The organism is Mesorhizobium sp. (assembly GCF_017306585.1).
Lineage (GTDB): Bacteria > Pseudomonadota > Alphaproteobacteria > Rhizobiales > Rhizobiaceae > Mesorhizobium.
This window is the reverse complement of record NZ_JAFKIC010000107.1, coordinates 57,672-113,371: the sequence shown is the minus strand read 5'-3', so window position 1 is coordinate 113,371 and position 55,700 is coordinate 57,672. Positions and strand designations below refer to the sequence as shown.

Genomic DNA, 55,700 nt, shown 5'->3' with positions numbered 1-55,700 from the left:
CCTCGGAAAAGATCTTCCTCAACGAGGCCGGCCAGATCGAAGGCCTGTTCTAGGACCTTTGCCGTCCCAACGAGAAAGGGCGCCGCATCGCTGCGGCGCCCTTTTCTGTGGACCGTCCTACGCCGCGGTGCGCGCCAGCGCCCGCTGGTTGGATCCATAGATCGTATCGCGCTCCGGCAGCGTGCCGCTCTCCAGGCCATCGATCCATTCGGCGGTCTTGACCACGGCGGCGAAGCGCGACTGCAGGATGATGGTCACCACGCGGTGGATTTCCTCGGCCGAAGCATAGCCGGCGCTGTTGGCGTAGGGCACCGAGCCGGTCGCATCCGACAGGAACTCGACGGCGAAGCCCATATGCACGGCGTGGATGATGGTCGACAGGTCGCAATTATGCGTCATGTAGCCGACGACCGTGATCGTATCGATGGCATTGGCGCGCAGCCAGTCTTCCAGGTCGGTGCCGGTGAAGGCGGAAGGCAGCATCTTCTCGACATAGTGGTCACGGCCACGCTTCGCGATCTCGGGGTGCAGTTCGCCGCCATGGCTGCCTTTGGCGAAAATCGGCGAGGTCTCGGGCGCCATCTGCTTGACGACCACCACCTTGATGCCGGCGGCGGAAGCCGCATCCATGGCGCGCGCCACATTGACGACGCTGTCACGGAACGGCGGATGCTGGATGGCGAGGTTGCCGCCATCGTAATCGTTCTGGACATCGATGACGATCAGCGCCCGGCGTGGCGTGGCGTTGGCAGGGTCGGACATGGTGCTTTCCTCTCAGGGCTTGAATTGAATGTTACGAAAATAGGCTGCTTGCCGAACTACCAGAAGTGGCCCGATTGACATCATTCGAAAGAATTGGGACAATCCGCATCCACTCCAGGAAATGCCCATGACCGCTCCGATCATTGCCGTGCTCGCCTTCGACGGCATCAGCCCGTTCCACCTCTCCGTTCCCTGCTTGGTGTTCGGCGCGGACCGCACGAGGCTCGGCCTGCCGCGCTTCGACTTTCGCGTCTGCGGGGTCGAGGAAGGATTGATCCAGACGGATGCCGGGCTGAGCATCCTGGTTCCGCACGGCCTGTCCGCGCTCGACGACGCCGATATCGTTATCATCCCGAGCTGGAAGGATCTCGAGGCGCCTCTGGCCGCGCCATTCAGGGACGCGCTTGGCCGTGCGCACCGGCGCGGCGCGCTGATCGTCGGCCTGTGCCTCGGCACCTTCGCCATCGCCGCCGCCGGCCTTCTGTCGGGACGCAAGGCGACCACCCATTGGGCCTATACGGACCAGTTGCAGGCGCTCCACCCGGACGTCGCCGTCGATGCCGACGTGCTCTATGTCGACGATGGCGACATCGTCACCTCGGCGGGCGTCGCCGCCGGGCTGGACTGCTGCCTGCACATCGTGCGCGCCCGCTACGGCGCCGAGGCGGCATTGCGGCTCGCCCGCCACGTCGTGCTCTCGCCCCATCGTCAGGGTGGGCAGGCACAATTCATCGAGCGCCCGGTGGCGAAAAGCGCTGACGCCGATCGCTTCACCCAGGCGCTCGACGCGGTTCGCGCCAGCCTCGGCGAAACGCACAGCCTCGACAGTGTCGCGCAAGCCGCCGGCCTGACCCGCCGCACCTTCACCCGCCGCTTCCAGAAATCGATCGGCACCAGTTTTGGCGACTGGCTGACCAGCCAGCGCATCGAACTGGCGCGGCGGTTGCTGGAGGCAACGGAAAAATCGATGGACGTCGTGGCCTTCGAAGCCGGCTTCGGCAGCGCCACTTCGCTGCGCCAGCATTTTGCCGCGCGTCTCAGGACATCGCCCGCGCAATACAGGCGCGAATTCTCGAGGCGTGCCGATCATGGCGAGGGCCACGCCCTGGCCTATTGATTCCCGGGTGGCGAAGTCAGCTCCGCTTGACCGCCCGCGCCGGATTGCCGACCACGGTCGTGTTGGCGGCCACGTCCCGCGTCACCACCGCGCCGGCGCCGACGATGGCGCCCTCGCCGATGCTGACGCCGCCGAGGATGATGGCGCCGCCGCCGATCCAGGCATGGGCGCCGATCTCGACCGACCTCGCTATCTCCAGCCCGGCCTGCCGCCCTGCGGCTTGCCTGTGATGCTCGGCGCAATAGATCTGCACATTGGGGCCGAGCAGCGTCCCCTTGCCGATCCGCACACTTGCCGTGTCGAGGATGGTGCAGCCGGCATTGAGGAAGACCCCATCGCCGAGAAAGATGTTGAAGCCATAGGCGCAGTGGAATTGCGCTTCGATGCGGGCGCCCTCGCCGACGCCGCCGAGCAGTGCCCGCAGGCCCGGGCCGAGATTGCCGCGCTGTTTTGGCGGCAGCGTGTTGTGCTCGAACACGGCATCCGCGGCCACACCGCGAAGCGTCTCGAGCTCTTCATCGAGGCAGGTATACCATTCGCCGGCCGCCATTTTCGCGCGCTCGCTCTCAGCCATGGCAATGCCTCCGTTCGGGGTCATTCCAAAGCACAGTTACGGCGAGCAGAAAAGCGCCGTGGCAAGTACTGGCCAAATATACGGCCTATGATAGCCTGCCGGTTGCAGGGCGTTCAGGCCCGGGATCGAGGGGGATCAACATGCTCTATCTCTTAGCACTTCTGATCGGCGTCATTGCTGGTCTTCGCGCCATGACCGCGCCGGCGGCCGTCGCCTGGGGCGCCTATCTCGGCTGGCTGCCTGTCGCCGGCACCTGGGCCAGTTTCATGGGCCATTGGGCCGCCGTCGGCATCTTCACCATCCTCGCCATCGTCGAGCTCATCACCGACCAGCTGCCGTCGACGCCGAGCCGCAAGGTGCCGCAGCAGTTCGGCGCCCGCATCGTCCTGGGCGCCTTGACCGGCGCGGTGATCGGCGCGGCCGGCGGCGCCACCGTCATCTGCCTGATCGCCGGCATCATCGGCGCAGTGATCGGCACGCTGGGCGGCGCCGAGGTGCGTGGCCGGCTGGCCGCCGCTTTCGGCAAGGACCTGCCGGCAGCCCTGATCGAGGACGTCGTCGCCATCGTCGGCGCCCTGCTGATCGTGGCGGCGGTGGCATGAGCGCGAAAACCCCAAGCGCCAAAACTTATGACGCCATCGTCATCGGCGCCGGACAGGCCGGCCCGTCGCTGGCCGGCCGGCTGAGCGATGCCGGCATGAGCGTGGCGCTGATCGAGCGCAAGCTGGTCGGCGGCACCTGCGTCAACACCGGCTGCATGCCGACCAAGACCATGGTCGCCAGCGCCTATGCCGCGCATCTGGCCCGCCGCGCCGCCGACTATGGCGTGACCTTCTCAGGACCAGTCGGCGTCGACTATGCAAGGATCAAGGCGCGCAAGGACAAGGTCACCAACGACGCGCGCGGCAATCTGGAGACATGGATCGCCGGCATGAAGGGCTGCACTCTCTATCGCGGCCACGCGCGCTTCGAAAGCGCCAACACGGTGCGTGTCGGCGACGACCTTCTGACCGCCGAAAAGATTTTCCTCAACACCGGCGGCCGCGCCTCGGTGCCGGAGCTGCCCGGCATCCACGACATCGACTACCTGACCAATTCCTCGATGATGGACCTCGACGTCCTGCCGCGCCACCTGGTCGTCGTCGGCGGCAGCTACATCTCGCTCGAGTTCGCGCAGATGTTCCGCCGCTTCGGCTCGGACGTCACCGTCATCGAAAAGAGCCCGCGCCTGACCGGCCGCGAGGACGAGGACGTCTCGGCCGCCATCCTCTCGATCCTCGAAAACGAAGGCATCACCGTCCATGTCGGCGCCGACGACATCGGCTTCGCCAAGTCAGGCAACGACATCGCCGTGACCTTCTCGGCCGGCAAGCCGGCGGCGGTCGGCTCGCACGTGCTGCTGGCACTGGGGCGCACCCCCAACACCGACGATCTCGGCCTCGACAGAGCCGGCGTCGAAGTCGACAAGCGCGGCTTCGTCATCGTCGACGACCAGCTGCGCACCAGCGTGCCCGGCATCTGGGCCATGGGCGACTGCAACGGCAAGGGCGCCTTCACCCACACCTCCTACAACGACTATGAGATCGTCGCCGCCAACCTGCTTAACAATAATGATCGCAAGGTCAGCGACCGTATCGAAACCTACGGGCTTTTCATCGATCCCCCGCTCGGCCGCTGCGGCATGACCGAGGCGGCAGCGAAGAAATCGGGGCGTCGCGCGCTGGTTGGCCAGCGGCCGATGACCCGCGTCGGGCGCGCTGTCGAGAAAGGCGAGACACAGGGCTTCATGAAGATCGTGGTCGACGCCGATACCAGGGAAATCCTCGGCTGCGCGGTGCTCGGCCCGGGCGGCGACGAGGCGGTGCATGGCGTGCTCGACCTCATGTACGCCAAGGCGCCGGTCGACACGCTGGCGCGCGCCGTCCACATCCATCCCACCGTCTCGGAACTGCTGGTCACCATCGCCCAGGAGCTGAAGCCACTGGCCTGAGAGGCTGGCGTCAGCCTTCCGGTTCCGTCAGCTTCGCCTCCAGCCGGCCAAGCAGCAGCACGGCGCCCTTCAGCTCGTCGGCGCCGACATCGCTCAGCAGATCGGCGCGCAGCACCGCCAGCAGGCGCTCGATCTCGGTCACGCGGCTGCGCCCGGCATCGGTCAGCGAGAGGATCTTGGCACGCCGGTCGGCGGCGTCCTCGGTGCGTATCACCAGTCCCTCCTCGACCAGCAGGTCGACGATGCGCACCAGCGACGGCCCTTCGAAGCCGAGATGGTCGGCCAGCACGCCCTGGCGCAGATGATCGCCCAGCCGCGACAGCATCACCAGCGGCATGGCGGTGGCGTGCGACAGGCCGCAATCGTCGAGCGCCTTGTCGGCCGCGCGCCGCCACAGCCTTGCGACTGATATAACGAGTTGGCCGAATCTGGCGTTATCCGGGTCTTGCTTGAGCATGGCGAAAAAGATAACATCCTATCTATTAGGTTGCGATAAAATTCTTTTTGATGGCGAAGCCCCCGTCGCCAAACCGGATGCAGACGACCGAGCCCCTGGATCGCTCTGACGGCCCTTTCCGGCCGCCGCGACCCCAAGGCAGCGCATCCGGAAAATGTGAGGACCGACATGTCAAACCAAGATACCAACAGCTCCGGCGGCGTCTGGCTGCTCGTTCTTTTCGGCCTGGTGCTGATGATCATCGGCCTGCCGTTGCTCTATGGCGGCGTCCAGCTCATCGGCCTCGGCGGCTCCTGGTACTACGCACTGGCCGGCGCCGGCATCATCATCTCCGGTTTCCTCTACGCGCTGCGCCGGCAGTTCGGCTTCTGGCTCTACATCCTCATCTTCCTCGCCACAATCGCCTGGGCGCTGTGGGAGGCCGGCCTGAACTTCTGGCCGCTCGTGCCGCGACTGGTCGCCCCTGCCGTGCTGGCCGTGGTCGCGCTCCTCTTGGCGCCGCTGTTTCCGTCATCGGGCGGCGGCAAGCGCGGTCCCTTCGCCCTTGCCGGCATTCTCGTGCTCGGCCTGATCGCCACCGCGGCTTACGCCTTTCAGCCGCATGGCGTGATCCGCGAAACCGTTGCGGCCACCGCGAACCCGGCTCCCGCCGCCACCGGCAACACGGACTGGCGCCACTATGGCCGCACGCCCGCCGGCACGCGCTATGCCCCGATCGGCCAGATCAACAGGGACAATGTCAAGGACCTCAAAGTCGCCTGGACGTTCCGCACCGGCGACATTCCGGCCAAGGGCGCCGAGGACCAGAACACGCCGCTGCAGATCGGCGACACGGTCTATACCTGCTCCTCGAAAAATGTCGTCAACGCGCTCAACGCCGAGACCGGCGAACCACACTGGAAGTTCGACCCGAAGGCCGCCTCGCCGCTGTGGCAGCGCTGTCGTGGGGTTAGCTATTACGAGCCTTCGGCCGATGCACAGACGGCCAGCAGTTCGGCGGTCTGCGCCAGTCGCATCGTCATGACCACGATCGACGCGCGGCTGATCGAGATCGACGCCAGGACCGGCCAGCCCTGCGCGGATTTCGGCCAGGGCGGCACCGTCGACCTCAAGCAGGGCATGGGCGAGGTCAAGGCCGGTTTCTATTTCCAGACCTCGGCCCCCACGGTCATGCGCGACCTGATCATGGTCGGCGGCTGGGTGTGGGACAATGTCGAGACCGGCGAGCCCTCGGGAGCCGTCAGGGCCTTCAGCGCCAGGACCGGCGAGCTGGTCTGGGCCTGGGATCTCGGCAACCCCGCCATCACCAAACTGCCGCCGGAAGGCCAGAGCTACACGCGCGGCACGCCCAATGTCTGGTCGACGCCGAGCTATGACGACGCGCTCGGCCTCGTCTACCTGCCGACCGGCAATGCGACGCCTGACTTCTTCGGCGCCGAGCGCTCCAAAGCGGCGGAGGAGTACACCGCGTCCGTCGTCGCGCTCGACATCGCCACCGGCCGCGAACGCTGGAAGTTCCAGACCGTGCATCACGACCTCTGGGACTACGACCTGCCCTCGCAGCCAGCGCTCTATGACGTGCCCGACGGCAAGGGCGGCAAGGTGCCGGCGCTGATCCAGGTGACCAAGCGCGGCCAGATCTTCATGCTCGATCGCCGCGACGGCAAGCCGATCGCCGAGGTACAGGAGAAGCCGGTGCCGCAGGATGGCGGCGCCAAGGAAGACTTCCTGTCGCCGACCCAGCCCTATTCGGTCGGCATGCCCTCGATCGGCGACGAGCCGTTCACGGAAGCGCGCATGTGGGGCGCCACCCCGTTCGACCAGCTCTACTGCCGCATCGGCTTCAGGAAGCTGCGCTACGAGGGTGAGTTCACGCCGCCGGGCCCGACGCGTTCTCTGCAGTTCCCCGGCTATTATGGCGGCATGAACTGGGGCAGCGCCTCGGTCGACGAAGCCAATGACTATCTGATCGTCAACGACATCCGCATGCCGCAATTCGTCGAATTGCTGCCGCGCGCGGTGGCCGACAATTACGGCCCGTCGGCGGCGCATGACGGCCTGGGCACTCAGCTCGGCACGCCCTATGGCGCCCTGAAGAACGGCTTCATGTCGCCGCTCGGCGTGCCTTGCCACCAGCCGCCCTATGGCACGATCAGCGCCATCGACCTGAAATCGAGCAAGCTGGTCTGGCAGGTCCCTGCCGGCACGCTGCAGGACACCGGCCCGCTCGGCATGAAGACCGGGCTGCCGATCCCGATCGGCATGCCGTCGCTCGGCGGCCCCATCACCACGGCGGGCGGACTGGTCTTCTATGCCGGCACGCAGGACTATTACCTGCGCGCCATCGACGTCGCCACCGGCGAGGAACTGTGGAAGGGACGCCTGCCGGTCGGCGCGCAGGCGACGCCAATGACCTACACCTCGCCCGAAAGCGGCCGCCAGTTCGTCGTCGTCTCGGCGGGCGGCGCGCGCCAGTCGCCGGACCGTGGCGACTACATCATCGCCTATGCCCTGCCGAAGACGCCATGAGGGCTCCTTTGAAGGGATAAACATCAGCGGGGCGCCGAGGTGCCCCGTTTTCCATCTGCTCCCAGCTTTCTGCATTGCTGCAATGCGGCAATATGCATTGCATCAGGCATGGCTCTTCGCGCAGTCTCAAAATTGAACCGATTCAGACTGGACGTCTCATGCCGTTGCCGATCCTTGCGCTTGCCATTGCGTCCTTCTGCATCGGCACCACCGAATTCGTCATCATGGGGCTGCTGCCGGAGGTGGCCGCCGACCTCGGCGTGTCGATCCCCTCGGCCGGCCTGCTGGTCACCGGCTATGCGCTGGGCGTCGTCTTCGGCGCGCCGATCGTCGCCATGGCGACCGCGCATCTGCCGCGCAAGCCGGTGCTTGTCGGGCTCGCCGCGCTGTTCGTGGTCGGCAATCTGTTCTGCGCCATCGCGCCCAATTACTGGCTTCTGATGGCCGCGCGCGTCTTCACCGCTTTCGGCCATGGCGCCTTCTTCGGCATCGGTTCGGTCGTGGCGGCAAGCCTCGTGCCGCGCAACAAGCGCGCCAGCGCCATCGCCCTGATGTTCGCCGGCCTGACGCTGTCCAACATCCTCGGCGTTCCCGCCGGCACCGCGCTCGGCGAAGCCTTCGGCTGGCGCTCCACCTTCCTCGCCGTGGTCGGCATCGGCCTGATCTCGGTCGCGGCCATCGCCTGGCTGGTGCCTTCGAACGTCGCCGAGCCGAGCGGCGGCCTGCGCAGCGAGTTGCGGGTGCTGGGCAAGCTGCAGGTCTGGCTGGCGATGCTGATCGCCTCGCTCGCCTCGGCCAGCCTGTTCGCCGTCTTCACTTATATCAAGCCATACCTCACTGAAGTGTCCGGCCTGTCGACTTCGGCGGTGACCTGGGTGCTGCTTCTGTTCGGCGCCGGCATGACCATCGGCAATGTCATCGGCGGAAAGCTGGCCGACTGGAAGCTGATGCCGACCGTCATCGGCACGCTGCTCTTGATGGCGGTCCTGTTCGTCGGCTTCACCGAGTTCGGCGCCATCGCCAGCGTCGCCATCGGCGTCGTCTTCCTGTGGGGCCTGCTGATCTTCGTCGTCGTGCCGCCATTGCAGATCCGCGTCGTCGAGGCGGCCTCCGAAGGGCCGAACCTCGCCGCCACGCTCAACCAGGGTGCCTTCAATGTCGGCAATGCCAGCGGCGCCTGGATCGGCGGCGTGGCGCTTTCGGCAGGCGTTTCCTACGCCAATCTGCCGCTGGTCGGCGGCGTGCTCGCCTTGCTGGCGGTGGCCGTCGCAGTGCTCTCGCAGTCCCTGGAACGTCGGGCGCCGGTGGCCACTCTGCAGCCGGCCGGCGAGTGACGGCATCGCCTCCAGTTCCAGGGCAAATCCTGCGCCCATAGCGCGCCGGGCTGGACCAATCGACATCGCCGCCTTCAAATGGGCATGTCCTGTCATTGCCCAGGGAGGAAGCCATGCAGAAATCGATCGAACGCATCGCCGGGGACAGCGACGGCGTCTCCTACGAATTCCCCGTCTTCCGCTTCGCCGGCGCCGACAAGGCGGCGCCTTCGGCCTATCTGCAGGCCGCCCTGCACGCCGGCGAACTGCCCGGCGTCGTTGCCATAGACGCGCTTATGCCGGCCTTGAACAAGGCCGAAGCCGAAGGCCGCATCAAGGGCAACATCACCATCGTGCCCTGGGCCAACCCGATCGGCCGCGCGCAATACCATTTCGGCGAGCACCAGGGCCGTTTCCATCTGGGCACCCGCACGAACTTCAACCGCGGCTTCCCGCTGCTGGCCGCGCCCGACGCCAGCTTGCTGCCTAACGCGGCGCATGGCGGCGCTGACCAGCGGCTGAAGACCAGGCTGGTTCAGCTGTCGCTGGGCAACGACATGGTGATCGACCTGCACTGCGATGACGAAGGCCTTGCCTATCTCTACATCCACACCAGCCTGTGGCCTGCCATGGCCGATTGCGCCGCCGCCATGGGCGTCGACGCGGTGGTGCTGTGGAGCGAGGACACGGACGGTACCTTCGAGGGCGCCTCGATCATGCCTTACCAGAACGCGCCCGCCGCCATCGCCAAATTCGACAAGCGCGCCGTCACGACGGTCGAATATCGCGGCATCCTCGATGTCGATGGCGCCCTGGCGAAGGCCGATGCCGAGGGGCTCTACAGGCTGCTGGTCGCGCGCGGCGTGATATCAGACGCCGCCCTGCCCGCGCCCGGCGCCTTCAAGGGTGTCGTCACGCCGCTCGAAAACATCGACATGATGCCGGCGCCCCGCGCCGGCGCTGTCCTTTACGACGTGAAGCCCGGCGACCGCGTCAAACGGGGCCAGCGCCTAGCCACCATCGTGCACGCACCCGGCGAGGCCGACGGCCGCACCGAAGTCTTCGCCCCTCAGGACGGCATCATCCTGACCCGCCGCTCGCGCCGCATCATCCGCACCGGCGAGGATCTTTTGAAGCTGGCCGGCGACAGGAAGAGCACCGACGCCAGGTCGGGCACGCTGGAGGATTAGGCTAACGTCCCAACGCCCAGGGCATGTCGAGATTCAGGTCAGGCCGAGTCGAGAACGGTGGCGTCCGAGAACCGGAGCGGAGCGTACTTGAAGTACGTGAGCACCGGAAGCGCAGGAGGCCATCGTTCGCAGGCCGGCATCACCTGAATATCGGCGTGACCTACCCCGAAATGGCCAGCCGAGCCTTCGCCTCCAGCCATTCCGCCATCTGGCGCCATGGCACCGGGCCGTGGCTGATGCGGGCAACGCCAAGTTCGGCAAGGCGCTGGCGCGGCGGCACGTGCGCCAGCGCGATGATGTTGACCGGCAAGGCGGTGGCCTTGCAGAGCGCCTCGATCAGACCTTCGTCGCCAAGCCCCGGCGCGAAGAAGCCGCTGGCCCCGGCCTGCTCATAGGCCCGCGCCCGCTCGATCGCTTGGTCGACCATGGATTTGTCGTGTGTATCGGGCTTGGCCTTGAGGAAGATGTCGGTGCGGGCGTTCAGGAAGGCCGGGACGCCTGACGACTTGACCGCCGCTGCCGCCGCCTCGATCCGCTTCACCTGCACGGCAATATCGTGCAGCCCGCTGCCACCGACCACCTGATCCTCGAAATTGAAGCCGATGGCCCCGGCCTGCAGCGCAAGCGATACGGTGCGAGCGACGATTTCCGGCTCGACGCCATAGCCGCCCTCGAGGTCCATCGTGACCGGCAGGTCGACCGCCGCCACGATCCGCTTGATGTTGTCGAGCGCCAGCTCCAGCGGGATCTTCTCGCCGTCGGCGTAACCGAAAGCGGCGGCGACCGGCCAGCTTCCGGTGGCGATCGCCTTGGCGCCGGCTTTCTCCACGATCCTGGCCGAGCCCGGATCCCAGGCGTTGTAGAGCACGACGGGATTGCCCTTGACGTGGAGGGAATGGAATGTCCGTGCGCGCTCGACCTGCTGGGTCATCGGTGTTTTCCCGTTTTCTCGACGTTGGATTAACAATCTAGGCAGGGGCGCGGGCTCTGGCGATGTGCCATGGGCGGGCGAAGCGGCGGCCACGGACAAGCCCGTCAAATCAGTTGCGCATCCGGTTTTTCGCCGCTATGGATTTGCCCATGAACATGCGTTCGACCAAGACCATTTGGTGGTGGGCCTGCTGACAGCGGCCTGTTCGAACGCGTGCGCGTGAAAAGAGAGGGTGGCCGCAACGGAATGTCCGGGCGGCCATTTGTTTTTTCCAAGCCAGTCCCGGGTCCGTTGCCCCAACAAGCCAGATGGAGACGGCAATGACGATGAAGGTTCTGGAAAACGGCGCTGAGAGCTTCGTGACGGCGGGTGGCATCACCATCACCCGCGAGCGCCACGACCGGCCCTATGCGGGCGCAATCGACGCCTATGTCGACGGGCTGAATTCCCGGCGCGGCGCGGTGTTTTCCTCCAACTACGAATATCCCGGCCGCTACACGCGCTGGGACACCGCCATCATCGACCCGCCGCTGGTCATTTCCGCGCGTGGCCGCGCCATGCGCGTCGAGGCGCTGAACAGCCGTGGCGAGGCGCTGCTGCCGGTCATCGGCAAGGCCCTGGGCACCCTCGCCGACGTCACGATCGCCGAAACCTCCAGTACGCTGATACGCCTCGATGTCGCCAAGCCCGGCCGCGTCTTCACCGAGGAGGAGCGCAGCCGCGTGCCTTCGGTGTTCACCGTGCTGCGCGCCATCACCGCTCTGTTCAAAACGGCGGAAGACGCCAATCTCGGCCTCTACGGCGCCTTCGGCTACGACCTCGCCTTCCAGTTCGATCCGGTCGACTACAAGCTCGAACGCAAGCCGAGCCAGCGCGACCTCGTGCTGTTCCTGCCCGACGAAATCCTGGTCGTCGACCACTATTCGGCCAAGGCCTGGACCGACCGTTACGACTATTCGGGCGAAGGCTTTTCAACCGAAGGCCTGCCGCGTGACCAGATCGCCGAGCCGTTCAGGACCGCTGACCGCATCCCCCCGCGTGGCGACCATGAACCGGGCGAATACGCCAATCTGGTGCGCCGCGCGATGGATTCGTTCAAGCGTGGTGACCTGTTCGAGGTCGTGCCCGGCCAGATGTTCTACGAGCGTTGCGAGACGCAGCCATCGGAGATTTCGCGCAAGCTGAAGTCGATCAACCCCTCGCCCTATTCCTTCTTCATCAATCTCGGCGAGAACGAATATCTGATCGGCGCTTCGCCCGAAATGTTCGTGCGCGTCAACGGTCGCCGCGTCGAGACCTGCCCGATCTCGGGCACCATCAAGCGCGGCGATGACGCCATTTCCGACTCGGAGCAGATCCTGAAACTGCTCAATTCGAAGAAGGACGAATCCGAGCTGACCATGTGCTCGGACGTCGACCGCAACGACAAGTCGCGCGTCTGCGAGCCGGGCTCGGTGCGCGTCATCGGCCGCCGCCAGATCGAGATGTATTCGCGTCTGATCCACACGGTCGACCACATCGAGGGCCGCCTGCGCGAAGGCATGGATGCCTTCGACGCCTTCCTGTCGCATGCCTGGGCGGTCACCGTCACCGGCGCGCCGAAACTCTGGGCCATGCGCTTCATCGAGCAGAACGAGAAGAGCCCCCGCGCCTGGTATGGCGGCGCCATCGGCATGGTCAATTTCAACGGCGACATGAACACCGGCCTGACCTTGCGCACCATCCGCATCAAGGACGGCATCGCAGAGGTGCGCGCCGGCGCCACACTGCTGTTCGACAGCGTTCCCGAGGAAGAAGAAGCCGAAACCGAACTGAAGGCATCCGCCATGCTCTCCGCCATCCGCGACGCCAAGTCAGGCAATTCCGCCAGCACCGAGCGCGCCACCGCGCGCGTCGGCGACGGCGTCAACATCCTGCTCGTCGACCACGAGGATTCCTTCGTCCACACGCTGGCCAACTACTTCCGCCAGACGGGCGCCAATGTCTCGACCGTGCGCTCGCCGGTGCCCGAGGAAGTGTTCGAGCGGCTGAAGCCGGATCTCGTCGTGCTGTCGCCCGGACCCGGCACGCCGAAGGACTTCGACTGCGCCGCGACCATCAAGAAGGCGCGCGCCCGCGACCTGCCGATCTTCGGTGTCTGCCTTGGCCTGCAGGCGCTCGCCGAGGCCTATGGCGGCGAGCTCAGGCAGTTGCACATCCCCATGCACGGCAAGCCGTCGCGCATTCGCGTGTCCAAGCCCGGCATCATCTTCTCGGGCCTGCCCAAGGAAGTAACGGTCGGCCGCTATCACTCGATCTTCGCCGATCCGGTGCGGCTGCCCGACGATTTCCTCGTCACCGCCGAAACCGAGGACGGCATCATCATGGCCTTCGAGCACCGCAAGGAGCCGATCGCCGCGGTGCAGTTCCATCCGGAATCGATCATGACGCTCGGCCACAATGCCGGCATGCGCATCATCGAGAACATCGTCGCCCACCTGCCGCGCAAGGCCAAGGAAAAGGCTGCCTGACGCAATGGCCGAAGCCGGGAACACGATGGCCGCGGATGCCAGGATGGCGGCCAAGCAAAGGGTCGCCAGCCTTGCGCTCTGGTCGATCGCCATTGCCGCCATCGTCTTCGGCCTGAAACTCGTCGCCTGGTACCTGACCGGCTCGGTCGCGCTCTATTCGGACGCGCTGGAATCGATCGTCAACGTCATCGCCTCGATCGCCGCCTTCTGGGCGATCCAGGTCAGCCACAAGCCGGCCGATCAGGATCATCCCTTCGGCCATCACAAGGCCGAGTATTTCTCGGCGGTGCTGGAAGGCGTGCTGATCGTGGTCGCCGCACTTCTGATCCTGAACGAGGTCTGGCGTTCCTGGCAGGTACAGGCGCAATTGGAACAGCCCTGGGAAGGCCTTGCCGTCAACGGCGTCGCCACTGCCATCAACGCCTTCTGGGCCTTGCTGCTGATCCGTGCCGGCAAGGCCGCGAAATCGCCGGCGCTGGTCGCCGACGGCAATCACATCATGACCGACGTGGTCACCTCGATCGGCGTCTTCGGCGGCCTCGTCGGCGCGATCCTGACCGGCTGGCGTATCCTCGACCCCGCGCTCGCCGTCATCGTTGCGCTCAACATCCTGTGGCAGGGCTGGCACGTCATCGGCTCGTCCATGAACGGCCTGATGGACCGTGCCGTCGACACTGCCGAGCACATGCGCATCCGCGACATCATCTCGGCCAATTGCAAGGGCGCCATGGAGGTGCACGACCTCAAGACCCGCATCGCCGGCCGCGCCACCTTCATCGAGTTCCACCTGGTCGTCGACGCCGACATGTCGGTCGGCACCAGCCATGTCATCTGCGATCGCATCGAGGACGCGCTGAAGGCCGAGATACCTTCGGTGCGGGTGACGATTCACGTTGAGCCCGACGACGAGGCGAAGCTACCTAAAGGCACGACGGCCGTGCCGTTTGCTTGAGGAAAAACTCAGGGCATCATCCTCGGGCGGGGAATCTGCTGGCTCGCCGGATCGATCGCGCCACTACCGCCATGAGGGTAACCCGCGGCGTCCGCAAAACCGTAGTCAGGTGAACCGTCTAACTTCGTCAATTCAAACTCGGGAAGCGAAGTTCGATCGAAAGTAGCACCTCGCTTGCGACCGGCTCATCATGTGTCGGTCGAGATGTCATCCCATTCCTGCCCCATATATCCAATCAGCCAATTGAGCGCGTAATGACGTTCGACAACCACGTCTTGTTGCAATCCTGCCGGCGCAGCTTTCCCATTCACCCGCGCATTCACCACAGCCCAATCGTACCGATAGATCAGATCGGCAGCATCGAGAAGGTCGCTTTGCGGGCGCAAATTGGCCCGCTTGAGCAGGCCTTCCGTATCGAGGTCACGCAACACCGAAGCCATACGCGACACATCGCAAGGCTTATCTGGACGCCCAAGATTTTTGAAGACTTGCAACGCCCACAACATTACGAAGGCCCCTTCATAACGCCAGAAAAAATTTGCGCGATCCTGCTCGGTTGAAACGGGGTTACCGACAAACGCTTGCTCTTTGGGCGTAAGAAACCCTTCTGCTCCAAACTGGCTGATCAATTTGCTTACAAGATTTCGATCATCGGTCTCCCCTTTGACGGCCACGATCACCAGCGCGATGGCACGCTTAACCACCTCGTTCGTCGTCCGTCGCCGGCTTTCGGCTGCGGTTTCGATCGTCGGCAAATGGTCGATGAAGGGCACGCCCTCCCTCTTCAACTGTGCTGTTGAGGCCGCCTTGCGAGCCTCAGCCTCGCCTTCAGCGTTGGCGGAACCGATGAAGGCCAAGGACGTCAGAAAACCAAGAAAGCTGCGACGCATCATATTCGTTGCCAAATAGCTGCTATACTGACTAAGGCGCGCAGGCCGATTGCGGCATTGCCTCCAGCCGGTAGACCTTGTCGTCCGACTTGGTCTTGCCATCGGCAGCCTTCGAGCACAGGTCGACGATCGCCAGGCTGCTGTTGGGATTGGCCAGCATGATGGTGCCGTCCGCGCCGCGCTTGAGGAAGATTTCCTTCTGCGCGATGTCGCAGGAGAAATCACTCATCTTCGAGCTTGCCGCACAGCGCCATTGGTTCGCCTCGCCCTGGCAGGAATAGGTCTGCGTGACCTTGGCGCCTTTCTGCCGTGTGGTGACTGTGACCGCGACGTCGGCGCCATCGGGCCAATTGGCGGCGTCGCCGCCCGCGGCGAAGGACGCCAGTTCCACCGGCCCGCGAAACACCCGGATCGACTGCGTCAGCTGGTTGGGGTGCGAGGCCAGATGCGCCGCATCGTAGTCACGCCCGTAGCAGAAAGGCTGATCCGGCTTCAGCCTTTCGCGCAGCGGCGGCCCGAGCGCCGGATCGATCGGATCGATGCGCGCGAACTCGGCCTGACAGGTTGCCGCCGGCATCGGGTCCAGCCGGAAATTATCGTCCTCCGGGCCGAGCGCCTGCCTGGCATATTCCGCCTTGCCAAGCTGCTCCTCCGAATCCGGATCGAGATAGATATCGGGCGACAGGCCCGAAAGTATCAGCCGGCCCTTGTCGTCGACCTTCAGCGACGCCAGCGTGCGGTCGCAATCCATACCGCACCGGATCGCACCCGATTTGCCGTCCTCGGACTCATGATTGCACCAGCCGCCGGCCCATTGCGGCGCCTTGGCGCCGCGAACCGTTGTGGTGAGAAAACCATTGTAGGAGGTATCCGAATTCGCGGCCGGCTCCTCATTCGGATGGCTGACCGGATCATGGCCATAGTAGAAAAAGATCCGCGCCACCTTCTGCTTCGGATGCGCCTTGAGATGCGCCGCGTCATAGACACGGCCGAAACAGGCGTCGGCCCCCTTCGGGCTGAGTTCGGTGAGCTTCAGCGCCTCGTCGGCAAGGGCGGACCCCGCAAGTCCGCAAAACAGAACGGCAAATCCAGCACCTGCCGCTGACTTCCAGCCTGTGAACGCCATGTGATCCTCCTCCGCATCGACAGGACGTAACGTCAATCTATGCTAGTATTGCGACCGGAACCACGCAAATCGCCGAGGGAGGAATGCCATGCGCCGACGCGACATGTTCCGTGCGGCCCTTGCCGGAAGCGCAACGCTTCTCGGACTACGGGTCGCGCGGGCTGCAACCACCCAGCCCGCCAGGCTGAAGGTCGCCTATCATCTGAGCGACGTGGACAAGGTCAATTTCGTGCTCGGCAACATCAAGAACCACTATGAGGGCACCGGCGGCAATGTCGACATCGTGCTGGTCGTGCACGGGCCTGCCCTGGCCAGCTTCAAGTCACAGGGCATATCGGCCGCTGTCTCCGGCCGCTTCGCCAGCCTGGTGCAGCAGGGACTGGAGCCGCAGGCCTGCGCCAACACGATGCACGGCATGGATATCACGCTCGCCGACCTGCTCGAGGGCTTCCATGCCGCCGACAAGGGCGGCGTCGTCAAGCTCGCCGAATTGCAAAGCCAGGGCTACGTCTATCTCAGGCCTTGAAGCGTTACCGTCTTGGATGCCACTGTGGCGATGCCCGTGACGGACGGGTACGAAGGCCGGAGGAACACAGTGCAGGCGACAACGACCACTCCCTCCGGGCTCAGCATCCCCGATCTCGCCGGCAAGACGGTGCTGGTCACCGGCGCTTCGACCGGCATCGGCGCGGCGCTTGCGCTTGCCTACGCCGAACAGAAATGCCGTGTCGCGGTGCACTACAATTCGAGCCGCGACGCCGCCGAAAAGCTGGCCACGACCATTCGCGACCGTGGTGGCGAGGTCTTCCTTGTCCAGGGTGATTTTTCCGTGGCCGCCGATGTCGAGCGTGTGGTCGAGGACAGCGCACGGCATTTCGGCCGCCTCGACGGACTGGTCAACAACGCCGGCGGCATGCTCGGCCGCGTGCCTTACGCCGAGCAGACCGAAGCCCATTACGACGCGGTGATGGACCTCAACGCGCGCTCGGTGCTGACCGCCTCGCGCAAGGCGATGCCATGGCTGAAGAAACAGGGCGGCTTCATCGTCAACACCTCGTCCATCGCGGCGCGCAACGGCGCCGGCGGCGGCGCCGGCCTCTACGGCTCGGCCAAGGCCTTCGTCTCCAATGTCACGCGCGGCATGGCCAAGGAACTGATCGGCTTCGGCATCCGCGTCAATGCGGTGGCGCCCGGGGTGATCCTCACCCCCTTCCACGACCGCTATTCGACCGACGGGCAGATGAAGGGCATGGTGGCCACCATTCCGGAGGGGCGTGCCGGCACCGCGCAGGATTGCGTCGGCGCCTATCTCTTCCTCTCCTCGGACCTGTTGAGCGGGTACATCACCGGACAGGTTATCGAGGTGAATGGCGGCCAGTTGATGCCGTGACCGGCGACCGGCATACTGACGCACTGCACACGCCTTTCGCGCCAACCCCAGGGGGAGACAAGGAATGTACGGACTGATCGGCAAGATGCGGGCGGCGCGCGGCCAGCGCGACGCGGTGATGGATGTGCTGCGTGCGAGCACCGGCGCCCTGCCCGGCTGCCTGAGCTATATCATCGCCACCGACCCGGTCGACGCCGACGCCATCTGGGTGACCGAAGTGTGGACCGACCAGGCAAGCCACAAGGCCTCCTTGCAACTCCCCGAGGTGCAGGCGGCGATCGCCAAGGCGCGCCCCTTCATAGCCGGCTTCGAATTCCAGGTGGAAACCCATCCTGTCGGCGGCTTCGGCCTGGCCGAGGCCAAGTGACCCGGAAGGCCGGCGTCAAAGTACGTTGGCCGCCTGTCTATTCCTCGCCGGCCCCGTTTTCGCCCTGAACGCCACGCCGCCAATAGGCGGTCACCATGTGCCTGTCGCGCGGCAGCCCCCATTCCTTGCGCACGATCTTGCGGATCTCGCGAAAGTCAGCGAACTCGCAACCGGCCCAGACATAGAGATCCTCGCCCAGCGCCATATGGCTTTGCTCGCGCAAGGCCTTCGGCAAGAGCCCGGCGGTCCCGGCTTCCCGCCCCTGGCGATAGAGCCAGGACACACCGATGTTTGCCGCCTGCGGCAGCGCGATCCGGTCGTCGGGGCTGTCGACTTCTATCAGCGCCTGGGCGCGGGCCGATCGCGGCAGATCTTCGAGCACTCTGGCTATGGCCGGAAGCGCCGTATCGTCGCCGACCAGCAGCACCGACCGCGCCTTTGGCGCCTCGCCGCCTCCCGGCCCGATCATGCCGATCACATCGCCTGCCCGCGCGTTCTGCGCGAAGGCCGCCGCCGGCGTGTCCTGTCCGGGATGCAGCACGAAATCGACGTCCAGCCAGCCGCCTTCGACATCGATCGCCCGGATCGTGTAGGCCCGCACGACAAGGGCATCATCGCCCCCGGGCCATACGATCAGCCCGTCGGCGCCCATGACCGGCCAGGCCGCAGGCCTGCCGGACGGCGGCAGCAGCAGGCGCATATGCATGCCGCCATGGGCGAACCGGCCGAGATCGTCGCCATGAAAGCGCAGGCGCTGCATGTGCGGGGAAATGGGCGCCGACGATACCACCGTGATCTCGCGAAAGAACACCGGCGTGCCGCCGTCGCGGCCATCACCTTGCCAGCGCAGTCCGCTTGCGGTGCCGAGACGTTGCGCGACATGGCCGGCGACCGTCATTTTCATGTAGGAAAGGCAGGTCTCGTCGGTCGCCGCCACGCGCACCAGCATCGCGTCGCCGTCGAGCGTCGCGCTCAGCGATCCGTAATAGAGATGCAGTTCCCATTGATCGGCGGTATTGGCCGGCATTTCGTATTCGCCGTGCTCGGCTCGCAAATGCTCGATGGCTGACCTGACCGCCGCATCGCTGATGCGGGTCTGCGCGCTCAACTGGTCCATAGCTCAAATCCTTCGATTGCCATGCAACGAAGCCGCCAGGACAGGAAGGCTCCGCCACCGTGACTGGCCATGCCACAGCGGCGCCGGAGTTTCCAGAAAAACTTGACTTACTTTATCATATTAAAACTGGGCCAGCAGTACCAGGCTCATCCATCGACGGGGAAGTTGCCGCCATTGAAGCGCCCGAACATGCGCGCCATCACAACCCCCATGAGAAGGACGCCGAGGCCCAGAGCGACGACATCGCCCGTGGCGCGAAGGTCGAAACTGCCGACACGCATCACCAGGACGTAGCCGATCACAAGGTTCAGGAAGCCCCACAGCACGTTCACCGTTGACGAAGACTGTCCCTGCCCATGCGGTTTGGCGAAGGGGCTTTGAAATGGCTTTCCCATCACCCCACTGACGAAATGCGGCACGGCATTGGTCAGCACGGCGCCACCGGCCAGATAGGACAGATAGTCGATCCATTGCATCGTCGGACACCTCTTCCCGGCTGACCTCCAGCCTTGCCTTGCGAAGCTACGGCACCGTGAACCGGCCGTCACCCCGGGTTCGGCGCGGCGACAGGCTGCCGCGCGCCGGAAAATCGCTCGGACAGGAAATCGACGAAGACGCGCACCTTCGGCGACAGATGCCGGTTCGATGGCCACAACATCCGGAACTGGCCGCGCCCATCGACATGATCGTCCAGCACGACGCGAAGGCGTCCATCGTCCAGTGCCTCGCGGACCAGGAAATCGGGCATGCAGGCGATGCCGAGACCGGCAAGCGTTGCCCCCTTCAACGCTTCCATATTGTTGCAGGTCAGCATCGAGCGGATCTCGGGCTGGGTGCTGCCCGTGATGAATGGCCAGTCCAGCAGCCTGCCGCTGTTGAGATAGCGGAAATTTATGCCGAAATGCCCCACGAGATCCGCCGGCATGCCGGGAGTTCCATGACGGTCGAGATAGGAAGGCGCCGCGCAAAGCAACATGCGAAAGGCGACGACCGGCCGCGCCACCAGCCGTGAATCGGGCAGTTCACCGCTGCGGATGGCGACATCGATGCCTTCCTCGATGACGTCGACGATACGGTCGTTGAAATCGAGGTCGAGTTCGATTTCCGGATAGAGCGCCATGAACTGCGACAAGACAGGCAAAAGCAGGTGATAGGTGACGATCGGCGTCGAGACGCGCAGCCGTCCGCGCGGCGCCTCGCGCGTGCGCGACAGCATCGCCTCGGCATCGTCGATATCGTCGAGGATGCGGCGCACCCGCTCGTTGAACAGCGCGCCCTCTTCCGTCAGGCCGATCCGCCGCGTGGAGCGCTGCAGCAGCCGCACGCCGAGTTCCTGTTCGAGCCTTGCGACGCTCTTGCCGACAGCGGAGGCCGAAATGCCAAGCGCCCGGCCCGCGGCAATGAAGCTGCCGAACTCCGCAGTGCGGGCAAACGCCAGCAGGCCATTGAGGCGATCCATCCAGCTTCTCCATTCGAGCATTTTTGTCCGGTATATCAGGAAATTTAATACTATTTTGCCGGAAATGTCGCTGTCCTATCTTGTTGTGGAGGCCGGGCGCCCAGCCATGCGGCATGCCGGCCGATGCTGCTTCAGATAGGAAAATCCATGACCTTGAACACCACAACCGGCTCGGCCGGCAGATGGCTCGTGCTTTCATCGGTATGCCTTGCCGCCATGACCATGCCCCTGACCTTCACCGGGCCGGCCGTAGCGCTTTCCCGCATCGCGGCCGATCTCGGCGGCAGCCCGATCGCGCTCAACTGGGTGACCAACGCCTTCATGCTCACTTTCGGCGCCGGCCTGATGGCGGCGGGTGCGCTTGCCGACAACCATGGCCGCAAGCGCATTTTCCTCGCCGGCCTCGGCCTCTATGTCCTGGCGTCGCTCGGCGCGATGCTGGCGTCCGACATCGTCTGGTTCGATGTTTTCCGGGCCGCGCAAGGCTTGGGCAGCGCCGCCGCCTTCGCCGGCGGCGCCTCCGCGCTTGCCCAGGAATTCGAGGGGCCGTCGCGGCTGCGCGCCTTCTCCTTCCTCGGCACCAGTTTCGGCATCGGGCTTGCCTTCGGCCCGATCGCGTCGGGCCTGCTCATCTCGGCATTCGGCTGGCGCTCGATCTTCATTCTGGTTGCGGCACTGGCTGTTGCCGCCGCTGCCCTTGGCCTGCGCGCCATGAAGGAAACGCGCGATCCGGATGCCACTGGCCTCGACTGGGCCGGCGCCGGTACCTTCACCGTGGCGCTGGCCTCGCTGACCTATGGCGTGCTGCAGGCGCCGCAGAGCGGCTGGACCGATCGCCTCGTCGTCGCGTTGCTGGCGGTGGCTGGCCTTTTCTTCATCGCCTTCGTCGTGGTCGAGCGTCGCGTAAGCCGGCCGATGCTCGACCTCAGCCTGTTCCGCTACCCGCGCTTCGTTGGCGTCCAGTTCCTGGCGGCCGCCCCGGCCTATGGCTTCGTTGTCCTGCTAGTTCTGTTGCCGATCCGCTTCATCGCCATCGAAGGAATGAGCGAGATCAAGGCGGGGCAATTGATGATCTGCCTGTCCGGGCCGTTGCTGATCCTGCCTCTGCTCGCCGGCCAGGCGGCACGCCGGATCGCTCCGGCCACGATCTGCGGCGTCGGCCTGTTTGTCGCCGCCGCCGGCCTTGTCTGGCTGAGCCTGACGCCATCGGCCGGCATCGCGCTGGTGGCGCCGCTGGCACTGATCGGCATCGGCATCGCTTTGCCCTGGGGGCTCATGGACGGGCTGGCCGTCAGCGTCGTGCCGACGGAGCGCGCCGGCATGGCGGTCGGCATCTTCAACACCGCCCGTGTCGCCGGCGAAGGCGTGGCGCTGGCGATCGTCATGGCGATCCTGTCGGGTTTTACCTCTGTACAGCTGGCGGCCGCTGCTGCGGCGTCTTCGGCGGATGCCGCCACCGCCGCCCAGCTTCTGATAACGGGCAATGTCGGCGCAACCGCAATGCATCTGCCGATGGCCGGCGCCGCCATTCTGGTCCAGGCTTACGAGACCGCTTTCGATCGGCTGCTGATCGTGCTGGCGGCGATCACCGTCGTGGCGGCCCTTGTCGTCTTTGTCGGACTGCGGCGAGGCTCGGCGCCGCAACACGAGGCAGCGGCCTTGCCGGCCTGCCAGGAAGTATAGGCGGCCGATGTCAGGTGATGACAAGGCTCGCGATACGATCGCCGTCAAGGGTGAAGGCCATGTCGCCTTCGCCGTTGAAGCCCTCGCCCTTGACCGCGATGCGGACCCGGTAGCCGCCCTCCGTCGGAGTGATGCCGACAATGCGCAGATGCGACTTCACGCCGATATTGTCGGACTGGTTCCAGCGCGCGATCTGCTCGCGGCCCCGGAAAGACCGTCCCCAGTCGCTCAGGAAAGCATCCTCGGCGAAGGTGGCCAGAAAGGCTTGCGTATCGCCCTTGTTGGTCGCCTCGACAAAACGGCTGATAGGGTCGGGTGTTGTCATCCAGCTACATGCCTTAGTCCAGCCTGTGCATCAGGTCTTCATCCAGCCATCGGCCGAAGAAATAGACCAGTTGCTTGTGCCACCACGGCCAGTCATGGCTGACGTCGCCGCCCCAATAGTCCACCCAGGCCGGTATCGACTTGTCGCGCAGGATCTGTTCGAGCTCGCGTGTCTCGACCAACATGCGCTCTTCCCACGCGCCCTGCCCGCAGCAGAAGATCATCCTCAGCGCCTTCAGCCGGGCCAGAAGCTTCGGATCGACGATGCCGGGCAGATAGTCGAGCGGCGAATTGTAGAAGATATCGCCGTCGAGCGCCTTGCCGAAGAAGTCGCGGGCCGAATAGACGCCGGACAGGGAAATGACGCCGCTGGCAAGCTCGGGAAAGCGGAAGACGAAGTTCGAAGAATGGTAGCCGCCCATCGAACAGCCCGAAAAGAGCGGCTTGAGCTTGCGTCCGCCATTGGCCTGCGCGGCGACAGCGACGAACTCCGGCAAAGCCTCCTCGCGCACATAGCGGAAATAGGCCTCGTGGCGGCCGATGCGGTGCGCGGCATCGGCACGTTTGTCGAAGAAGGATTCCGAATCGATGCCGTCGACCGTGAACAGCTGGATGCGCCCGGTGTCGATGAACTCCGCCAGCGCGCCCACCCCGCCGGAATCCTCGAACTGGTAGAACCGGCCCTGCGAGGTCGGGAACACCACGACGGGGCGCCCGGCATGGCCGTAGCGCTTGTATTCCATGTCGCGGCCGAGATTGCGGGCAAAGGCCTTGTGATAGGAGATGTCCATCGCCTCAAGCCTTTTCCGCGTGGATATAGGCGACCGCTTCGCGCAGCGCCGCCTGGTCCTTGGAGCGCATCTGGTAGGCGTAATTTCCCATGGCGCGGCTGAAAACCTCTTCGATGGCCTGGTGGTGGACGATCTTGTCGCGGTGCGCCGCTAGCACGTCGGCATGGCTGTGCAAATAGTCGAGGTGGCGCTTGCGGCTGGCATAGGCGGTGAAATACTTGCCCTCATAGGGGCCACCGGCGGCATCCTTCACCACCATGTCCGCCCATGCCGCATAGACGTCGATGTCGAATGTGTAATTGATCGCATCGGTCATCCAGGCGCCGGGCGGCCGCATGTTGACCTCCAGCGCGATGACGCGGTCGTCCCTGGTCTCGAACAGTTCGATGTGGAAGAAGCGCTCGCGCACGTCGAACGCCTTGAGGATCTTGCGGCCGGCCTCCTCGACGGCGGGCCGGATCCGGGGAAAGCAGGTGTAACTCATGTGGCGGTCCTTGTTGACCACTTCCATGACGCTCTGGTCATAGCGGTGGCTCGCGGCCAGCACCACTTCGCCGTCGCGGTTGACCAGCCCGTCATAGGTCACCACCAAACCCTCGATGAACTGCTCCATGACGAAGCTCACATCCTCCGGCTTGTCCCTGAAGAACTGGTCGAGTTCCCCGGCATTGGAAATCTTGAACGTGTTGGAGGCGCCTGAGCCCGAATCCGGCTTCACCACCACCGGATAGCCGACGCGGCGGATGAAGGTCATGGCGCCCGCGCGGTCGGAGCATTTGCGCTGCGCGATGGTTTCGACGCCGCTCTTGCGGAAGAAGGCGCGCATGCGGCTCTTGCGCTTCAGGTTCTTCACGAAATCGAGCTTGGTGCCGTAGATATTGAAATCGGTGCGGATGTTGGCTTCCAGTTCCAGCCAGTGCTCGTTGAGCGACTCGAACCGGTCGATGCGCCCCCATTTGTGGATGAAATGGCCCATCGCCCGGAACACCGCGTCGTAATCCTCCATGTCGGCGATGCGGTAATATTCCGAAAGCGCGGTCTTCAGCTTGCCGTTCAGCCTGTCATAGGGCGCGTCGCCGATGCCGAGCACGGTGGCGCCGGCCTTCTTCAGCCGGTCGCAGAAATCGGCGCCGTTGGCGGGAAAATGCGGCGAGAAGAACACGAAATTCATGGACACCCCCTACCGGCGGCAAGGCACCGCAGCCCTTCCGTCGCCCAAGTCTGGCGCATTTGCGAGGCGCGGGGAAGAGCATCCGCGTTAGGGATAACATTCAACAAGAAGCAGCCCGGCTTGCCTCCCACAGGCCGCTCCTGTATGAGAACCGCCATGAACACGCGCGCCACCACCGCTTCCCGTCAGACCGGCTTTGCCGGCGAGACCGTTCGCGCGCTCGCCTCGACGCTCCTTCTTCTCGGCCTTATCGGCGATCGCCGGGTTCGCTGAAGGAGCGCCCGGCGGTCGAACCGCCGCGCAAGCGCATGCTCCTTGGCCAGTCTCAAAATTGGCAGTCACATCAAGCGAACGAAAATCTGGTAAAGGCGCCGCTCGCCACCAATCCGCCTGAAGGCGGATCCGAGGGCCGCCGGGAGAACAAGACGATGAACGCACGAGAAGAAATCCGCGCCGCGGCCGACACGGCCAAGGCCGCAAGCGGCATGACGCAGTCAGCCCGAGGCATGCCGGACGCGGCCCGCAAGTACCAGCCCTATCCCACCGTCGGCCTCACCGACCGGACCTGGCCCTCGAAAGTCATCGACAAGGCGCCGATCTGGTGCTCGGTCGATCTGCGCGACGGCAACCAGGCCCTGATCGACCCGATGGGCCATGAGCGCAAGGCGCGCATGTTCGCGCTGTTGCTCGACATGGGCTTCAAGGAAATCGAGATCGGCTTTCCCTCGGCCTCGCAGACCGATTTCGACTTCGCCCGCTGGTGCATCGAGCAGGGCAACGTCCCCGCCGACGTTTCGCTGCAGGTTCTGGTGCAGTGCCGGCCCGAACTGATCACCCGCACTTTCGAAGCGCTCAACGGCGCCACCAACCCGATCGTGCATTTCTACAATTCGACCAGCGAGTTGCAGCGCCGCGTCGTCTTCGAGAAGGATGTCGGCGGCATCAAGCGCATCGCCACCGACGCGGCCAAGATGATCACCGACATGGCCGCCAAGGCCGGCGGCGGCTACCGCTTCGAATATTCGCCGGAGAGCTTTACCGGCACCGAACTCGAAGTCGCGCTGGAGATCTGCAACGCCGTCAGCGAGATCGTACGGCCGACCCCGGACAACAAGCTGATCATCAACCTGCCCTCGACGGTCGAGATGTCGACGCCCAACGTCTATGCCGACCGCATCGAATGGATGTGCCGCAATCTCGACAACAGGGAAAACCTGATCATCTCGCTGCATCCGCACAACGATCGCGGCACCGGCATCGCCACCACCGAACTCGGCCTGATGGCTGGCGCCGACCGCGTCGAGGGCACGCTGTTCGGCAATGGCGAGCGCACCGGCAATGTCGACATCGTCACGCTGGCGCTCAACATGTACACGCAAGGCGTCGATCCCGGCATCGACTGCTCCGACATCAACCGGATGAGGGACGTCTACGAATATTCGAACCAGCTGAAGATCTCGGAACGCCACCCCTATGTCGGCGAACTCGTCTACACAGCCTTTTCCGGCTCGCACCAGGATGCCATCAACAAGGGCATGAAGGCCTTGAAGAAGGCCAACACCAGCCTTTGGGAAGTGCCTTATCTGCCCATCGACCCGGCCGATGTCGGCCGCAGCTACGAGGCCATCATCCGCATCAACTCGCAGTCGGGCAAGGGCGGCATCGCCTATGTTCTGCAGGCCGACTACGGCCTCAATCTGCCGCGCAACCTGCAGATCGAGTTCAGCCAGGCGATCCAGGCGATCACCGACGCCGAGGGCAAGGAAGTGCCGGCCAGGCGCATCTACGAGCGCTTCCTCGAGACCTATGTCGACCAGCCCGGCGCGCGCCTGAAATTCGTCGACCACCAGACCTACCCGGACACGGCGGTCAAGGGCCGGCGCGTGGTCGAGGCGATCATCCTCGACAATGGCAAGGAAGTGACCATATCAGGCACCGGCACCGGCCCGATCGACGGCTTCGTCGACGCGCTGTCGCGCCATGTCGGCATCGAGATGTCGGTGCTCGATTATTCCGAGCACTCGATGCAGCGCGGCTCGAATGCATCGGCCATTTCCTATGTCGAGATGGAGCATCCCGGCGGCAAATTGTTCGGCGCCGGCATCAACACCAACATCGTCGCCGCTTCCCTGGAAGCCGTGACCTCGGCCGCCAACCGTATCGTGGGCCGCAAGGCGCGCTAGCGCGCTCAGCCTCGCCGACGCGAGAGGCCCGATCGCCTCTCGCGTCGCCATTTTGTCAACTCGAACAAGACCTTGGCCGTATCCCTCGACGGCTGTCCGGCGGCCCATGCCGGCCTGCGCCATTAACCACCGGAAAATTATCCGGTTAGGTACGCGATCGCATAATCGCTGTACACTTGTGTGGCGATGCGGGCGCTATATGATCGCGCCTTAACCTGTGCCGACTTCGAGAGGATCGACACTTGCAGCATGCCACGCCTGCCGCCCCCGCAGTGCGCGAGACACTGGAGCGACTGCTTGCCAGCGAAACGTTCGGAAGGTCCGAGCGCGCGCGCAAGCTGATACGTTATCTTGTCGAGCGCGAACAGGCCGGCGAAGCCGACAGGCTTAAGGGCTTTTCCATCGCCATGGACGTCTTCGGCAAGGACGGCGATTTCGATCCGTCGACCGACGCCGTGGTGCGCGTGCAGGCAGGCAGGCTGCGCGAATTGCTGCAGCAGTATTTCGCCAATGAGGGCATTGCCGAGCCGGTGCGCATCGCCATCCCGCGCGGCGGCTATGTCCCGGCCTACGAACTCAACGCGATCCGCTTGCCGGAAGCCGACGAACCTGCCGTGCAGGCGGCGGCGCCGAGCGCCCCATCCGAATCTCCCGCCGCGGCCCACGATGCCTCCGTGGCGGTGGCATCGCGGGCGACCATGCCGGCGCCCTCGGTGGCGAACCATCTCAGATTCTTCTGGATTGCGATCGCGGTGGTCATCGCCATGCTCGGCGTTCTGATCCTGCGCCAGGGCGGCGGCGCGCTGCTGGCCGGTGGCGACATTCCGGCCACGGCCGAGCCTGCCGGCCTCACCGCCAGCATCACGCCATCGCCGATGAGCGAAGCCCTGCCGCTGGTCTATATCGCCGTCAAGGCAAGCGGCCCGGATGCCAGCCGCGTCGCGGCCTCGCTGCGCGCCGGCCTGAGCGGCTTCGACACGATCGACTTCATCGGCCGCGACACCGTCAACAAGGTCGACCCGGTCACCAGTGCGACGAGTTTCATCTTCGATGTCCTGCCCGGACCGGGCGCGGGCGACATCACCATCGAACTGCAGAGCGTGGCGACCGGCCGGGTGCTGTTGTCGCGCAATCTGACCGCCGCCGACAGCGCGCCATCCGCTGTCGAGGACCGGATCGCCGGCATATTGAGTTCGGCCCTGCCCGCCTCCGGCACGATCTACAGCTACATCGAGCAGGCCGGCATTCAAACCGCCCTCACGCAATGCCTGTTGCTCAACGACAAATATTATCTCGACCAGAACGCCAGGACCCACGAGGCCGCCTATCGCTGCCTCGAAACCCTTGCCAACCATGGAGCGCGGTCGCCGCTGGTCTATTCGGAGCTTGCCTCTCTCCATCTGGAGGCGGTGAACGATCACTATGCCTATCCGCCGGACGCGACGATCGAGAAGGCCGTGACATTTGCCCACCGGGCCGTCCAGATGGGGCCGACCAGCCCCTACGCGCATCGCGCCTACGGCTATATCAATTCGCGCCTCGGCAACGCCGACGAGGCATTGCGCTGGATGCGCAAGGCCCATGACCTCAATCCTTACGATCTCGCCATGGCCGCCGCCTACGGCTACGGGCTGATCTTCGCCGGCCGCTATGCCGAGGGGACGCCGATCCTGGCGCATGCGGTCGATGCCTCCAGCGGCCATCCAACCTGGTGGGATTTCGGCCTCTTCGCCGGGGAGTTCATGCTTGGCGACATGAACAAGGCCGCTATCGCCAGCACCGCGCTCAGAACGACCGCGACGAAGTCGCATTATCTGGCGGCCAGGGTGATCGGCGCCAGGATCGCCGGCCAGGACGGGCAGGCGCGCAAGCTGCTTGATGAACTGACCGCGCAATTTCCCAAATTCGCGGCCAATCCGCGCGCGACCTTCATCGACCGGAAATATCCGGCCGATCTGACCGAGCGGCTGGTAGGCGCCTTGCGCGCCGCCGGGCTCGGCAATCCGAGCTGATGTGCGGCGGATCAGGCTGTTGGACCAACGGAATTGCTGAGCACCGCGCTCGCGCAACGGAGCGCCAATCCCGTTGGTTTGCCGGCTTTCGTCGTGCCGGCCCGTCAGATAGCAGCTTCCCATCGGCAAGCAGTCGCGAAAACTTTACTGGTCATGATGCTGGACAAGGAGCAATCCAGCCACATTTGAAGCTTTCCTGCAGTTAACATCCCACTTTCATGACCTCATCGCTCTATTGCGCCGAACAGGGTATTGGCTCGAGGACCATCGTGCTGCTGCACGGCTTTGGCGCTTGCCACGATGTCTGGCGCGATGTTGTCGCCGTGCTCGCGCCCCTGGCCCGTACGCTTGCCTACGATTTGCCTGGGCATGGCCTGTCGTTGGATTTCCCCGGCGCCGGCCCGGCGAAAATCGCGGCCAGGGCCGTGCTGGCCGACCCGGCGGTGCGCGCGGCCAGACGTATCCACCTGGTTGGCCATTCGATGGGTGGAGCGGTGGCGACCCTGATGGCCCTGATCGAGCCCGCGAAAGTGGCATCGCTGACCCTGCTGGCGCCGGGCGGCTTCGGCCCGGAGATCAATGGGCCGCTGTTGCGCCGCTATGCAGCCGCCAGCCACCTGCCGGAGATCCTTGCCTGCCTTGAAGCAATGTCCGGCCCCGGCAGCCCGCCCGCGCTTGGTACGGCCCACATGCTGCACGAAATGCGCGACCGGCCGGGCCAGTTGGAGAAGCTCGTCGAGATCGCCGGCGCCATGACGAGGGACGATCGGCAAGGCGTCATCCCGCGCGATCAGTTGGACACGCTGTCCATGCCGGCGATGGCGGTGTGGGGAAGCGACGATCCGGTGCTGCCCTCCACCCAGGCCGATGATCTGCCACCGCACTTCCACGTCCATCACGTGCTGTCGGCAGGCCATATGCTGATCGAGGAGGCTCCCGATCTGGTCGCCAGGATCATCCAGCGCAACATCAACCGCCGCGCCAGGCCCGTGCGCCCGAAACTTGCCGAGGCCGGCTGACCGCGTCTTCGGGCCGGCCCACCCCCTGATCCCCTCGATCGCGCCAGTGCATTTTGCCGGCGGCTGTGTTAACTGCCTGTTAACCAAACCCGCGAGGCAACGCCGATGAAGGATGCAGGCGAGAAGATCGACCAGTCGAGGAAACTGTCCGACGCCATCCGTGACGTGAAGAATGCCTTCGCCGACCGCGACGATGTCGTCGTCGACATGCGCGAGGCGCATCGCATGCGGCTCGATCTGCTGGCCGCCGAACTGGCCCCCGTCTTCGCCGATGTGCCTGCCGATATCGACAGTTTCGACTTTGTCGTCTCTTCGGGACTGCAACCGCGCCTGTGGATCGACGCCGTCAGCCATGTCGCGATGGGGCGCGACCGCCGCACCTACCGCTTCCTCAAGGACACCCGCATCGGCCGCGTGGTGCTCGCCGAATCGACCGACATGAAGCCGGTCGCCGATTCCGTGACGCGCTATGTCGCCGAGCGCATCGTCGAGCGTCAGAGGATGATGGAAGGCGGGGTCGAACCTGCCGTGGCCGGAATGAAGCGCGCCGATGTGGCGGAAGCGGAACCGCCGCTGCGGGCCGCGACGCGCGGCAAGGGCTGGTCGGCTTTCCTGTCCGGACTTGGCTTGATCGCCGCCGGCGCTTTGGTTGGCCTTGCGGTATCGGTCGCCCTCTTCTGGGACCGCATCACGGCCATGAAGATCAGCTTTTAGTTCCGGCTGCGGTTTTCGTGATTCAAAACCGCAGCGTGAGCGTGCCGCGCAGCGACTGGTCGGTACCGCCCGATCCGAATTGCCCATTGTAGGAGACACCGAGCCTCGCCGACGGACTCAGCGCCAGGTCGAGACCAACTTCGGCGATGGCCGCGCTGCCGGCCATTGGCACTCCGGCGATGTCGAACGGTGCTCCACCGGGCAAACTCATGGTTGCGACCGGGCTGGCGTCGCCAAAGGCATGACGCCAGCCCAGCACGCCATGCAAGGCCAGCCTCGTGTCTCGGGCAAGGTCGACATCGGCGCCCACACGCACCCCCAGCGTCGTCAGCGCGACATTGTCATGGCTGCCCTGAACGCCAAGCCCGGCCTCGCCGCCACTCTCGGCGAAGCCATCCGACGAAAGCCTGACATAGGCGAGATTGGCGAAGGGTTCGAAGGCGATATCCTTGCCGGCGGCCCGCGTCGTCGCGATTCTGTAGCCGAGTTCCCCGAAGGCCTGTGCCGTGCCGGCGTGATATCCGCTTTTCAGGGTCTCGGCGAACCCGCCGAAGGCGACGGCCCGTTGCGCCGCAATGTCGTGCCACGTGTAGGCAAGACCGGACCGCAGGGCGATGTCCCCCCATTCGGTCCCGGCATAGACGCCCAGATGATAGTCCTCGCTGGTTGCCGATGAGCCCCGCTCGCCGGCCTCGATCGTCGAGCGGCTGTAGCCCCCGATCAGGCCGATGCGCCAGCCGGCGCCGATGGGACCGTCCGCACCGCCCAGGAAGCCGCCGATGTCACGGCTGACGGCAGCGGCATTGCCATCACTGTCCCGGTGCCCCCACGCTCCGAGACCACGCAGCCAGAAGCCGCCGCTCCCGTCCGACGGGTCTATCTCAGAGTTACCGTCGGCATAAGCGAGCGCGGGCGTCGGCACTCCGCCCACATCCGTGAAGGCAGCACGCAACCGATCGAGCATCGTCTCGCGAACGAACCGGCTGTCTTCCATCAAAACTGTCCGCGTCGAGGCATGGATTTCCCCCGAGACCATGTCGAAGGCAGCGCGAGCCGAAGCCGCATCGAGGGGCAGGATCGCGTCGTAGATCGGGTTTCCCGAAGCCAGCGACTCGACGCCGTGACCGGCGGACCGCTCGTTGGGCGTGCCGCCGATGGCGCCGAAATCGATGCTGTTGCGGTCGAGCGTCAGATAGACGTTGTTGGCGTCATAGGTCAGGCTCGGCGCCAGGAAGGCGAAATTCGACGTGACGCCGGAAAACGCCCCGCTGAGCCCGCCATTGGCGGTCAGGATGGTGTAGGTCGTCGCCGGTGCATAGTTGCCCGCAGCCGCCAGCACATTGACCGTGCCGCCCTGGATCATCGCGGCTCCGGTCGAAACCACCTTGTCGGCATGGCCGGCATCGTCTGCCTCCACCGCGAAGAACGATCCCGGCGCCAGGGTCAGCGCGCCGGTCACATTGAGCGTACCGATCGAATTGCCGGGCGCAAGCGTGCCGCCGGAACCTATCGTGGTCGCCCCGGCAACGGTGCCGGTGCCGGCCAGCGTGCCGCCCGACAGCACCTGTATCTGCGGGCTGGCGAGTTGCCCCTCGATACGCAGCACACCGGCTTGGACCGTCGCGCTTGTCGCAAAGGCACCGACGCCCGTCATGGTCCAGTCGGCGCCTTGCATCGACAATGTCTCGAACCCCAGAAACCTGGCCGCGCTCTCGGTGCCGGTGCCGAGCAGCACGAGATTGTCCGTGCCGCTGCCGCCCTGCACGTTGCCGCCAAGCGCCGATCCCGTATCGAGGCTGAGCGTGTGCGTGCCGGCGCCCTGGAACTTGATGGCCAGGCCGCCTGTAAGGCTGCCGATGTCGCCGCTGTTGGTGACACTGCCGGCGCCGTTGAACAAAATGCCCGCATCGGAGCCATCGGTCGAACTGGAGCGGATGGTTCCCGTGTTGACGATGGTCGCACCGGCATCGACCTCGATCGCCGAGCCGCCGCCTTGCGCCTTGGAAGCTTCGAGATAGCCATTGTTGGTGATCGTGCTGGCGCCGGTATACGTCCAGACCGCATTGTAGGCGCCGAGGATCCGGCCGCCCGAATAATTGGTCAAGGTGCCGGCCTGCAGCGACACGCCCGTCGCGTAGCCGCTGTCATTGCTTTGGATGAGGCCGTAATTTTCGACAGTGCGGCTTGTCCCTTGAACCACGGCAACGGCGTTCGATCCGCCATGACCCTGGATGATGCCCGTCGCCAGATTGGTGACGGAGCCGCCATTCCAGAGCCCGATCGACTGGCCGCTGCTGGTGATTGTCCCCGCATTCGTCACCGTACCGACGACCGGATCGTTCTCGCCAAGAACGATGGCGCCGCTTATGGTGGCGCCGAGCTTGTTGTCGACCGAGGCGATAGTGCCGCCCTGGATCCAGATCGAATTGACGACCCCGCTGACGGTCCCGTAATTGATGACCGATCCGCCAGCCTTGAGAAGCGTGTAGCCTATCGTGCCGTTGTTGGTCAGCGTCCAGGCATGGCTTGTCGCGCAGATCGCCGGAAATGTATTGCAGTGCAGGGTGAATGTCGTGTTGCCGACCGTGACGCCGGCTTCGACCTTGGCGGTTGTCCCGACATAGGCGTCGAGCGAGATGCCGTTATTGGTGCTGGCGGCGATGTCGACATCGTCGGCGAGGCCCGCCTGCGGCCACGCCAGGGCGGCGGCAAGGAAAACCGCCGCCGACCTTGGATACCTTCCACTCGCAGCAACTGGCCGGTGATAAGGCGCCACGCCGTTTGATGTATCGTCCCATCCCAGTTCAGACATGCCGCCCCCGCGCAAGCCAGGATAAACCCCTGCGCCGAGCGGTAGCCCAGCTTGGTTGGCCATACGCTATTCAAATCGATAGTATCGCGGCGTGAGGCCCGTGCGATGAGGGGTGGGGTATGGTCGCAGGCAGTCCGCGCATGGCAGACACGGAAACGCGTTTTCTGGACGCGCTCTATCGCGGCGCCACGGAGGATGCCAGCTTGCGTGATGCGCTGGTCTTCGCGCAGGCGATGTTCGATTGTCAGGCGGGCGCGCTGGTATCCATCGATACGCGCATGCCGATGCTAGGCAGCCTCGCCCTGACCAGCGGCGTGCTGAGCGAACACGAACGCCTTTACGCCGAGCAGTTTTCCGACATCGACCCAGCGCCATCGATCTTTGCCGGTCTGGCCCCCGGCGCGGCTTCGAGCACGGACAGGTTGATGAGCAGGGACATGCGTCTCAACGATCCGTTCGTACAGGAATTCTTTCGCCCCATCGGCCTCGTCGAGACGCTTGGCGGCACGCTGTTGCGCGACCGGGCGCGATTCTCGCTCATCGGTCTGCAGCGCGGCAGCGACCGGCCTGGCTTCGACGATGATGACATCGCCCGGCTCGAGCGATTGATACCTCATATCAGGCGCGCCCTGCAGCTGCGTCAGGCCTTCCACCGCATGGAAGCGAAGACCCTGGGGCTGCAGGCCGCGATGGACAGGCTGCCGGCCGGTATGGCGCTGCTCGACCAGCAGGGCAGCGCGATCTTCATCAATGCCGCCATGCGTGCCATCGTGCGCAAGCCGGACGGTCTGGCCCTCGACCGTTCCGGACGTCCCGTGCCCGCCAATGTCGCGGCGAGACGGCGTTGCGATGAGTTGCTGCGCGATGTGTCTCTTGGCGGCGCCGGCGGAATGGTCACCGTGCCACGGCCCAGTGGCGAACGCGATTATGTCGTTCTGGTCGCGCCGGGAACAGCTGTTCTGGCCGAGATGGACTGGGACCGGCGCGGCCGCGCCGGCACCATCGTCCTGGTCCACGATCCGGCGGGCCGGCCGCTCATGCCGGCCGAACTCCTCGAACAAGCGATGAATCTGCCGAAAGGAGCCGCACGGGTGGTGGCGGCACTGGCAATGGACGACGACCTCAAGAGTTTCGCGGAGCGCGAGGGCGTGACCATCCATACCGCGCGCTTCCATCTGCACACGGCACTTGCCAAGACCGGCGCCCGCACCCAGGTCGAGCTGGTCAGGCTCGCCATGCGGATATTGCGCGATATCGCACTGTCGTCCGGCGCCGCGCCGTAGGCCGAGCGGCTCCGTCGCTCAGCCGCGCCCAACGGCCTCAAGCGAGGCACCGGCATCCATACCCAGTTCAACCGTCTGCAGGTCGGACGGCGGCGTTGCCGGTCCTGTCAGGCCGCGCCGGGTCAGGCGGATGCGCCAGTTGCCCTTCTCACCATCGATGTCGAACAGATTGTACTGCGCCGCTGGATGCTTCCCGCCCGGCGCCTGCCCGGCGGCGGCGACCCCTACGACCGGAACCTTGGCGCCGCGAACCCCGATCTGGAACAGCGACGGCAGGTGCGAATGGCCGTGCAGGACGAGCTCGGCGCCATGCCGGCGGATGATCTTGTGGAAGCGGGCTATGCCGAACAGACGCTTGTGCTGCGAGACGGCGCCGCGCACCGGCGGGTGATGGATCATGATGGCGCGGAACAGGCCCTGTCCGGCGGTGTCGCGCAGGATCGCGCCGAGCCGTTCCGCCTGCCCTTCCATGAAGAAGCCGTTGGCCATGAAGGGTGCGGTGGCTCGCGCCGTCGAGACACCGATCAGCGCGACATTGCCGCGCACGCGCAGATAGGGAAACGCGTTGCGGTCGACCGGTGCGTTGACGCCGTCGCCGCTCATCCAGGCCGCCCAGGAGCGGCAGACCTTGTCGAAGGCGCCCGGCACATAGGCGTCGTGATTGCCCGGAACCACCGAAACATCGTGCGGCGGCCCCAGCGTTTCCAGCCAGTGTTTGGCCATCTCGATCTCGCCGTCGAGCGCAAGGTTGACGAGGTCGCCGGTGACGGCGAGATGGTCCGGGTTCTGCGCCTTGATGTCGGCCGTAATCGCATCGATCACGGCATCATGCATGTGGCGGCGGCGGTTGCGCTGCCAGTTCACATAACCGAGCACGCGCTTGGACGCGAGATCGCGATAGGATACATCGGGCAACGGGCCAAGATGGACATCGGAAATATGCGCGAGCCTGAACATGCACCTTTCATAGGCGACAGGCGCGCGCCTTTCCACCCACGGTTTTGCTATTGATGACGACCGATCCGGAAGCCGCTTTCCGCCAGACCGGATGGCCGGGCTTGAGGGCCCGTCTGTTCCACCTCTATTTCGTGCTGCGGCGGCCGATGACATTGGGCGTGCGCGGCCTCGTCCACGACAAGGCGTCCAATTCTGTCTTCCTCATCCGCCACACCTATGTGCCCGGCTGGCAGCTTCCCGGCGGCGGCGTCGAGGTCGGCGAGACGCTGGCCGAGGCGCTGGAGCGCGAGCTGGCAGAGGAAGGCAACATCAGGCTCACCGCCCCGCCTGTCCTGAAGTCGATGCATTTCAACCGCCGCTCCAGCCGCCGCGACCATGTCGGCCTCTATCTGATCGAGCATTTCGGCCAGACGGCGCCGAAACTGCCAGACCACGAGATCGCCGAGGCCGGCTTCTTCCCGCTCGACCGCTTGCCGGAAGGCACGACGCCGGCGACGCTGCGGCGGATCGCTGAGGTTTTTGGGAATGAGGTTGCTTCAGCCTATTGGTAGTCAGGCCACCGGCGTGCTGAACCGCCCCCGATCATGCGGCTCGCCATAGTCCAGTTCCGGCCCGACCGGCACGATCCGCGTCGGGTTGATCGTGTCGTGGCTACCGTAGTAGTGCGCCTTGATGTGGTGCAGGTTCACGGTGCCTGCGACACCGGGCACCTGGTAGAGGTCGCGCAGATAGTTCGACAGGTTCGGATAGTCGGCGATGCGGCGCAGGTTGCATTTGAAGTGCCCGACATAGACCGGGTCGAAACGCACCAGCGTCGTGAACAGCCGCCAGTCGGCTTCGGTGATGCGATCGCCAACGAGATAGCGTTGCTTCGACAGCCGCTCCTCCAGCGTGTCGAGCGCGGAGAACAACTCGCCGAACGCTTCCTCGTAGGCGGCCTGCGTAGTGGCGAAGCCGGCGCGGTAGACGCCATTGTTGATCGCGGGATAGACCAGCGCGTTGATCGCGTCGATCTCGCCGCGCGACGCTTCCGGATAGAAATCGACGTTGGCATCGCCCCATTCGTCGAAGGCGGAATTCAGCATCCGAATGATTTCGGAGGATTCGTTGGAGACGATGGTTTGCTCCTGCTTGTCCCAGAGCACCGGCACCGTCACCCGGCCGGAATAGGCAGGATCGGCCCGGGTATAGATCTGGTGCAGGAAGTCGAGGCTGTAGAGCGTATCGCCGGTGGCGCCGTCCTGCGCCAAGAACGCCCAGCCATTGGCGCCCATGAAGTGGTGGACGACCGACACCGAGATGATGCCCTCGAGCTTTTTCAGCGCCCGGAAGATCAATGTCCTGTGCGCCCAGGGACAGGCAAGCGAGACATAGAGGTGATAGCGGCCCGGTTCGGCCTTGAAGCCGCGCCCGCGGCCCTCGGCCGGCTTGCCGTCACGGGTGATCCAGTCGCGCCACTGCGATTGTGCCCGCACGAACTTGCCGCCGCTCTCCTTGGTGTCATACCAGCGGTCCTGCCATTTGCCGTCGACCAGTAATCCCATGGGAAGTCCTTTCGCGTTTCCCCAGATGTAGGACGCAATGCGGCAAGACGGAAATCGCCCAGGCTGAACAGATCGTCAATCGGATGGGCCAGCCAATGCGTCGATTGCAGAGGCGCAAAATTGATGCTAGCGGACAATCCGCATGTTCGACTTTGCCTTGATCCGGTTCGACCGACGACGAAAGGGCGCCCGCGCTTGATGAAGCGCTGACTGGCGAACGCTGCCGTTTGCAGCAAACCTTTCTCCTTACCGGAACGCAAAGACCATGAGCCTTGCCGACGTGAAATACCTGCCGGAAACTCCGGCGCATGACCCTGAAATCGAAGCCATCAACGACGAGGCCTTCGGCCCCGGCCGTTTCGTGCTGGCCGCCTACAAGATCCGCGAGGCCGGCGGCCACGAGCGCGCGCTGTCCTTCGTCGCGGTCGACGGCGACGTCGTCATCGCCTCGGTGCGCATGACCCGCATAGCGGCCGGCGCCGGCCGCGCCCTGATGCTTGGGCCGCTTGCGGTGCGCCCCGCTTTCAAGAATCTCGGCATCGGCCGCCGCCTGGTGGCGATCGCGCTCGAAGCCGCCGCCAAGGCCGGTGCACCGGCCGTCATGCTGGTCGGCGACGAGCCCTATTACGGGCCGCTCGGCTTCAAGCGCATCCCGCGCGGCCAGATCTCGATGCCGCGCCCCGTCGATCTCGACCGCTTGCTGTCGCATGAGATCATCCCGGGAGCGGTTGCGAGGCTCACCGGCGAGGTCGGCCACGCCAGCCAAGCCAGGATCGCAGAGCACGCCTAGCTTGACCTTGTTGGTCGAACGGGGCCTGATCAGTCCTCACAGGAAAGCTCGTTCTCGCAGGAAGGGATGACGCCATGAATCCGAACGGCCAGATCGCGATCGTGACCGGAGGAGGCTCCGGCCTTGGCGAGGCGACGGCGCGTGCGCTTGCCGCGAAGGGCGCCCGCGTCGCCATTCTCGATGTCGGCATCGACCGCGCTGCCAAGGTCGCCGGCGAGATCGGCGGCATGGCCGTCCAATGCGACGTCGCCAGCGCCGATAGCGGCGCCGCCGCCATCGCCGAGGCCGCGGCAAAACTTGGCGAGCCGCGCATCCTGGTCAATTGCGCCGGCATCGCCATCGGCGTGAAGACCGTCGGCAAGGACGGTCCCCATCCGCTCGACCAGTACCGCAAGGTGATCGAGGTCAATCTGATCGGCACCTTCAACATGATCCGCCTCGTCGCCGACCGCGCCGCCAAACTCGAGGCGCTGCAGGGCGGCGAACGTGGCGTGATCGTCAACACCGCCTCCGTCGCCGCCTATGACGGCCAGATGGGCCAGGCCGCCTATTCCGCCTCCAAGGGCGGCGTGGTCGGCATGACGCTGCCGGTGGCGCGCGATCTCGCCCGCTCCGGCATCCGGGTCTGCACCATCGCGCCCGGCATCTTCAAGACGCCGATGATGGCCGGCATGCCGCAGGAGGTGCAGGATTCGCTCGGCGCGGCGGTGCCCTTCCCGTCCCGGCTCGGCGAGCCGTCCGAATATGCCGCGCTCGCCCTGCACATCGTCGAGAACCAGATGCTGAACGGCGAGACCATCCGCCTCGACGGCGCCATCCGCATGGCGCCGAAATAGGCGAGGCATGTCCGTGGAAGACCGCAGGAAGGACGTGATCCGCGAGACCGATGCCGAGGCGGTGCAGTTGGCGAAAACGCTTCTGCGCAGTGCCCGTTACGGCGCGCTGGCAGTGCTGGAGCCGCAAACCGGCATGCCGCTGGCGAGCCGGGTGGGCGTAGCCACCGACATCGATGGCGTGCCGCTTATCCTGGTGTCGATGCTTTCGGCGCACACGCCAGCCTTGCTTGCCGATCCGCGCTGTTCGCTGCTGCTCGGCGAGCCCGGCAAGGGCGACCCGCTGGCGCACCCGCGCCTGAGCCTTGTCTGCCAGGCGACGCGCCTCGAACGCGGATCGGGCGACCACGCCCGGGCCGAGCGCCGTTATCTCAACCGCAATCCCAAGGCAAAACTCTATTCAGCCCTCGGCGATTTCTCGATCTTCCGCCTCGAACCGGCGCGCGCCAGCCTCAATGGCGGCTTCGGCAAGGCCTATCTGCTCGACCGGACCGATCTCGTCACCACAGGCTCCGTCGTCGAGGAGCTTGGAGCAAGCGAACAATCCGCGCTCGAGCACATGAACGCGGACCATCTCGACGCGATCGACGTTTATGCACATCATTTTGCCGGGGCCTCCGGCGAAGGCTGGACCATCGCCGGTTTTGACGCCGATGGCATGGATTTATCCCGCGGCGACGATGTTTGCCGGGTTTTCTTCCCGCAACCCCTGGTAAACGCAAGGGAATTACGGCCCGTTCTGGTCGATATGGCCCGCAATGGACGGACCGCCGCGCAGGCACAAGGCGATACTTAATCGCATTTGATCAAAAGCAACGCTTGAGATTTGGAAGAAATGATCTAGGCTTTGGCGGTGGTGCTGACTCGTCAGCCGCCTTTCACAAGTGAGTTTATGGATTCAGGCTCCATTGCCCCCATGGCGCCTCGATGAGCAAACAGCATGGGGCATTCATGGTCTCGACAAAGCTAATCGCCAACGCCGAATCGGCGGCCGAATTTCTCATGCTCATGGGCAACGAGAAACGGCTATTGATCATGAGCTATCTGATCGACGGTGAAATGTCGGTCGGCGCCATCGCCGAAAAGGTGATGCTGAGCCAGTCCGCCCTTTCCCAGCACCTGGCCAAGCTGCGCGCGCTCGACCTGGTTGAGACCCGCCGCGACCGGCAGATGATCTACTACTCCTGCAAATCCGACGCGGTACGCGAACTGCTCGTCATGCTGGATGGTATCTTCGGCGACGGCAAGGAAGACCTGTCGCAGATGGCACAGAGATTGCGCCGCGCCGGCACTTGACCGGGCCGCTTCGCTGCCGCTTACCTCACCGACGATTTCCGGAGCCTGGCTCGTGTCCGCAACACGAACCAGGCTTTGATCATTGAGCGGAGACCATGGAGCCAACGCGCATCGACGATCCACGCGATCCTCGCGTGGCTGCCTATCTCGACATTCGCGAACGCGATCTCGCCGGCCGGCAAGGCCGCTTCGTCGCCGAGGGCAAGGTGGTGCTCGACCTGCTTTTGTCTTCCGCGCGCTTCGGCGCGGAATCCGTTCTGGTTCTGGAGAACCGGCTCGCTGGCCTGAACGACATATTGCGCAAGGCACCCGCCGACCTGCCGGTCTATGTCGTCAGCGGCGCGGTGATGGACACCATCGCCGGTTTCCACATGCATCGCGGCATTCTGGCCATCGGCCGCAAGCAGGCGCCGCAGCCGGCGGAGGCCTTGCTCGAAACCTTGCCCGCACGCGCCCTCCTCGTCGTGCTCGTCGGCATCGCCAACCACGACAATATGGGCGCGATCTTCCGCAACGCCGCAGCCTTCGGCGCCGACGCGGTGCTGATGGGTTCAACCTGTTGCGACCCGCTCTACCGCAAGGCAATCCGCGTTTCGGTAGGCGCGGCGCTCAAGGTTCCTTTCGCATCCTTCACCGACACGCCAGGCTTCACGGCGGAACTCGGCCGCCGAGGCTATGACCAGTTCGCGCTATCGCCGCGCGGCCGGACCGACATACGCGACGCCCGGCGCGGCGAACGCCTTGCGCTCTATCTCGGCACCGAGGGTGAAGGACTGCCCGAAAGCCTGCTCGCCACGCTGCAAACGGTGCGCATCGCCATGTCGCCAGGTTTCGACAGCCTGAACGTGGCGGCCGCGTCAGCCATTGCGCTGCATCATTTTTCGCGCTGAGGGGCGCATCGGGAAATGCCTCAGTTCGCGGCGGCCTTCTGCAGGTCGCGCACGCGGTCGGCGAGGCTGCGGTCGCCGCTGTCGGGCCGGTTGTCCTGGGGCGCGGCCAGCGCCTTGGCGATCGGGGAATCCGGCCCTTCGAGCTTGGCCGTGAGGTGCACGACCTCGGCAGCCAGTTCGTTCATCTGTTCACGCAGCGCGGCGCCGCCATTCATCGGGCCCGACGGGGCCATCGCGCCGAGATCGGCCTTCAGCCGCTTGTTCTCGCGCGCCAGCGCCGTCAGCCGCGTCTCCAACCGTTCGCGATCGCTCTCGAGCTTGGCGATCGCCCGGTCGACGTCATCGCGGCCGGCGGCATCGGGATGCCTTCCCTCCCCATTCGGCGCCGGCTCATCCGGCCGTGCTTGATTGGATTTGCCGACGAGCCGCAGGGCCGGGCCGCCGTCCTCGGCCTTGGCTTTTTCACGCAGCCGCACCAGTTCCTTTTCGCGGCGATCGAGCTTGTCTTCGCGGTCGGCGAGCGTCGCCAGCAGCCGCTCGACCTTCTTGTCGAGTTCAGCCCCCCGTTTCTTCTCGGCCTTCAGCGCTTCGCGGGCGGCCTTGCTTTCGGCCGCGATTTCCTGCTGACGCCGATCCGCCTCCTTGCGCTGTCCGCGCAGCAGCGCGATATCGCTGGCGAGCTTCTGCAATTCGGACTCGCGCGCCACGAGTTCGATCTGGCGGCTGCTGGAGGCAAAACTGGCATCGTCATACATGTGCTCCAGCTTCTCCAGTTCGAGCGCCCGCTTTTCCAGCTTGCGTTCGGTTTCCTTGAGCCGGTCGGAAAGCTGATGCAGTTCCTCTTCGCGCTGCCGCAATGCCTCGTTCTTGGCGCCGAGATCCGCGAGCGCCTGGTTCTTGTCGGTGCGCTCGACAGCCAGCCCCTTCAGCGCTTCGCGGCCGCGATTGATCTCGACGAGTTGTTCGGCCGCCTTCTCGCGCAGCGCCTTGACGTTCATCTCCAGGCGGCGCGTCGACATGGCATATTCGGCCCGCACCCGGTCCTTGTCGGCCTGAATCTCGGACTGCGTCAGCGGGATCGAGGCTTCGATGCGCCGCCGCGTCAATGCGACGGCCCGCCGCCAGACCGCCGGCGCGATGATGAGCGCCAGAAAGCCGGCACAGAGAAAGCCTAGGGCAAAGAACAGAACCGACTGAACCAAAGGACTACCCGCTATCGACGGCCACTTGAACCGGACCGTACCACATTGGGATGGCGGAAATCCGGCGCCGCGGCAAGGGCCTGCCGCGGCGCATAGGGGGTCATGGACCTACAAATCACGTTGTGGTTGCAACAAAGAGGCTCAGAACGGGTTCCAGGTCGCTCGCTCGGTAAGCTTGAGATAGCCGAGGTTGACGCCGAGCCGCGCGCCGACACCGGTGCGGATCGGCACCAGCAGCACATTGTTGTTCTTCAGCACATTGAAGCCGACCCCCGCCACCACATAGGCCGAACCGGCGACGCCGCCATAACGGTTGTAGAGGTTGCCGACATCGTCGAGGTTGTAAACCAGCATCATCACCCGCGAGCCTTCGCCGCCGAAATCCCAGCCCAGCGACGGGCCCTGCCAGAACACTTTGTGGTCGCCGGCATTCTTGGTGTAGAGCGTGCCTTCGCCGTAGGTCAGGCCGCCGATCAGCGCGCCGGACCCTTCCTCGCCAAGTAGATAGCCGTTTGGCAGGCCGTAGGAGGCGAAAATCTTCTCGACCACCGTGGCCAGGCCGCCCGACGTCGCCCCGAAAAACTTGTGGCCGGAATCAATGATTTCCTGAGCGGTGTACTCCTGGGCTCGCAGGGCTGAGGTCGAGAAGACGAGAACGCCCAGGAGCGTGACCGCCAGTGAGAGGACACGGAGAAAGCTCCGGTCGTAGTATCGGGAAAACATGCTTCCAATCTCCGTCAGGGAGCATTTTCGCCGACGCCTCGCATCCGTACGGCTCTTTAGGCGGCCGTTAAGGATGACTGTTAGGGGCAAACTATGCCGTAATTCTTTTTCAACCATTAACTCGCACAGGAAGATGGCGGTTCGAAGGCTGGCTTTGGGGATCGCGCGGTGCCTCGAGCCTGCGCGAACACACCATTTGCCCCGACGACAATTTTGGGTTTGTTGCTGTACGTACGAGTGCTGTGTATTCAGAAAGCCTCGGGTTGGAGCGTGATTCGTGCGGGCGGCGCGATACCAGGTCGCCCGGTCACGACTAGTGGAATTTGCAGGGATTTTCACCGATGGCCGATCTGTTCACCCTTTCCGCCCCTGACCTGGCTGCACTCCTGTGCAGCCGCGTCTGCCATGACATCATCTCGCCGGTCGGCGCGATCAACAACGGGCTCGAACTGCTCGACGAGGGCGGCGCCGACGAAGACGCCATGCGGCTCATCCGCCAGAGCGCCAAGAATGCCTCGGCCCGCCTGCAGTTCGCCCGCATCGCCTTTGGCGCCGCCGGCTCCGCCGGCATGCTGATCGACACCGGCGACGCGGAAGCGGTTGCCATCGCCTTCCTCAAGAACGAGAAGCCGGAACTGACATGGAACGGGCCGCGCGCTCTGCTGCCCAAGAACAAAGTCAAGCTGCTGCTCAACCTGATCCTGGTCGCCAATGCCGCCATCCCGCGCGGCGGCAAGCTGGTCGTCACCCTCGAAAACCTCGAAACCGAGCCGCGCTTTTCGCTTTCGGCGGCCGGCCCGATGCTGCGCGTGCCGCCGAAATTCCTCGAACTGCATTCCGGCCACAAGCCGGAGGAACCGATCGACGCGCATTCGGTGCAGCCCTACTACACGCTGCTGCTTGCCCGCGAGGCCGGCATGACGATATCGATCCACGCGACGGCGGAAGAAATCGTGCTGTCGGCGGCCTGAAGGCGACCTTTCTTTTCGTAAAAACAAGTATTTCAGCTTGAAATATTGCTCCGGCATCTCGATGCCGGCGCAATGAGCTTCGCCGTATGGTCGAGAGCCAAGCATTGCAAAGAACAGCGCCTCGAAGAGCATCTTTGCAAAAATTTTACCTAAAGGCTTTTCGGCTTTTTTACCAGATCGGCCTATGGTGAATGCCGGACGCCCCGCCACAACCGGATTGCCAACCGGCAAAGAGGACCGGAAATGAAACGCTGCATGTTCGTCGATGATTCAAGCGTCATCAGGAAGGTTGCAAAACGCATCTTGGGCGGTTCCGACATGATGGTCATCGAAGCGGCCAGCGGGCTCGACGCGCTGGAAATGTGCGCCGCCGACATGCCCGACATTATCGTCGTCGACGGCGCCCTGCCCGACGTGCAGGCCGTCGACCTCATCCGTCGCGTGCGCGCCATGGAAAGCCCGATCAAGCCGCAGATCCTGATCTCGCTGGTCGAGCTCGACATCGCCTCGATCATGCGGGCCAAGCGCGCCGGCGCCCAGGGCTATCTTCTGAAGCCGTTCAATCGCCCTCAGCTGCTCGAGCGCTTCCGCACCCTGAAGATCGCCGCCTGACGCTGGGTCAGGCCACCCTCATCAGTAGCCCATGACGCAAAAAACCCGGCCGTAGCCGGGTTTTTCATCAGGGATGCCTGTAAGACGCCGGCGCTCAGGCGCTGACGCGGATGTCCTCGGGCTCGCGCAGCACATAGCCGCGGCCCCAGACGGTCTCGATATAGTTCTGGCCGCCGGACGCCGCGTCGAGCTTCTTGCGCAGCTTGCAGATGAAGACGTCGATGATCTTCAGTTCCGGCTCGTCCATGCCGCCATAGAGGTGGTTAAGGAACATTTCCTTGGTGAGCGTGGTGCCCTTGCGCAGCGAGAGCAGCTCCAGCATCTGGTATTCCTTGCCGGTAAGGTGCACGCGCTGGCCGCCGACCTCAACCGTCTTGGCGTCGAGATTGACCACCAGATCGCCGGTGGTGATGACCGACTGGGCGTGGCCCTTGGAGCGACGCACGATGGCATGGATGCGCGCCACCAGCTCGTCCTTGTGGAACGGCTTGGTCATGTAGTCGTCGGCGCCGAAACCGAGGCCGCGGACCTTGTCCTCGATGCCGGCCATGCCGGAGAGGATGAGGATCGGCGTCTTTACCTTGGAGAGGCGAAGCGTTCTCAAGACCTCGTAGCCGGACATGTCGGGCAGATTGAGATCGAGAAGGATGATGTCGTAGTCGTAGAGCTTGCCTAGATCGACACCCTCTTCGCCGAGGTCGGTCGTGTAGACGTTGAAACTTTCCGATTTCAGCATCAGCTCGATGCTTTGTGCGGTTGCACTGTCATCTTCTATCAGCAGAACACGCATTTCATTCCCCTTTTCTGCTGCCGGACCATTTCACGACCCGTCCTGCCCCGGAGCAGTGGTTGCCTTGTGCAGAGGCTGCCATTGAATGGTTAACAAAACCTAATTTCCCGTCCATGACGGTATCAGATTTTTTAACCCCTTTCTACACCCTCTTGAATCTAATAACGAATCACAGACCCAAATTCCTAATGCAACACATTAACAACCTGGACTAAGTGACTCCAGGGACTCATCGACGCAGCTTCCGCTTCGGCGGCCGGAATTTTTACCCGGCCTTAAGCCCTGACCCGTATGATTAACAATGCCCGTAAACGAATGGTTACCGTCGGCAAAAAACTTTAGGGTTTTGTTTCCCATAGTACCGGGAAACCCGGTGGAAACGGGCACCGCCTGAGCTTTTGCGGGCGGATGGACGATATGTGCGGGTGTGCGTTTCCGGGAGTACCGAATCATGAAGTCACGTGAAAACCTCGTTCGGCTGAAACAGTTTCAGGTGAATGAGAAGCGGCGCCAGCTGCTGCAGCTCGACATGATGATCGCCGAGTTCGAGCGCATGGCCGTCGAGCTGGAGCTTCAGATCACCGCCGAGGAAAAGAAGGCCGGCATCACCGACATCAATCATTTCGCCTATCCGACTTTCGCCAAGGCGGCGCGCCTGCGCCGCGACAATCTCAGAAATTCCCAAGGCGACCTCGCCCAGCAGCGAAGCGCCGCCGAATCATTACTCGGCGAAGCTGAAGCGGAGCTTTCCAAGGCCGAAATGCTGGAATCGCGCGACACCAAGATCCGCGAAGCTGAAACCGGCGGCCGCAGCGCCATGATCGGCTGAACCGGCCGGCATTCCCGTCACCTGCTTTGTCGCGGACGCGCACCCGTCCAGCGACAGCCTCGATCCGGCACCAGTCGAATCCCAGCCGGCAATTGCCGCCCTAGGCGGTCCATTCCCCATCATTGGCCGCAGCCGCCCTGGCGCGGGCATCCTTGATATCGGGCGCATGTTCTTCGGCCCATGACCTGATCTGCGTGAGCAATCCGGCAAGGTTCTGGCCGAGCTCGGTCAGTTCATATTCGACGCGTGGCGGAATGACCGGATAGACTTCCCGCCGCACCAGGCCATCGCGCTCCAGCACACGTACCGTCTGCGTCAGCATCTTCGGCGTGATGCCCTCGAGCTTGCGGGCAAGCTCGCCATTGCGCTGCCGGCCTTTGCGCAGCGCGCAGACCGCCAGATAGACCCATTTGCTGGCCAGCATCTCCAGCACAGTGTGCGAGGGACATGTGCGCCTGTACGCGTCGTAGCCGAAAGGGGAGTCGAAGTCACTATCCATGAGGTACCTATATATCACTGAGGTACATACTGGACAAGACGATATTACTATCCAAATGATAGTGGCACCAACCCAGCAGGAGAGATCCAATGCGTGCCGTTATCCAGAATTCCGTCGGCGGCCCCGACGTCCTCGTCATCTCGGAACAGCCCGACCCCTCGCCTAAGGCCGGCGAAGTCCTGGTCCGGGTCAGGGCAGCCGGCATCAACCCTGTCGATGGCGCCGTGCGCGCCGGTTACTACAAGCTGCTTGGCGAGCCGCCCTTCATTCTCGGCTGGGACATCTCGGGCACCGTCGAGGCGCTGGGTGCCGGCGTCACCGGTTTCAAGATCGGCGACGAGGTGTTCGGCATGCCGCGCTTCCCCAAGCAGGCCGCCGCCTATGCAGAACTGGCCGCCGTTCCCGCCGACGAGATCGCGCTGAAGCCGAAGGGCGCGGACCATATCCAGGCCGGCGCATTGCCGCTGGCAGGCCTCACCGCCTGGCAAGGCCTTGTGCGCCATGGCGGGCTGAAGTCCGGCCAGCGCGTGCTGATCCATGCGGGGGCCGGCGGCGTCGGCCATCTCGCCGTGCAGATCGCCAAGGCGCGCGGCGCCTATGTCATTGCCACTGCCAGCCCCGACAAGCTCGACTTCGTCCGCAAGCTCGGCGCCGATGAGGTGATCGACTACACCAAGGGTGACTTCACCAGCCAGGTCCACGACATCGACCTGGTGCTGGAGCCGATCGGCGGCGACCATGCCGATCGCTCGCTGAAGGTGCTGAAGCGCGGCGGCGTGCTGGTGTCGTTGCTCAATGTCAACGACGCCACGCGCGCCGACGGCAATTCGCGCGGTATCCGTGTCGAGCGCATGTCGGTAGTTCCCGACCGCGAGGGCCTCATCGAGCTTGCCCGGTTGATCGAGGCGAACAAGCTCGTCGTCCATGTCGCCCGGACCTTTCCGCTCGACCAGGCCGGGGCCGCCCACGCCTTCCTGGCCACCAGGCCGATCGGCAAGGTGGCGCTGACGGTCTGACCAGCGCTTCAGGGAGCGGGAAAATGCCTTGAAAAGCAAAAGGGCGCGGTAAACCGCGCCCTTTGATCATATTTCGGCCGGCCTAGTGCCGGTATTGCTGGATGCGCGTGGTGCGCAGCCCGGCCAGGCCATATTCGTCGATCGACGCCTGCCAGGACAGGAATTCCTCGGTGGTCAGCTTGTAGCGCTGGCAGGCCTCTTCCAGGCTCAAAAGTCCGCCGCGCACCGCTGCAACCACTTCCGCCTTGCGCCGGATGACCCAGCGACGCGTGTTCGTCGGCGGCAGATCGGCAATCGTAAGGGGGCTGCCGTCGGGCCCGATAACATACTTGACTCTAGGTCTAACCAGATCGGTCATCGTACTCTCTACAAAAAACTCAAAGACCCAATCCCGGCCACGTTACCGCCACAGCTTTAAAAATTGCCTAAGCAGACCCTAATGACTAGGTAAGGATCGTGAACGCCGCGTTAGTCTTTTCGCAGGCATTTGAATCATCAGGCCCGAAGCGCTGATTTAGCTGAAAGAAATACACGCGCTTGCGGGAATCCTGGGGCAATGAGGGAATGGCCCTGCAAGCTGGCGCCGCTGGAAAGCTTGACCTATATTCTCGACATTGGCATTTGAGATGCCGCGCAGAATGAAAGCATCATGAACAGCCTCGATCTTCCCGGACGTCCCGAAAACACCCGCATCGTCGTCGCCATGTCGGGCGGTGTGGATTCCTCCGTGGTCGCCGGCCTGTTGAAGCGCGAGGGCTACGATGTCGTCGGCGTCACCTTGCAGCTTTACGATCATGGCGCGGCGACGCACCGCGCCGGTTCATGCTGCGCCGGCCAGGACATCGACGATGCCCGCCGCGTCTCGGAGACGCTTGGCATTCCCCACTATGTGCTCGACTACGAGGAGCGTTTCCGCAAGGCGGTCATCGATCCTTTCGCCGAGAGCTATGTCGCCGGCGAGACGCCTATCCCCTGCGTCTCCTGCAACCAGACGGTGAAGTTCGCCGATCTTCTGGCCACCGCCAAGGAGCTTGGCGCGGACGCGCTCGCCACCGGCCATTATATCCGCTCCGGCGCCAACGGCGCCCATCGTGCGCTATACCGGCCGGTCGACGCCGACCGCGACCAGAGCTATTTCCTGTTCGCCACCACGCAGGCGCAGATCGATTATCTGCGCTTTCCCCTCGGCGGCCTGTCGAAGCCGCAGGTGCGCGCCATCGCCGAGGAGATGGGACTGACGGTCGCCGCCAAGCAGGACAGCCAGGACATCTGCTTCGTGCCGCAGGGCAAGTATTCCGACATTATCGCCAAGCTGAAGCCGAGCGCGGCCAATCCGGGCGACATCGTCCATATAGACGGGCGCGTGCTTGGCCGGCATGAAGGCATACTGCGCTACACGATCGGCCAGCGCCGCGGCATCGGCATCGCGTCGGGCGAGCCGCTTTATGTCGTCCATCTCGACGCCGAGCGGGCCCGCGTCGTCGTTGGCCCGCGCGAGGCGCTGGAGACGCACAAGATCTATCTGCGCAACATGAACTGGCTGGGGGACGGCGCGCTCGCCGATGTGCCCGCCGGCGGCATCGAGCTGTTCGCCAAGGTGCGCTCGACCAGGCCGCCGCGCCCGGCGGTGCTGCGCCACGAGGCAGGTGTCACGTCGGTGGAATTGGCTGATGGCGAGTCCGGCATCGCGCCCGGACAGGCCTGCGTGCTCTATTCCGACGACGGCAACGAGGCCCGCGTTTTCGGCGGCGGCTTCATCGAGCGCTCCGAGCGTGGCGCCGAGGCCGAAGCTATGCTCAGCCGGCTTGCCGCCCGGCCGGCGCAAATTCCAGCCGAATAGTCACTTCGCCCTCCGGCGAAAGCACGGACGGCCCCGTTGGGGATTCAGGATTTGGACTTGGTGTGGGCGACCGTGCCAGCCGTCAGGATGCGCAGCACCCTGATCGCTTCCTCGCCGCTGGTGCGCGGTTCTGCGCGCGTCTCGATGCACTGGATGAAATGCTCCAGCTCCCGCGTCAGCGGCATGCCCTGCGCGACCGCCACATAGGACGGCTCGTTCGTGGTGAAGGCCCATTGGCCACTGTCCTGCCAGACCGCGTGGCGGTAGACGGCAAGCTTGCGCTCCCACGGCTCCACATCGTCGAACACCGCCATCGCCTTGGTGCCAACCACGGTCAGCCGCCGCTCGCGGTAAGGATTGAGCCGCGACGTGAACAGATGGCTGCGCAACCCGTTGGGAAAACGCATGTGCAGGTGCGCGAAATCGCTGAGGTTGTCGAGCAGTGCTGCCCCCTCGCCGCGCACCTCGATCGGTTCGGTGCCGGTGATCGCCAGGATCATCGACAGGTCGTGCGGCGCCAAATCCCACAGCGCGTCGTTTTCGGTGTGGAATTTGCCGAGGCCGAGCCGGTGCGAGTGGATGTAGCGGACCTCACCCAGTTCACCCTTGTCGATCAGCCCTTTCAGCGTCTCGAAGGCCGGATGGAAGCGCAGGACATGGCCGACCATGAAGACGCGGCCATTGTCCTTGGCCGCCTGCACCGAGCGCTCCGCGTCCGGCACGGTCAGCGCGATCGGCTTTTCGACCAGCACGTCCTTGCCGCTCTCGACGGCGCGCACGGAAAGATCGGCATGGAACTGCGGCGGCAGGGCCATGACGATGGCATCGATATCATCGCGGGCAAAGAGCTGGTCGGGCTCGATCGCCAGGCAGTCCTGTTCGCTGGCAAAACCTTCGGCGCGGGCCTTGTTGGCGTCGGAAACGGCATGCAGCGCGCCAAGCGCCTTGAGGGTGCGGATGTGGTTTGAGCCCCAGTATCCGCAACCGAGGACTGCAATGCGCGGCTTCATCTGTTTCAAACTCTAAAAACTCGTGGTCGAGACATAGCGACGTGCCCCTTCGAACTCAACCCCGGCGGCTGCAACCAAATGCAGGCACGGCAAAGCTTTTTCGGGCAATGAGAATATGCGGCGATATGGAATGTTTCGAAGCTTGACAGGCTCGCCCTCCCAACCTTATATCCGCGCGACCTTGGCGAACGCTCCGAAATGCCTTTCGATTTGAGGCGGATTTCGGGCCTTTCGCCGCCCTGGCGGGGTAGCTCAGTTGGTTAGAGCACGGGAATCATAATCCTGGGGTCGGGGGTTCAAGTCCCTCTCCCGCTACCAAAATCCCGGCATCCATCGAAAAGCCTTGGGAAATGCTGTTTCCCGTGGCATCGTGGCGCTGCATTCCACAATGAAATCAATTCTTACGGCCGCAGGGTGGCAGGTCGCCTCCGCAAGCGGAAATCAAAACCCGCCTGCCTCCGGCATACGCTGATGCCACGGTAGGTCTCGATAGCCGACGCTTCGGCCTATGCCGGTCCTTCGACCTTCGCCGCGCCGGTCATGATGGCGACGACGTCGGCCATGGTATGGGTTTTGGGGCTGACCACGGCGGCACGCCGGCCGAGGCGCATGATGTGGATGCGGTCGGCGATCTCAAAGACGTTCGGCATGTTGTGGCTGATGAGGACGACCGGCAGTCCGCGCTGACGGATTGCCCGGATCAGGTCGAGAACCTGTCCCGTCTCGCGCACGCCGAGTGCGGCCGTCGGTTCGTCCATGATCGCAAGTTTCTTGGCGAACAATGCCGCCCTGGCGACCGCGACGCCCTGACGCTGGCCGCCCGACAGCGATTCGACCGCGGAGCTTATCGACGGCAGGCGGAATTTCAGCTCCGCCATGCTGCGCTCGGCTTCCGCGCGCATGCCCTTCTTGTCGAGCATGCGCAGGACATTGCCGAGAAAGCCTGGGCGGCGGCGTTCCCGGCCGAGGAACAGATTGCTGGAGATATCCAGCGCCGCCGCGACGGCGAGGTCCTGATAGACGGTCTCGATGCCGAGCTTGCGTGCCTCCAGCGGACCCTTGAAATGGACGGGGTGGCCGTCCAGCAGGATTTCACCGCTGTCGGGGATGAGTGCGCCGGTCAGCGCTTTGATCAGCGAACTCTTGCCGGCGCCATTGTCGCCGACCACCGCCAGGATTTCGCCGGAACGCAGTTCGAAATCGACACCGTCGAGAGCGGTGACATGGCCGTAGCGCTTGACCAGATTGCGCGCTTCGAGGATGACGCCGGTTGAGGCTGGCGCCTGCGTTGTCGGCTCGACAGGCGCCATCACCGCCTCCCTCTCGTCAACTGATCGAGCGCCACCGCCACGATCACCAGAATGCCGGTGATCAGATCCTGCCAGAGCGGATCGATGCCGGCGAGGGTCAACCCATTGCGCAGCACACCGACGATCAGCGCGCCTATCAGTGTACCCATCAGGCCGCCCCGACCGCCGAACAGGCTGGTGCCGCCGATGACGACGGCGGTGATGGAATCGAGATTGGCGGTCTGCAGCGCATTGGGGTCGGCATTGGGGATTCGGCCCAGTGCCAGCCACGCCGCGATCCCGTAGATGAAGGCCGCAAGGACGTAGACCGAGAGCAGAAGCCTGCCGACAGGTATGCCGACGAGACGGGCGGCTTCCGGGTTGTTGCCGACCGCGTAGACATGCCGTCCCCATTGGGTCTGGTTGAGCAGGAACCAGACCACTGCGTAGAGCAGGAGCATGATGATGACGCCATAGGTCACCACGAAACCGTGCAGGCGGATGGTGCTTCCCGTCCAGCCCAGAAAGTCGTCGTTGACCGCGAAGGCTCCGCCTGCCGAAATCAGCCTGAGCGCGGCGGTGATGATGCCCAAAATGCCAAGGGTGACGATGAAAGGCGGCAGGCGCAGGCCGCTGATCAGGCTTCCCGCGGCGACACCCGCCGCCGTGCAGGCAAGAACGGCGAGCGCCATGGCCAGGACCGGGTCATAGCCGCTGTTCGCCAGCTTCCCGGCCAGGATCGTGCCCAGCACGCATATCGCGCCGACCGCGAGATCGATGCCGGCGGTCAGGATGATCAAGGTCTGGCCGATGGCCAGGGTGCCGATGATCACGGTCTGCTGGAGAATGATCGACAGGTTCTGCGTGGCGAGAAAACGTGGATTGGTCAGCGAGAAGATCACGCAGAAAGCGAGCAGCACCAGCAGCGGCCCCACCGACGGCGTGCCGATGAGCCTCTTCGCGACCGTCGATATGCCGCCTGAAGAAAGTGCCGATGGCGAAGTCATAAGCGCCCCTCTGGAACAGTCGCCTCATTCCTGGCCTCTAGAGCATGATTTAGAGGCGGATTCAGATTTCAGGTCGATTCGACCTGAAATCATCCGGCTCTAGGGTCGGACCGGAAACGAACGGAACCATGCCGCGACGGAGGCCACCTTGTCGACAGCCTGTCCGGCATGGACCCGCCTGGAGAGTTCCAAGGCAATTCCGGGAAAAGCGTGAAATGGCTTTCCCACAGCAATTGCGTCAAAACTAAAGAGTTAAATCAATCACCCCAGCAGTTCTTGAGGCCCCATTCGGTGTCCTTGGAGTCTATCCCCGGGATCGGTTTGTCGGTGATCAGGAACGAGCCCGTATTGACGAACCCGCTCGGCTTCTTGCCGCTGGCCGCATATTCGACAACCGCGTCGACGCCCATGGCCGCCATCTTGTAGGGGAACTGCATGACGGTCGCCGCGATCTTGCCGGCCTTGACGTTGCGAACGCCGGCACAGCCGCCGTCGATCGACGTCAGCACGATATCGCCTTCCTTGCCAAAGGATTTGATCGCGGCGTAACCACCGGCCGCCGCCGGCTCATTGATGGTGTAGACCGCGTTGATGTCGCCGTTCTTGGAAAGCAGGTTTTCCATGCCGACCTGGCCCTTGTCCTGCGCGCCGTTGGTAATGGCCGAGCCGGCAATGGCCGGGTCGCCCTCGGCGAGCCCGAAGCCCTTCAGATACCCATTGTGGCGGAACGTATCGACCGTGCCGCCCGGCGTTCCATCGAGCATCGCCAGCACCGGCTTCTTGTCGCCGAGCGCCTTGCGCGCATAGGCGCCCTGCTGCACGCCGGCCTCGAAATTATCCGTGGCGAAGGTGGCGTCGACCGCATCGGCGGGATCGGTCGCCGTATCCAGCGCGATCACCAGCACGCCCGCATCGCGCGCCTTCTTGATGATGCCCAGCATGCCGGTCGAGTTGTTCGGCGTCACCAATATGCCCTTGGCGCCGGCGCTGATCAGATCCTCGATCGCGGTGACCTGGCCTTCATTGTCGCCGTCGAACTTGCCGGCGCGAGCGATCAGCTTGACGCCCTTGGCCTTGGCTTCCTCTTCGGCCGCCTGGCGCATTTTCACGAAGAACGGATTGACCTCCGTCTTGGTGACAAGACCGACAATCACTTCGTCGGCCGAGGCATGGCTGGTCACCGCAAAAGCGGCCCCAAAGACTACAAGGCCCGCAACGGCTGATCTGACGATGGTTCCGGGCCTGGCGCCGGTTGCGATACGCGAATTGGACATGAACTCCTCCCGAGTTGGTGAAAACCTTTCTCCTCAAAGGCTCACTGAGTTACGCATATCTTTTGCATATGGTCAAACATTATGTAGGCAATTATGTATGTTTTTATACATAATGCACTTGTCGAAGCCATTACCCTGAACGCGACGAAAAATCGTCCGCTCAGGCCACTGATCTCGCTTCCGCCTGATCGGGGGATGACGGCGCTGCCCTGTTCAGATCGTGCATGGCGGCGCGTACGGTCCGGCTGTCGCTGAGCGCCCGGTAATTCCTGTAGAGATCTCGGTAGACGGCAGCGCTTTCCGGGCGGGGCTGGCAGGGCGTGAAGATTCGCGCGCCGAACCGGGCCGTGCCTTGCGCGAAATCCCTCACCAGTTCGGCCGCGACCGCGCCATGAATCGCCGCGCCGACAGCCGTTGCATGAGCAATGCTTGGAACTTCGACGACACGTCCCAGCACGTCGGCCATGATCTGCACCAGCAACGGATTATTCTGGGCAAGCCCGCTGGTCAGGATGACGCGGTCGATGGCGAAATCCCCCGCCTCGAAGAGGTCCACCACCGTGCGGGCGCCGAAACACAGGGATTCGATCAGTGCGCGATAGATGTCGACGCCGGTGGTTTCGGTGGTGAGTCCGAGAAGCAGGCCGCTGAGGCTTGAATCCGCGAGCGGCACGCGGTTGCCGTTCCACCAGTCGAGCGCCACGAGATGGTTGGCGCCAGGCATGAGCCCGGCTGCCTCCCGGTTGTAGGCGCGGAAACTTTCCGCCTCGTCGGCGCCGCGCGGAAAAGCCTTCACGAACCAGGCAAGCATATCGCCGAACCCGGCCTGCCCAGCCTCGTAGCACCAGAGGTCCCGCACCGATCCATCCCTGGCCACGCCTTCGATGCCCAGCGGCAAAGGCCGGAACTGCTCGCTCAAGAACAGATAGACGGCCGAGGTGCCGAGCGCGCCGACGAGACAGCCCGACGACACGGCGCCGACCGCCGGCAGCACCACGTGGGAATCGATGACGGCGACGGCGACGATCGCACGGCCACTGATACCGGTGCGCGTGCGCCATCCCTCCGACAGGCCGCCGCCCGAACTGCCGATGCGGTGCGGCGCCGACAGCCTTTCGGACAGGCCGGGAACGATCCCCTGCGGGTAACCTTCGGCCTCGGAATACTGAGCCTTGTAAGCCGCGAAACCCAGACTGCGCACTTCGCGGCCCGTCAATTGCCAGACAAGCCAGTCGCCGGACTCGATGAAGCGGCCAGCCGCGCTCCAGATATGCGGTGCCTCGTGCGCGATCTCGGCTGCCTTCGGCAACAGCCATTCGCCTGACAGCTTGCCGCCGAAATTGCGCAGAAAGTCCCCGCCCCGACGGTTGATCGCATCCGCATAAGGTTGCGCGGCGCGATGCTTCCATAGCTTGACATAGGCATGCGGCTCACCGGGATAGAATTCGGAAAGCGGGGTGCCGTCGGTCGTGGTCGGCATCGGCGAGCTTGCCGAGAAGCCCAGCCCGATCGACTCGATGACCCGCCCGCGCCCGAGCACGCCGAGGATCTCTTCCGCCGCCTCGAGATAGTCGGCGGCGTTCTGCAAGGCCCATGATCGCGGCAAGGGCGTGCCGTCAGGCAGGCTTTGCGTCATGACGTCATGGCGATAGGCATGCATGT

54 protein-coding genes and 1 tRNA gene (2 of these 55 cut by a window edge) are annotated in these 55,700 nt (G+C 64.4%); 30 read left to right on the top strand and 25 right to left on the bottom strand.

From position 1 onward, the window contains the following. Nucleotides 1-53 carry the end of a formate--tetrahydrofolate ligase gene (locus J0I79_RS04805; RefSeq protein ID WP_292855460.1) on the top strand. It extends 1,627 nt beyond the left edge of the window, so 53 of the gene's 1,680 nt are visible here — the last part of the coding sequence; its start codon lies off the left edge, out of view; the stop codon is at nt 51-53. A gap of 64 nt (nt 54-117) precedes the next feature. Here the strand turns inward: J0I79_RS04805 and J0I79_RS04800 are convergent, their stop codons facing one another. Further along, nucleotides 118-762 carry a cysteine hydrolase family protein gene (locus J0I79_RS04800; protein WP_292855459.1) on the bottom strand — a complete coding sequence of 215 codons (645 nt, stop codon included), beginning with the start codon at nt 760-762 and terminating at the stop codon, nt 118-120. A gap of 127 nt (nt 763-889) precedes the next feature. Between J0I79_RS04800 and J0I79_RS04795 the strand changes: the two genes are divergently transcribed. Further along, a complete protein-coding gene (locus J0I79_RS04795; protein WP_292855458.1) occupies nt 890-1,879 on the top strand; it encodes a helix-turn-helix domain-containing protein in 990 nt (329 codons plus the stop codon). Nucleotides 1,880-1,895: 16 nt separating this feature from the next. Here the strand turns inward: J0I79_RS04795 and J0I79_RS04790 are convergent, their stop codons facing one another. Beyond that, nucleotides 1,896-2,453 (bottom strand): sugar O-acetyltransferase, encoded by a 558-nt coding sequence (locus J0I79_RS04790; protein WP_292855457.1) that lies wholly within the window; start codon nt 2,451-2,453, stop codon nt 1,896-1,898. Nucleotides 2,454-2,593: 140 nt separating this feature from the next. Between J0I79_RS04790 and J0I79_RS04785 the strand changes: the two genes are divergently transcribed. Beyond that, the gene (locus tag J0I79_RS04785; RefSeq protein ID WP_292855456.1) at nt 2,594-3,055 is read left to right on the top strand and encodes a DUF4126 domain-containing protein; all 462 of its coding nucleotides are present in this window, start codon (nt 2,594-2,596) and stop codon (nt 3,053-3,055) included. Further along, nucleotides 3,052-4,443: an FAD-containing oxidoreductase gene (locus J0I79_RS04780; protein WP_292855455.1), complete on the top strand. Its 1,392-nt coding sequence runs from the start codon at nt 3,052-3,054 to the stop codon at nt 4,441-4,443. Before J0I79_RS04785 ends, J0I79_RS04780 begins: the two co-directional genes overlap by 4 nt. A gap of 10 nt (nt 4,444-4,453) precedes the next feature. On the opposite strand, the gene J0I79_RS04775 is transcribed toward J0I79_RS04780, so the two are convergent. Continuing rightward, nucleotides 4,454-4,900, bottom strand: coding sequence for a MarR family transcriptional regulator (locus tag J0I79_RS04775; RefSeq protein WP_292855454.1), 447 nt, complete (start codon nt 4,898-4,900; stop codon nt 4,454-4,456). A gap of 168 nt (nt 4,901-5,068) precedes the next feature. On the opposite strand from J0I79_RS04775, the gene J0I79_RS04770 reads away from it, so the two are divergent. From J0I79_RS04770 to J0I79_RS04760, 3 genes are all read left to right on the top strand, one after another. Further along, nucleotides 5,069-7,429 carry a membrane-bound PQQ-dependent dehydrogenase, glucose/quinate/shikimate family gene (locus tag J0I79_RS04770; protein ID WP_292855453.1) on the top strand — a complete coding sequence of 787 codons (2,361 nt, stop codon included), beginning with the start codon at nt 5,069-5,071 and terminating at the stop codon, nt 7,427-7,429. Between the two features lie 158 nt (nt 7,430-7,587). Beyond that, nucleotides 7,588-8,763, top strand: a complete 1,176-nt coding sequence (locus tag J0I79_RS04765) for an MFS transporter (protein ID WP_292855452.1) — start codon at nt 7,588-7,590, stop codon at nt 8,761-8,763. 113 nt (nt 8,764-8,876) lie between these two features. Beyond that, on the top strand, nt 8,877-9,932 hold the full coding sequence (locus J0I79_RS04760; RefSeq protein ID WP_292855451.1) for a succinylglutamate desuccinylase/aspartoacylase family protein: 1,056 nt from the start codon (nt 8,877-8,879) through the stop codon (nt 9,930-9,932). Nucleotides 9,933-10,092: 160 nt separating this feature from the next. Here the strand turns inward: J0I79_RS04760 and J0I79_RS04755 are convergent, their stop codons facing one another. After that, nucleotides 10,093-10,863: an isocitrate lyase/phosphoenolpyruvate mutase family protein gene (locus J0I79_RS04755; RefSeq protein ID WP_292855450.1), complete on the bottom strand. Its 771-nt coding sequence runs from the start codon at nt 10,861-10,863 to the stop codon at nt 10,093-10,095. A 320-nt stretch (nt 10,864-11,183) separates the two neighbouring features. Here J0I79_RS04755 and J0I79_RS04750 point away from each other — a divergent pair, with 320 nt between their 5' ends. Both J0I79_RS04750 and J0I79_RS04745 read left to right on the top strand, forming a co-directional pair. Beyond that, the gene (locus J0I79_RS04750; protein ID WP_292855449.1) at nt 11,184-13,373 is read left to right on the top strand and encodes an anthranilate synthase; all 2,190 of its coding nucleotides are present in this window, start codon (nt 11,184-11,186) and stop codon (nt 13,371-13,373) included. Between the two features lie 43 nt (nt 13,374-13,416). Beyond that, nucleotides 13,417-14,325, top strand: a complete 909-nt coding sequence (locus J0I79_RS04745) for a cation diffusion facilitator family transporter (protein WP_292855466.1) — start codon at nt 13,417-13,419, stop codon at nt 14,323-14,325. 188 nt (nt 14,326-14,513) lie between these two features. Here J0I79_RS04745 and J0I79_RS04740 read toward each other — a convergent pair whose 3' ends face one another. Then, nucleotides 14,514-15,218: a DUF4272 domain-containing protein gene (locus J0I79_RS04740; RefSeq protein WP_292855448.1), complete on the bottom strand. Its 705-nt coding sequence runs from the start codon at nt 15,216-15,218 to the stop codon at nt 14,514-14,516. 28 nt (nt 15,219-15,246) lie between these two features. Beyond that, entirely contained in the window at nt 15,247-16,341 is a 1,095-nt protein-coding gene (locus J0I79_RS04735) for a hypothetical protein (protein ID WP_292855447.1), read from the bottom strand. An 88-nt stretch (nt 16,342-16,429) separates the two neighbouring features. Between J0I79_RS04735 and J0I79_RS04730 the strand changes: the two genes are divergently transcribed. From J0I79_RS04730 to J0I79_RS04720, 3 genes are all read left to right on the top strand, one after another. After that, a complete protein-coding gene (locus J0I79_RS04730; protein WP_292855446.1) occupies nt 16,430-16,867 on the top strand; it encodes a DsrE family protein in 438 nt (145 codons plus the stop codon). Between the two features lie 69 nt (nt 16,868-16,936). Then, nucleotides 16,937-17,731 carry an SDR family oxidoreductase gene (locus J0I79_RS04725; protein WP_292855445.1) on the top strand — a complete coding sequence of 265 codons (795 nt, stop codon included), beginning with the start codon at nt 16,937-16,939 and terminating at the stop codon, nt 17,729-17,731. A gap of 64 nt (nt 17,732-17,795) precedes the next feature. Beyond that, nucleotides 17,796-18,098, top strand: a complete 303-nt coding sequence (locus tag J0I79_RS04720; protein ID WP_292855444.1) for a putative quinol monooxygenase — start codon at nt 17,796-17,798, stop codon at nt 18,096-18,098. Nucleotides 18,099-18,135: 37 nt separating this feature from the next. On the opposite strand, the gene J0I79_RS04715 is transcribed toward J0I79_RS04720, so the two are convergent. The 3 genes from J0I79_RS04715 to J0I79_RS04705 form a co-directional block, all read right to left on the bottom strand. Further along, entirely contained in the window at nt 18,136-19,215 is a 1,080-nt protein-coding gene (locus J0I79_RS04715; protein ID WP_292855443.1) for a siderophore-interacting protein, read from the bottom strand. A 146-nt stretch (nt 19,216-19,361) separates the two neighbouring features. Next, the gene (locus tag J0I79_RS04710) at nt 19,362-19,691 is read right to left on the bottom strand and encodes a hypothetical protein (RefSeq protein WP_292855442.1); all 330 of its coding nucleotides are present in this window, start codon (nt 19,689-19,691) and stop codon (nt 19,362-19,364) included. Nucleotides 19,692-19,759: 68 nt separating this feature from the next. Beyond that, nucleotides 19,760-20,674 carry a LysR family transcriptional regulator gene (locus tag J0I79_RS04705; RefSeq protein ID WP_292855441.1) on the bottom strand — a complete coding sequence of 305 codons (915 nt, stop codon included), beginning with the start codon at nt 20,672-20,674 and terminating at the stop codon, nt 19,760-19,762. Between the two features lie 147 nt (nt 20,675-20,821). Between J0I79_RS04705 and J0I79_RS04700 the strand changes: the two genes are divergently transcribed. Continuing rightward, on the top strand, nt 20,822-22,357 hold the full coding sequence (locus J0I79_RS04700) for an MFS transporter (protein WP_292855440.1): 1,536 nt from the start codon (nt 20,822-20,824) through the stop codon (nt 22,355-22,357). A 10-nt stretch (nt 22,358-22,367) separates the two neighbouring features. On the opposite strand, the gene J0I79_RS04695 is transcribed toward J0I79_RS04700, so the two are convergent. Genes J0I79_RS04695 through J0I79_RS04685 form a run of 3 tightly spaced genes read right to left on the bottom strand, consistent with a single transcriptional unit; the run spans nt 22,368 to nt 24,643 of the window. Next, nucleotides 22,368-22,682, bottom strand: a complete 315-nt coding sequence (locus tag J0I79_RS04695) for a nuclear transport factor 2 family protein (RefSeq protein ID WP_292855439.1) — start codon at nt 22,680-22,682, stop codon at nt 22,368-22,370. Between the two features lie 13 nt (nt 22,683-22,695). Then, nucleotides 22,696-23,472: an esterase family protein gene (locus J0I79_RS04690; RefSeq protein ID WP_292855438.1), complete on the bottom strand. Its 777-nt coding sequence runs from the start codon at nt 23,470-23,472 to the stop codon at nt 22,696-22,698. Between the two features lie 4 nt (nt 23,473-23,476). Next, entirely contained in the window at nt 23,477-24,643 is a 1,167-nt protein-coding gene (locus tag J0I79_RS04685; RefSeq protein ID WP_292855437.1) for an ATP-grasp domain-containing protein, read from the bottom strand. Between the two features lie 506 nt (nt 24,644-25,149). On the opposite strand from J0I79_RS04685, the gene leuA reads away from it, so the two are divergent. The 4 genes from leuA to J0I79_RS04665 all read left to right on the top strand — a co-directional run bounded on the left by leuA (nt 25,150) and on the right by J0I79_RS04665 (nt 30,571). After that, nucleotides 25,150-26,826: a 2-isopropylmalate synthase gene (gene leuA, locus J0I79_RS04680; RefSeq protein ID WP_292855465.1), complete on the top strand. Its 1,677-nt coding sequence runs from the start codon at nt 25,150-25,152 to the stop codon at nt 26,824-26,826. 242 nt (nt 26,827-27,068) lie between these two features. After that, a complete protein-coding gene (locus J0I79_RS04675) occupies nt 27,069-28,838 on the top strand; it encodes a hypothetical protein (protein ID WP_292855436.1) in 1,770 nt (589 codons plus the stop codon). A 218-nt stretch (nt 28,839-29,056) separates the two neighbouring features. Further along, the gene (locus tag J0I79_RS04670; RefSeq protein ID WP_292855435.1) at nt 29,057-29,857 is read left to right on the top strand and encodes an alpha/beta fold hydrolase; all 801 of its coding nucleotides are present in this window, start codon (nt 29,057-29,059) and stop codon (nt 29,855-29,857) included. A 105-nt stretch (nt 29,858-29,962) separates the two neighbouring features. Then, a complete protein-coding gene (locus J0I79_RS04665) occupies nt 29,963-30,571 on the top strand; it encodes a hypothetical protein (RefSeq protein ID WP_292855434.1) in 609 nt (202 codons plus the stop codon). 22 nt (nt 30,572-30,593) lie between these two features. On the opposite strand, the gene J0I79_RS04660 is transcribed toward J0I79_RS04665, so the two are convergent. Then, nucleotides 30,594-33,383, bottom strand: a complete 2,790-nt coding sequence (locus tag J0I79_RS04660) for an autotransporter domain-containing protein (protein WP_292855433.1) — start codon at nt 33,381-33,383, stop codon at nt 30,594-30,596. Between the two features lie 140 nt (nt 33,384-33,523). Here J0I79_RS04660 and J0I79_RS04655 point away from each other — a divergent pair, with 140 nt between their 5' ends. Then, on the top strand, nt 33,524-34,666 hold the full coding sequence (locus J0I79_RS04655; protein WP_292855432.1) for a hypothetical protein: 1,143 nt from the start codon (nt 33,524-33,526) through the stop codon (nt 34,664-34,666). 18 nt (nt 34,667-34,684) lie between these two features. Here J0I79_RS04655 and J0I79_RS04650 read toward each other — a convergent pair whose 3' ends face one another. Then, nucleotides 34,685-35,623, bottom strand: a complete 939-nt coding sequence (locus tag J0I79_RS04650; RefSeq protein WP_292855431.1) for a metallophosphoesterase — start codon at nt 35,621-35,623, stop codon at nt 34,685-34,687. A gap of 53 nt (nt 35,624-35,676) precedes the next feature. Between J0I79_RS04650 and J0I79_RS04645 the strand changes: the two genes are divergently transcribed. After that, entirely contained in the window at nt 35,677-36,174 is a 498-nt protein-coding gene (locus J0I79_RS04645) for an NUDIX domain-containing protein (RefSeq protein WP_292855430.1), read from the top strand. Here the strand turns inward: J0I79_RS04645 and J0I79_RS04640 are convergent, their stop codons facing one another. Continuing rightward, complete coding sequence (locus tag J0I79_RS04640; RefSeq protein WP_292855429.1) at nt 36,175-37,167, bottom strand: glutathione S-transferase family protein; 993 nt, start codon at nt 37,165-37,167, stop codon at nt 36,175-36,177. 265 nt (nt 37,168-37,432) lie between these two features. Here J0I79_RS04640 and J0I79_RS04635 point away from each other — a divergent pair, with 265 nt between their 5' ends. The 5 genes from J0I79_RS04635 (at nt 37,433) to J0I79_RS04615 (ending at nt 40,976) form a co-directional block, all read left to right on the top strand. Beyond that, complete coding sequence (locus tag J0I79_RS04635; protein ID WP_292855428.1) at nt 37,433-37,957, top strand: N-acetyltransferase; 525 nt, start codon at nt 37,433-37,435, stop codon at nt 37,955-37,957. Between the two features lie 74 nt (nt 37,958-38,031). Further along, the gene (locus tag J0I79_RS04630) at nt 38,032-38,793 is read left to right on the top strand and encodes a 3-hydroxyacyl-CoA dehydrogenase (protein ID WP_292855427.1); all 762 of its coding nucleotides are present in this window, start codon (nt 38,032-38,034) and stop codon (nt 38,791-38,793) included. 7 nt (nt 38,794-38,800) lie between these two features. Then, nucleotides 38,801-39,586, top strand: coding sequence for a HugZ family protein (locus tag J0I79_RS04625; protein WP_292855426.1), 786 nt, complete (start codon nt 38,801-38,803; stop codon nt 39,584-39,586). Between the two features lie 155 nt (nt 39,587-39,741). Further along, the gene (locus J0I79_RS04620; RefSeq protein ID WP_292855464.1) at nt 39,742-40,086 is read left to right on the top strand and encodes a metalloregulator ArsR/SmtB family transcription factor; all 345 of its coding nucleotides are present in this window, start codon (nt 39,742-39,744) and stop codon (nt 40,084-40,086) included. A gap of 95 nt (nt 40,087-40,181) precedes the next feature. Next, nucleotides 40,182-40,976: an RNA methyltransferase gene (locus J0I79_RS04615; protein ID WP_292855425.1), complete on the top strand. Its 795-nt coding sequence runs from the start codon at nt 40,182-40,184 to the stop codon at nt 40,974-40,976. Nucleotides 40,977-40,996: 20 nt separating this feature from the next. On the opposite strand, the gene J0I79_RS04610 is transcribed toward J0I79_RS04615, so the two are convergent. Next, nucleotides 40,997-42,178: a hypothetical protein gene (locus tag J0I79_RS04610; protein ID WP_292855424.1), complete on the bottom strand. Its 1,182-nt coding sequence runs from the start codon at nt 42,176-42,178 to the stop codon at nt 40,997-40,999. A gap of 141 nt (nt 42,179-42,319) precedes the next feature. Then, the gene (locus tag J0I79_RS04605) at nt 42,320-42,901 is read right to left on the bottom strand and encodes a DUF1134 domain-containing protein (protein ID WP_292855423.1); all 582 of its coding nucleotides are present in this window, start codon (nt 42,899-42,901) and stop codon (nt 42,320-42,322) included. A gap of 341 nt (nt 42,902-43,242) precedes the next feature. Here J0I79_RS04605 and chpT point away from each other — a divergent pair, with 341 nt between their 5' ends. After that, nucleotides 43,243-43,872, top strand: coding sequence for a histidine phosphotransferase ChpT (chpT, locus tag J0I79_RS04600; RefSeq protein ID WP_292855422.1), 630 nt, complete (start codon nt 43,243-43,245; stop codon nt 43,870-43,872). Between the two features lie 243 nt (nt 43,873-44,115). Beyond that, nucleotides 44,116-44,484: a response regulator gene (locus J0I79_RS04595; protein ID WP_056578130.1), complete on the top strand. Its 369-nt coding sequence runs from the start codon at nt 44,116-44,118 to the stop codon at nt 44,482-44,484. A gap of 94 nt (nt 44,485-44,578) precedes the next feature. On the opposite strand, the gene ctrA is transcribed toward J0I79_RS04595, so the two are convergent. Next, on the bottom strand, nt 44,579-45,274 hold the full coding sequence (gene ctrA / locus J0I79_RS04590) for a response regulator transcription factor CtrA (RefSeq protein WP_006203583.1): 696 nt from the start codon (nt 45,272-45,274) through the stop codon (nt 44,579-44,581). Nucleotides 45,275-45,725: 451 nt separating this feature from the next. On the opposite strand from ctrA, the gene J0I79_RS04585 reads away from it, so the two are divergent. After that, nucleotides 45,726-46,103 (top strand): flagellar export protein FliJ, encoded by a 378-nt coding sequence (locus tag J0I79_RS04585; protein WP_140705050.1) that lies wholly within the window; start codon nt 45,726-45,728, stop codon nt 46,101-46,103. A gap of 100 nt (nt 46,104-46,203) precedes the next feature. On the opposite strand, the gene J0I79_RS04580 is transcribed toward J0I79_RS04585, so the two are convergent. Next, the gene (locus J0I79_RS04580; RefSeq protein ID WP_292855421.1) at nt 46,204-46,602 is read right to left on the bottom strand and encodes a helix-turn-helix domain-containing protein; all 399 of its coding nucleotides are present in this window, start codon (nt 46,600-46,602) and stop codon (nt 46,204-46,206) included. An 89-nt stretch (nt 46,603-46,691) separates the two neighbouring features. On the opposite strand from J0I79_RS04580, the gene J0I79_RS04575 reads away from it, so the two are divergent. Further along, complete coding sequence (locus tag J0I79_RS04575; RefSeq protein WP_292855420.1) at nt 46,692-47,618, top strand: NADP-dependent oxidoreductase; 927 nt, start codon at nt 46,692-46,694, stop codon at nt 47,616-47,618. An 82-nt stretch (nt 47,619-47,700) separates the two neighbouring features. Here J0I79_RS04575 and J0I79_RS04570 read toward each other — a convergent pair whose 3' ends face one another. After that, nucleotides 47,701-47,976, bottom strand: coding sequence for a DUF1153 domain-containing protein (locus J0I79_RS04570; RefSeq protein ID WP_006203587.1), 276 nt, complete (start codon nt 47,974-47,976; stop codon nt 47,701-47,703). Nucleotides 47,977-48,267: 291 nt separating this feature from the next. On the opposite strand from J0I79_RS04570, the gene mnmA reads away from it, so the two are divergent. Next, nucleotides 48,268-49,458 carry a tRNA 2-thiouridine(34) synthase MnmA gene (mnmA, locus tag J0I79_RS04565; RefSeq protein ID WP_292855419.1) on the top strand — a complete coding sequence of 397 codons (1,191 nt, stop codon included), beginning with the start codon at nt 48,268-48,270 and terminating at the stop codon, nt 49,456-49,458. 44 nt (nt 49,459-49,502) lie between these two features. Here mnmA and J0I79_RS04560 read toward each other — a convergent pair whose 3' ends face one another. Continuing rightward, nucleotides 49,503-50,468, bottom strand: coding sequence for a Gfo/Idh/MocA family oxidoreductase (locus J0I79_RS04560; protein ID WP_292855418.1), 966 nt, complete (start codon nt 50,466-50,468; stop codon nt 49,503-49,505). A 241-nt stretch (nt 50,469-50,709) separates the two neighbouring features. Here J0I79_RS04560 and J0I79_RS04555 point away from each other — a divergent pair. Continuing rightward, nucleotides 50,710-50,786, top strand: a tRNA-Met gene (locus J0I79_RS04555). Nucleotides 50,787-50,974: 188 nt separating this feature from the next. Here the strand turns inward: J0I79_RS04555 and J0I79_RS04550 are convergent. The 4 genes from J0I79_RS04550 to J0I79_RS04535 all read right to left on the bottom strand — a co-directional run. After that, entirely contained in the window at nt 50,975-51,778 is an 804-nt protein-coding gene (locus J0I79_RS04550; RefSeq protein WP_292855417.1) for an ATP-binding cassette domain-containing protein, read from the bottom strand. Further along, the gene (locus J0I79_RS04545) at nt 51,778-52,764 is read right to left on the bottom strand and encodes an ABC transporter permease (protein WP_292855416.1); all 987 of its coding nucleotides are present in this window, start codon (nt 52,762-52,764) and stop codon (nt 51,778-51,780) included. Before J0I79_RS04545 ends, J0I79_RS04550 begins: the two co-directional genes overlap by 1 nt. Nucleotides 52,765-53,021: 257 nt before the next feature. Further along, entirely contained in the window at nt 53,022-54,038 is a 1,017-nt protein-coding gene (locus J0I79_RS04540; protein ID WP_292855415.1) for a substrate-binding domain-containing protein, read from the bottom strand. Nucleotides 54,039-54,198: 160 nt separating this feature from the next. Beyond that, nucleotides 54,199-55,700 carry the 3' portion of an FGGY-family carbohydrate kinase gene (locus tag J0I79_RS04535; RefSeq protein ID WP_292855414.1) on the bottom strand. 94 nt of this gene lie beyond the right edge of the window, so only the last 1,502 of its 1,596 coding nucleotides appear in the window; the start codon falls outside the window, past its right edge; its stop codon occupies nt 54,199-54,201.

Coding starts and splice junctions, on each gene's coding strand:
- J0I79_RS04540 (WP_292855415.1), bottom strand. CDS start 54,038: ATGTCCAATTCGCGTATCGCAACCGGCGCCAGGCCCGGAACCATCGTC.
- J0I79_RS04765 (WP_292855452.1), top strand. CDS start 7,588: ATGCCGTTGCCGATCCTTGCGCTTGCCATTGCGTCCTTCTGCATCGGC.
- J0I79_RS04745 (WP_292855466.1), top strand. CDS start 13,417: ATGGCGGCCAAGCAAAGGGTCGCCAGCCTTGCGCTCTGGTCGATCGCC.
- J0I79_RS04550 (WP_292855417.1), bottom strand. CDS start 51,778: ATGGCGCCTGTCGAGCCGACAACGCAGGCGCCAGCCTCAACCGGCGTC.
- J0I79_RS04750 (WP_292855449.1), top strand. CDS start 11,184: ATGACGATGAAGGTTCTGGAAAACGGCGCTGAGAGCTTCGTGACGGCG.
- J0I79_RS04720 (WP_292855444.1), top strand. CDS start 17,796: ATGTACGGACTGATCGGCAAGATGCGGGCGGCGCGCGGCCAGCGCGAC.
- J0I79_RS04795 (WP_292855458.1), top strand. CDS start 890: ATGACCGCTCCGATCATTGCCGTGCTCGCCTTCGACGGCATCAGCCCG.
- ctrA (WP_006203583.1), bottom strand. CDS start 45,274: ATGCGTGTTCTGCTGATAGAAGATGACAGTGCAACCGCACAAAGCATC.
- J0I79_RS04545 (WP_292855416.1), bottom strand. CDS start 52,764: ATGACTTCGCCATCGGCACTTTCTTCAGGCGGCATATCGACGGTCGCG.
- J0I79_RS04655 (WP_292855432.1), top strand. CDS start 33,524: ATGGCAGACACGGAAACGCGTTTTCTGGACGCGCTCTATCGCGGCGCC.
- J0I79_RS04755 (WP_292855450.1), bottom strand. CDS start 10,863: ATGACCCAGCAGGTCGAGCGCGCACGGACATTCCATTCCCTCCACGTC.
- J0I79_RS04730 (WP_292855446.1), top strand. CDS start 16,430: ATGCGCCGACGCGACATGTTCCGTGCGGCCCTTGCCGGAAGCGCAACG.
- J0I79_RS04630 (WP_292855427.1), top strand. CDS start 38,032: ATGAATCCGAACGGCCAGATCGCGATCGTGACCGGAGGAGGCTCCGGC.
- J0I79_RS04785 (WP_292855456.1), top strand. CDS start 2,594: ATGCTCTATCTCTTAGCACTTCTGATCGGCGTCATTGCTGGTCTTCGC.
- J0I79_RS04570 (WP_006203587.1), bottom strand. CDS start 47,976: ATGACCGATCTGGTTAGACCTAGAGTCAAGTATGTTATCGGGCCCGAC.
- J0I79_RS04660 (WP_292855433.1), bottom strand. CDS start 33,383: ATGTCTGAACTGGGATGGGACGATACATCAAACGGCGTGGCGCCTTAT.
- J0I79_RS04780 (WP_292855455.1), top strand. CDS start 3,052: ATGAGCGCGAAAACCCCAAGCGCCAAAACTTATGACGCCATCGTCATC.
- chpT (WP_292855422.1), top strand. CDS start 43,243: ATGGCCGATCTGTTCACCCTTTCCGCCCCTGACCTGGCTGCACTCCTG.
- mnmA (WP_292855419.1), top strand. CDS start 48,268: ATGAACAGCCTCGATCTTCCCGGACGTCCCGAAAACACCCGCATCGTC.
- J0I79_RS04640 (WP_292855429.1), bottom strand. CDS start 37,167: ATGGGATTACTGGTCGACGGCAAATGGCAGGACCGCTGGTATGACACC.
- J0I79_RS04670 (WP_292855435.1), top strand. CDS start 29,057: ATGACCTCATCGCTCTATTGCGCCGAACAGGGTATTGGCTCGAGGACC.
- J0I79_RS04560 (WP_292855418.1), bottom strand. CDS start 50,468: ATGAAGCCGCGCATTGCAGTCCTCGGTTGCGGATACTGGGGCTCAAAC.
- J0I79_RS04615 (WP_292855425.1), top strand. CDS start 40,182: ATGGAGCCAACGCGCATCGACGATCCACGCGATCCTCGCGTGGCTGCC.
- J0I79_RS04705 (WP_292855441.1), bottom strand. CDS start 20,674: ATGGATCGCCTCAATGGCCTGCTGGCGTTTGCCCGCACTGCGGAGTTC.
- J0I79_RS04645 (WP_292855430.1), top strand. CDS start 35,677: ATGACGACCGATCCGGAAGCCGCTTTCCGCCAGACCGGATGGCCGGGC.
- J0I79_RS04790 (WP_292855457.1), bottom strand. CDS start 2,453: ATGGCTGAGAGCGAGCGCGCGAAAATGGCGGCCGGCGAATGGTATACC.
- J0I79_RS04770 (WP_292855453.1), top strand. CDS start 5,069: ATGTCAAACCAAGATACCAACAGCTCCGGCGGCGTCTGGCTGCTCGTT.
- J0I79_RS04775 (WP_292855454.1), bottom strand. CDS start 4,900: ATGCTCAAGCAAGACCCGGATAACGCCAGATTCGGCCAACTCGTTATA.
- J0I79_RS04575 (WP_292855420.1), top strand. CDS start 46,692: ATGCGTGCCGTTATCCAGAATTCCGTCGGCGGCCCCGACGTCCTCGTC.
- J0I79_RS04620 (WP_292855464.1), top strand. CDS start 39,742: ATGGTCTCGACAAAGCTAATCGCCAACGCCGAATCGGCGGCCGAATTT.
- J0I79_RS04735 (WP_292855447.1), bottom strand. CDS start 16,341: ATGGCGTTCACAGGCTGGAAGTCAGCGGCAGGTGCTGGATTTGCCGTT.
- J0I79_RS04690 (WP_292855438.1), bottom strand. CDS start 23,472: ATGGACATCTCCTATCACAAGGCCTTTGCCCGCAATCTCGGCCGCGAC.
- J0I79_RS04740 (WP_292855448.1), bottom strand. CDS start 15,218: ATGATGCGTCGCAGCTTTCTTGGTTTTCTGACGTCCTTGGCCTTCATC.
- J0I79_RS04635 (WP_292855428.1), top strand. CDS start 37,433: ATGAGCCTTGCCGACGTGAAATACCTGCCGGAAACTCCGGCGCATGAC.
- J0I79_RS04585 (WP_140705050.1), top strand. CDS start 45,726: ATGAAGTCACGTGAAAACCTCGTTCGGCTGAAACAGTTTCAGGTGAAT.
- leuA (WP_292855465.1), top strand. CDS start 25,150: ATGCCGGACGCGGCCCGCAAGTACCAGCCCTATCCCACCGTCGGCCTC.
- J0I79_RS04665 (WP_292855434.1), top strand. CDS start 29,963: ATGAAGGATGCAGGCGAGAAGATCGACCAGTCGAGGAAACTGTCCGAC.
- J0I79_RS04700 (WP_292855440.1), top strand. CDS start 20,822: ATGACCTTGAACACCACAACCGGCTCGGCCGGCAGATGGCTCGTGCTT.
- J0I79_RS04650 (WP_292855431.1), bottom strand. CDS start 35,623: ATGTTCAGGCTCGCGCATATTTCCGATGTCCATCTTGGCCCGTTGCCC.
- J0I79_RS04605 (WP_292855423.1), bottom strand. CDS start 42,901: ATGTTTTCCCGATACTACGACCGGAGCTTTCTCCGTGTCCTCTCACTG.
- J0I79_RS04625 (WP_292855426.1), top strand. CDS start 38,801: ATGTCCGTGGAAGACCGCAGGAAGGACGTGATCCGCGAGACCGATGCC.
- J0I79_RS04715 (WP_292855443.1), bottom strand. CDS start 19,215: ATGGACCAGTTGAGCGCGCAGACCCGCATCAGCGATGCGGCGGTCAGG.
- J0I79_RS04710 (WP_292855442.1), bottom strand. CDS start 19,691: ATGCAATGGATCGACTATCTGTCCTATCTGGCCGGTGGCGCCGTGCTG.
- J0I79_RS04695 (WP_292855439.1), bottom strand. CDS start 22,682: ATGACAACACCCGACCCTATCAGCCGTTTTGTCGAGGCGACCAACAAG.
- J0I79_RS04580 (WP_292855421.1), bottom strand. CDS start 46,602: ATGGATAGTGACTTCGACTCCCCTTTCGGCTACGACGCGTACAGGCGC.
- J0I79_RS04760 (WP_292855451.1), top strand. CDS start 8,877: ATGCAGAAATCGATCGAACGCATCGCCGGGGACAGCGACGGCGTCTCC.
- J0I79_RS04595 (WP_056578130.1), top strand. CDS start 44,116: ATGAAACGCTGCATGTTCGTCGATGATTCAAGCGTCATCAGGAAGGTT.
- J0I79_RS04685 (WP_292855437.1), bottom strand. CDS start 24,643: ATGAATTTCGTGTTCTTCTCGCCGCATTTTCCCGCCAACGGCGCCGAT.
- J0I79_RS04800 (WP_292855459.1), bottom strand. CDS start 762: ATGTCCGACCCTGCCAACGCCACGCCACGCCGGGCGCTGATCGTCATC.